General features: G+C 66.2%; 50 protein-coding genes (2 of these 50 only partly in view). 34 read left to right on the top strand and 16 right to left on the bottom strand.

The window, feature by feature from the left end; all coding sequences use genetic code 11:
* The 11 genes from ACXAGF_RS16705 to ACXAGF_RS16655 form a co-directional block, all read left to right on the top strand.
* On the top strand, positions 1-194 hold the 3' end of the coding sequence (locus tag ACXAGF_RS16705) for a sugar transferase (protein WP_475019330.1). 403 nt of this gene lie to the left of the window's left edge; the window shows 194 of its 597 coding nt (coding positions 404-597); its start codon lies beyond the left edge, outside the window; the stop codon is at positions 192-194.
* 62 nt (positions 195-256) lie between these two features.
* Positions 257-1,294, top strand: coding sequence for a UDP-glucuronic acid decarboxylase family protein (locus ACXAGF_RS16700; RefSeq protein ID WP_475018501.1), 1,038 nt, complete (start codon positions 257-259; stop codon positions 1,292-1,294).
* A 100-nt stretch (positions 1,295-1,394) separates the two neighbouring features.
* Positions 1,395-2,660: a lipopolysaccharide biosynthesis protein gene (locus ACXAGF_RS16695; protein ID WP_475018500.1), complete on the top strand. Its 1,266-nt coding sequence runs from the start codon at positions 1,395-1,397 to the stop codon at positions 2,658-2,660.
* Positions 2,657-4,009 carry an O-antigen ligase family protein gene (locus ACXAGF_RS16690; RefSeq protein WP_475018499.1) on the top strand — a complete coding sequence of 451 codons (1,353 nt, stop codon included), beginning with the start codon at positions 2,657-2,659 and terminating at the stop codon, positions 4,007-4,009. The genes ACXAGF_RS16695 and ACXAGF_RS16690 overlap by 4 nt, the downstream gene beginning before the upstream one ends.
* Positions 3,997-4,962, top strand: a complete 966-nt coding sequence (locus ACXAGF_RS16685) for a glycosyltransferase family 2 protein (protein ID WP_475018498.1) — start codon at positions 3,997-3,999, stop codon at positions 4,960-4,962. Before ACXAGF_RS16690 ends, ACXAGF_RS16685 begins: the two co-directional genes overlap by 13 nt.
* Complete coding sequence (locus tag ACXAGF_RS16680; RefSeq protein ID WP_475018497.1) at positions 4,947-6,074, top strand: glycosyltransferase family 4 protein; 1,128 nt, start codon at positions 4,947-4,949, stop codon at positions 6,072-6,074. Before ACXAGF_RS16685 ends, ACXAGF_RS16680 begins: the two co-directional genes overlap by 16 nt.
* On the top strand, positions 6,071-6,820 hold the full coding sequence (locus tag ACXAGF_RS16675; protein ID WP_475018496.1) for a hypothetical protein: 750 nt from the start codon (positions 6,071-6,073) through the stop codon (positions 6,818-6,820). Before ACXAGF_RS16680 ends, ACXAGF_RS16675 begins: the two co-directional genes overlap by 4 nt.
* Positions 6,817-8,253 carry an O-antigen ligase family protein gene (locus ACXAGF_RS16670; protein ID WP_475018495.1) on the top strand — a complete coding sequence of 479 codons (1,437 nt, stop codon included), beginning with the start codon at positions 6,817-6,819 and terminating at the stop codon, positions 8,251-8,253. The genes ACXAGF_RS16675 and ACXAGF_RS16670 overlap by 4 nt, the downstream gene beginning before the upstream one ends.
* Positions 8,250-9,116 (top strand): metallophosphoesterase family protein, encoded by an 867-nt coding sequence (locus ACXAGF_RS16665; protein WP_475018494.1) that lies wholly within the window; start codon positions 8,250-8,252, stop codon positions 9,114-9,116. Before ACXAGF_RS16670 ends, ACXAGF_RS16665 begins: the two co-directional genes overlap by 4 nt.
* Before the next feature lie 77 nt (positions 9,117-9,193).
* A complete protein-coding gene (locus ACXAGF_RS16660; RefSeq protein ID WP_475018493.1) occupies positions 9,194-11,398 on the top strand; it encodes a GumC family protein in 2,205 nt (734 codons plus the stop codon).
* A gap of 387 nt (positions 11,399-11,785) precedes the next feature.
* Positions 11,786-13,156 (top strand): adenylate/guanylate cyclase domain-containing protein, encoded by a 1,371-nt coding sequence (locus ACXAGF_RS16655; RefSeq protein WP_475018492.1) that lies wholly within the window; start codon positions 11,786-11,788, stop codon positions 13,154-13,156.
* A 146-nt stretch (positions 13,157-13,302) separates the two neighbouring features.
* Here the strand turns inward: ACXAGF_RS16655 and ACXAGF_RS16650 are convergent, their stop codons facing one another.
* Positions 13,303-14,157, bottom strand: a complete 855-nt coding sequence (locus ACXAGF_RS16650) for a LysR family transcriptional regulator (protein ID WP_475018491.1) — start codon at positions 14,155-14,157, stop codon at positions 13,303-13,305.
* Positions 14,158-14,293: 136 nt separating this feature from the next.
* Here ACXAGF_RS16650 and ACXAGF_RS16645 point away from each other — a divergent pair, with 136 nt between their 5' ends.
* The 3 genes from ACXAGF_RS16645 to ACXAGF_RS16635 all read left to right on the top strand — a co-directional run bounded on the left by ACXAGF_RS16645 (position 14,294) and on the right by ACXAGF_RS16635 (position 16,554).
* Positions 14,294-15,049, top strand: coding sequence for a class II aldolase and adducin N-terminal domain-containing protein (locus ACXAGF_RS16645; protein WP_475018490.1), 756 nt, complete (start codon positions 14,294-14,296; stop codon positions 15,047-15,049).
* A 3-nt stretch (positions 15,050-15,052) separates the two neighbouring features.
* Entirely contained in the window at positions 15,053-16,081 is a 1,029-nt protein-coding gene (locus ACXAGF_RS16640; protein WP_475018489.1) for a fatty acid desaturase, read from the top strand.
* 161 nt (positions 16,082-16,242) lie between these two features.
* On the top strand, positions 16,243-16,554 hold the full coding sequence (locus tag ACXAGF_RS16635) for a non-heme iron oxygenase ferredoxin subunit (RefSeq protein WP_475018488.1): 312 nt from the start codon (positions 16,243-16,245) through the stop codon (positions 16,552-16,554).
* A gap of 68 nt (positions 16,555-16,622) precedes the next feature.
* On the opposite strand, the gene ACXAGF_RS16630 is transcribed toward ACXAGF_RS16635, so the two are convergent.
* Positions 16,623-17,663, bottom strand: a complete 1,041-nt coding sequence (locus tag ACXAGF_RS16630) for a LacI family DNA-binding transcriptional regulator (protein ID WP_475018487.1) — start codon at positions 17,661-17,663, stop codon at positions 16,623-16,625.
* Positions 17,664-17,773: 110 nt separating this feature from the next.
* Here ACXAGF_RS16630 and iolE point away from each other — a divergent pair, with 110 nt between their 5' ends.
* From iolE to ACXAGF_RS16595, 7 genes are all read left to right on the top strand, one after another.
* Positions 17,774-18,700, top strand: a complete 927-nt coding sequence (gene iolE, locus ACXAGF_RS16625; protein ID WP_475018486.1) for a myo-inosose-2 dehydratase — start codon at positions 17,774-17,776, stop codon at positions 18,698-18,700.
* 4 nt (positions 18,701-18,704) lie between these two features.
* On the top strand, positions 18,705-19,883 hold the full coding sequence (locus ACXAGF_RS16620; RefSeq protein WP_475018485.1) for a Gfo/Idh/MocA family protein: 1,179 nt from the start codon (positions 18,705-18,707) through the stop codon (positions 19,881-19,883).
* A complete protein-coding gene (gene iolG, locus ACXAGF_RS16615; RefSeq protein ID WP_475018484.1) occupies positions 19,880-20,893 on the top strand; it encodes an inositol 2-dehydrogenase in 1,014 nt (337 codons plus the stop codon). The genes ACXAGF_RS16620 and iolG overlap by 4 nt, the downstream gene beginning before the upstream one ends.
* A gap of 1 nt (position 20,894) precedes the next feature.
* Positions 20,895-21,689, top strand: a complete 795-nt coding sequence (locus tag ACXAGF_RS16610) for an SDR family oxidoreductase (protein ID WP_475018483.1) — start codon at positions 20,895-20,897, stop codon at positions 21,687-21,689.
* 53 nt (positions 21,690-21,742) lie between these two features.
* Complete coding sequence (locus ACXAGF_RS16605; RefSeq protein WP_475018482.1) at positions 21,743-22,654, top strand: substrate-binding domain-containing protein; 912 nt, start codon at positions 21,743-21,745, stop codon at positions 22,652-22,654.
* Between the two features lie 79 nt (positions 22,655-22,733).
* Positions 22,734-23,867 (top strand): ABC transporter permease, encoded by a 1,134-nt coding sequence (locus ACXAGF_RS16600; protein ID WP_475018481.1) that lies wholly within the window; start codon positions 22,734-22,736, stop codon positions 23,865-23,867.
* 2 nt (positions 23,868-23,869) lie between these two features.
* Positions 23,870-24,652 carry an ATP-binding cassette domain-containing protein gene (locus tag ACXAGF_RS16595; protein ID WP_475018480.1) on the top strand — a complete coding sequence of 261 codons (783 nt, stop codon included), beginning with the start codon at positions 23,870-23,872 and terminating at the stop codon, positions 24,650-24,652.
* A gap of 30 nt (positions 24,653-24,682) precedes the next feature.
* On the opposite strand, the gene ACXAGF_RS16590 is transcribed toward ACXAGF_RS16595, so the two are convergent.
* From ACXAGF_RS16590 to iolD, 4 genes are read right to left on the bottom strand one after another with little or no spacing between them, the layout of a single operon-like run.
* Positions 24,683-25,519 (bottom strand): class II fructose-bisphosphate aldolase, encoded by an 837-nt coding sequence (locus ACXAGF_RS16590; protein ID WP_475018479.1) that lies wholly within the window; start codon positions 25,517-25,519, stop codon positions 24,683-24,685.
* Positions 25,516-26,358 (bottom strand): 5-deoxy-glucuronate isomerase, encoded by an 843-nt coding sequence (locus ACXAGF_RS16585; RefSeq protein WP_475018478.1) that lies wholly within the window; start codon positions 26,356-26,358, stop codon positions 25,516-25,518. The genes ACXAGF_RS16590 and ACXAGF_RS16585 overlap by 4 nt, the downstream gene beginning before the upstream one ends.
* Positions 26,359-26,374: 16 nt before the next feature.
* Positions 26,375-27,373: a PfkB family carbohydrate kinase gene (locus ACXAGF_RS16580; RefSeq protein WP_475018477.1), complete on the bottom strand. Its 999-nt coding sequence runs from the start codon at positions 27,371-27,373 to the stop codon at positions 26,375-26,377.
* On the bottom strand, positions 27,373-29,244 hold the full coding sequence (gene iolD / locus ACXAGF_RS16575) for a 3D-(3,5/4)-trihydroxycyclohexane-1,2-dione acylhydrolase (decyclizing) (protein ID WP_475018476.1): 1,872 nt from the start codon (positions 29,242-29,244) through the stop codon (positions 27,373-27,375). The genes ACXAGF_RS16580 and iolD overlap by 1 nt, the downstream gene beginning before the upstream one ends.
* 128 nt (positions 29,245-29,372) lie before the next feature.
* Between iolD and ACXAGF_RS16570 the strand changes: the two genes are divergently transcribed.
* The 3 genes from ACXAGF_RS16570 to ACXAGF_RS16560 are packed head-to-tail and all read left to right on the top strand — an operon-like array spanning position 29,373 to position 32,543.
* Positions 29,373-30,488 (top strand): Gfo/Idh/MocA family protein, encoded by a 1,116-nt coding sequence (locus ACXAGF_RS16570; RefSeq protein WP_475018475.1) that lies wholly within the window; start codon positions 29,373-29,375, stop codon positions 30,486-30,488.
* Positions 30,489-30,504: 16 nt separating this feature from the next.
* Positions 30,505-31,398, top strand: coding sequence for a TIM barrel protein (locus tag ACXAGF_RS16565; protein ID WP_475018474.1), 894 nt, complete (start codon positions 30,505-30,507; stop codon positions 31,396-31,398).
* Between the two features lie 11 nt (positions 31,399-31,409).
* The gene (locus ACXAGF_RS16560) at positions 31,410-32,543 is read left to right on the top strand and encodes a Gfo/Idh/MocA family protein (protein WP_475018473.1); all 1,134 of its coding nucleotides are present in this window, start codon (positions 31,410-31,412) and stop codon (positions 32,541-32,543) included.
* Between the two features lie 7 nt (positions 32,544-32,550).
* Here the strand turns inward: ACXAGF_RS16560 and ACXAGF_RS16555 are convergent, their stop codons facing one another.
* The gene (locus tag ACXAGF_RS16555) at positions 32,551-33,546 is read right to left on the bottom strand and encodes a LacI family DNA-binding transcriptional regulator (RefSeq protein ID WP_475019329.1); all 996 of its coding nucleotides are present in this window, start codon (positions 33,544-33,546) and stop codon (positions 32,551-32,553) included.
* Between the two features lie 185 nt (positions 33,547-33,731).
* On the opposite strand from ACXAGF_RS16555, the gene ACXAGF_RS16550 reads away from it, so the two are divergent.
* The 3 genes from ACXAGF_RS16550 to ACXAGF_RS16540 all read left to right on the top strand — a co-directional run bounded on the left by ACXAGF_RS16550 (position 33,732) and on the right by ACXAGF_RS16540 (position 36,713).
* The gene (locus tag ACXAGF_RS16550) at positions 33,732-34,682 is read left to right on the top strand and encodes a sugar ABC transporter substrate-binding protein (protein WP_475018472.1); all 951 of its coding nucleotides are present in this window, start codon (positions 33,732-33,734) and stop codon (positions 34,680-34,682) included.
* Positions 34,683-34,809: 127 nt separating this feature from the next.
* A complete protein-coding gene (locus ACXAGF_RS16545; protein ID WP_475018471.1) occupies positions 34,810-35,934 on the top strand; it encodes an ABC transporter permease in 1,125 nt (374 codons plus the stop codon).
* Positions 35,934-36,713: an ATP-binding cassette domain-containing protein gene (locus ACXAGF_RS16540; protein ID WP_475018470.1), complete on the top strand. Its 780-nt coding sequence runs from the start codon at positions 35,934-35,936 to the stop codon at positions 36,711-36,713. Before ACXAGF_RS16545 ends, ACXAGF_RS16540 begins: the two co-directional genes overlap by 1 nt.
* Before the next feature lie 195 nt (positions 36,714-36,908).
* Here ACXAGF_RS16540 and ACXAGF_RS16535 read toward each other — a convergent pair whose 3' ends face one another.
* Positions 36,909-38,297, bottom strand: a complete 1,389-nt coding sequence (locus ACXAGF_RS16535) for an alpha/beta hydrolase (RefSeq protein WP_475018469.1) — start codon at positions 38,295-38,297, stop codon at positions 36,909-36,911.
* 433 nt (positions 38,298-38,730) lie between these two features.
* Here ACXAGF_RS16535 and ACXAGF_RS16530 point away from each other — a divergent pair, with 433 nt between their 5' ends.
* From ACXAGF_RS16530 to ACXAGF_RS16510, 5 genes are all read left to right on the top strand, one after another.
* The gene (locus ACXAGF_RS16530; RefSeq protein ID WP_475018468.1) at positions 38,731-39,735 is read left to right on the top strand and encodes a TRAP transporter substrate-binding protein; all 1,005 of its coding nucleotides are present in this window, start codon (positions 38,731-38,733) and stop codon (positions 39,733-39,735) included.
* 58 nt (positions 39,736-39,793) lie between these two features.
* Entirely contained in the window at positions 39,794-40,321 is a 528-nt protein-coding gene (locus tag ACXAGF_RS16525) for a TRAP transporter small permease (protein ID WP_475018467.1), read from the top strand.
* 1 nt (position 40,322) lies between these two features.
* Positions 40,323-41,603, top strand: a complete 1,281-nt coding sequence (locus ACXAGF_RS16520) for a TRAP transporter large permease (RefSeq protein ID WP_475018466.1) — start codon at positions 40,323-40,325, stop codon at positions 41,601-41,603.
* 103 nt (positions 41,604-41,706) lie between these two features.
* Positions 41,707-42,423: a ribonuclease activity regulator RraA gene (locus ACXAGF_RS16515; protein ID WP_475018465.1), complete on the top strand. Its 717-nt coding sequence runs from the start codon at positions 41,707-41,709 to the stop codon at positions 42,421-42,423.
* Entirely contained in the window at positions 42,399-43,148 is a 750-nt protein-coding gene (locus ACXAGF_RS16510; RefSeq protein WP_475018464.1) for a FadR/GntR family transcriptional regulator, read from the top strand. The genes ACXAGF_RS16515 and ACXAGF_RS16510 overlap by 25 nt, the downstream gene beginning before the upstream one ends.
* 108 nt (positions 43,149-43,256) lie before the next feature.
* Here ACXAGF_RS16510 and ACXAGF_RS16505 read toward each other — a convergent pair whose 3' ends face one another.
* Positions 43,257-43,604: a cupin domain-containing protein gene (locus ACXAGF_RS16505; protein WP_475018463.1), complete on the bottom strand. Its 348-nt coding sequence runs from the start codon at positions 43,602-43,604 to the stop codon at positions 43,257-43,259.
* A 329-nt stretch (positions 43,605-43,933) separates the two neighbouring features.
* Between ACXAGF_RS16505 and ACXAGF_RS16500 the strand changes: the two genes are divergently transcribed.
* Positions 43,934-44,680, top strand: a complete 747-nt coding sequence (locus tag ACXAGF_RS16500) for an SDR family NAD(P)-dependent oxidoreductase (protein ID WP_475018462.1) — start codon at positions 43,934-43,936, stop codon at positions 44,678-44,680.
* A 236-nt stretch (positions 44,681-44,916) separates the two neighbouring features.
* On the opposite strand, the gene ACXAGF_RS16495 is transcribed toward ACXAGF_RS16500, so the two are convergent.
* From ACXAGF_RS16495 to ACXAGF_RS16470, 6 genes are all read right to left on the bottom strand, one after another.
* Positions 44,917-46,038 carry a hypothetical protein gene (locus ACXAGF_RS16495; protein ID WP_475018461.1) on the bottom strand — a complete coding sequence of 374 codons (1,122 nt, stop codon included), beginning with the start codon at positions 46,036-46,038 and terminating at the stop codon, positions 44,917-44,919.
* 27 nt (positions 46,039-46,065) lie between these two features.
* A complete protein-coding gene (gene aspT / locus ACXAGF_RS16490) occupies positions 46,066-47,757 on the bottom strand; it encodes an aspartate-alanine antiporter (RefSeq protein WP_475018460.1) in 1,692 nt (563 codons plus the stop codon).
* Between the two features lie 36 nt (positions 47,758-47,793).
* A complete protein-coding gene (gene aspT / locus ACXAGF_RS16485; RefSeq protein ID WP_475018459.1) occupies positions 47,794-49,485 on the bottom strand; it encodes an aspartate-alanine antiporter in 1,692 nt (563 codons plus the stop codon).
* A 66-nt stretch (positions 49,486-49,551) separates the two neighbouring features.
* On the bottom strand, positions 49,552-52,287 hold the full coding sequence (locus ACXAGF_RS16480) for a decarboxylase (RefSeq protein WP_475018458.1): 2,736 nt from the start codon (positions 52,285-52,287) through the stop codon (positions 49,552-49,554).
* A gap of 214 nt (positions 52,288-52,501) precedes the next feature.
* Positions 52,502-54,157: a bifunctional aspartate transaminase/aspartate 4-decarboxylase gene (locus ACXAGF_RS16475; RefSeq protein WP_475018457.1), complete on the bottom strand. Its 1,656-nt coding sequence runs from the start codon at positions 54,155-54,157 to the stop codon at positions 52,502-52,504.
* A 152-nt stretch (positions 54,158-54,309) separates the two neighbouring features.
* Positions 54,310-54,639, bottom strand: a complete 330-nt coding sequence (locus ACXAGF_RS16470; protein ID WP_475018456.1) for a hypothetical protein — start codon at positions 54,637-54,639, stop codon at positions 54,310-54,312.
* A gap of 86 nt (positions 54,640-54,725) precedes the next feature.
* Between ACXAGF_RS16470 and ACXAGF_RS16465 the strand changes: the two genes are divergently transcribed.
* The gene (locus ACXAGF_RS16465) at positions 54,726-56,510 is read left to right on the top strand and encodes a hypothetical protein (RefSeq protein ID WP_475019328.1); all 1,785 of its coding nucleotides are present in this window, start codon (positions 54,726-54,728) and stop codon (positions 56,508-56,510) included.
* 30 nt (positions 56,511-56,540) lie between these two features.
* Here the strand turns inward: ACXAGF_RS16465 and ACXAGF_RS16460 are convergent, their stop codons facing one another.
* Positions 56,541-57,230, bottom strand: the 3' portion of a protein-coding gene (locus tag ACXAGF_RS16460; protein ID WP_475018455.1) for a LysR family transcriptional regulator. Its footprint extends 195 nt past the window's final position; only the last 690 of its 885 coding nucleotides appear in the window; the start codon falls outside the window, past its right edge — the gene reads right to left on this strand; its stop codon occupies positions 56,541-56,543.

The raw sequence follows: 57,230 nt of genomic DNA, 5'->3' as shown, positions 1-57,230 counted from the left end.
ACCAGGTGCGCCCGGGGCTGACCGGCCTGGCCCAGGTCCATGGCTACCGGGGGCCGACGACCGATGCGCGGGCGGCGATCGCGCGGATCCAGTACGATCTCCAGTACATCGGCACGTTCACGGTCTGGCTCGACCTTAAGATCATGGCGCTCACCCTGGTTCGGGAGATCAGGTCAGGGGGGACTGGCTTCTAGCGACTTCGCGATCGCGCGGACTTCGAATTGCAGAGTATAGATTAGATGCAAAGGAACGCGTAATGAAGAAACGCATATTGGTGACAGGTGGCGCCGGCTTTGTGGGGTCACACCTTTGCCGAAAGTTGATAGCGCAGGGCCATTTCGTCTATTGCCTTGACAATCTTTATTCCGGGTTCCGGGACAATATTGCCAGCCTCGAGGAAACCGGCAGTTTTGCCTTCATGCTGCATGACGTGGCAACGCCGGTGCAGCTGGCCGTCGATGCGATCTACAACCTCGCCTGCCCGGCCTCGCCCGTGCACTATCAGTCGAACCCGATCTACACCACCCGGACGAGCGTCCTCGGGGCCATCAACGTGCTCGAACTGGCGGCCCGGCTGAACGTGCCGGTGCTGCAGGCGTCGACCTCGGAAGTCTACGGCGATCCCGAGCACCACCCGCAGCGCGAAAGCTACTGGGGCAACGTCAATCCGCTCGGCATCCGCTCCTGCTACGACGAGGGCAAGCGTTGCGCGGAAAGTCTCTTCTTCGACTACCACCGCCAGCATGGGGCGAAGATCAGGGTGGCGCGCATCTTCAATACCTACGGCCCGCGCATGCATCCGGACGACGGGCGTGTCGTTTCGAACTTTGTCGTGCAGGCACTCACCGGCCGCGACCTGACGATCTATGGTGACGGGACGCAGACCCGGTCCTTCTGCTACGTCGATGATCTCGTCGACGGCCTGGTGGCGTTGATGGAAGCCGACGGGGCTGCCGTCGGTCCGATCAACCTCGGCAACCCGACCGAGATGACGGTTGGCGAAATTGCCGAAACGATCCTGCAGCTAACGGGCTCCAGGTCGCGCATCGTTCGCGTCGCCCTGCCGGCCGACGATCCGAAGAAGCGGCGGCCGGACATCACGCTCGCCAAGGAGCGCCTGGGCTGGGCGCCGAAAGTGAACGTCATCGACGGTCTTCGAAGGACCATCCAGTATTTCCGCGGCGAACTGGAAACGCGGCCGAACCTGAACAGGGTGTCGATGCCGCCGACGCTGGTGCCGGGGCTTGCCGCCGCCGGGCAGGGATTGCCCCCTGCACTGACGGCCGCGGAATGAGCCTTGGGAGCGATGTGACAATCGGGAGGGCGCCGCCCCGGCTGGCTCGCAAGCCGGATGCAATAGCGGGGTGCCTTCCGAAGTGGCAGGAGTGGTGCTGGTGGCGATGATCCGCCTGAAAGCCGTGGTGAACGCTCGTCTGACCCACAGCCTCATGGATCAGGCCGTCGTCAGCCTGCTGAACTTTCTCACCGTCATGCTGATCGGGAGACTCTGCGGCCCCGGCGAACTCGGCATCTACGTGATTTGCTTCACCGCCATTCTCATGGCGAGCGCGACCTGCGAGGCGGTGGTGATCGCATCCTACATGGTGCGCGCGCGCCCTGCGGAGCAGGACCACTATCTCGGCCGCGCGGCCGCCCAGCAGATGATGCTGGGGGGGCTCTTTTCCATCGCGGCGATCGCGGCCGCCTTCGCTGTCAATGCCCTCGATCCGGCGCAGGGGTTCGCGGCACCGCTGCTGATGCTGGCGGTCGCGCTTCCGCCGGTCCTGTTGCGCGAGCTTGCCCGGCGCTATTCGATGGCGGAACTGAGAGCCCGCAATGCGCTGCTGATCGATGGCACCGCCGCGGGCTTGCAGCTTGCGGGGCTGCTCGGGCTGGCGGTGGCCGGGCTGCTGAGCGTTACAACGGCGTTGGCGGTGGTGGCGGCCGCCAATCTTCTCGCCATCCTGCCATGGTGGGTGGCGGAGCGGCCGCGCCTCGAATGGTCAACGGCGGCCCTCTCCGCCGACATCCGCCGCAACCTGCCCCTGAGCCTCGCCAATATGGGCGCGCTCCTGACCTTCCTTGTCCAGCTTTACGCGGTCGCCTGGGCGATGGCCCTCGTGGGCACGCAGGCGGCGGTCGGCATATTCGGCGCCTGCCACTCGCTGGTGATGATGACGAACCCGCTGACGCAGGGCATTGCCAACAACCTGATGCCGGCCAGCGCGCGGTCCTGGCAGGCGAGCGGCTTCGCCGGCATCCGGCCGCTGACCGAGCGCTATGCTCTGGCGCTGATCGCCGCCGTGACCGTCATCGGCGCCCCGCTCATCCTGTACGGCGACTTTTTCCTGACGCTGCTGTTCGGCCAGGCCTTCGCCGGCCACGGCAGTCTCGTCGCCATCCTGACCCTGGCCGCAATCGTGCGCTCCGGGGCCATGGCCGCCTATATCGGCCTCTGGTCGGCGGGGCGGTCGACGAGCAATGCCGGCGTCAACCTGGTCGGCCTGCTGATGCTGCTCGCCTCGTTCGCGATCCTGTATCCGGCCTGGGGCCTTGCCGGCGCCGGGCTCGCCGTGCTTTTGGCCGACCTCGTCGCCGCAGCGATCCGGCTGGGCACCTTCTACCGGCTCGCGGGCCCTCGGCTGGGGGAGGCGGCATGATGGCGACCGTGGCGATCAGTCCCCCGACGGCACCGCGCGCCCCGGGCCGAACCGTGGGCATCGGCCTGGGCCTCGTGGCAACCTGGGTCATCACCACCTTCGCGACGTTTCGCGTCCGCGACGTCAACGATCTCCTCGGCGGGGAGGCCGTCGACGGACAGGTCGCCTTCCAGGTGGCCTCGTGGGGCGTGCTCGGCCTGCTCGCCGCCGCCTTGATGCTGTCGGGGCGAACCGACTACGCGCTGCTGCGGCGCGGGCCTGTCGCCTGGTATCTCGGTTTTTCGCTGCTGGCGCTGCTCTCGTCGCTTTTTTCGGTCAGCCCGGCGTTCACTCTCTACTATGCATACCAGAACGTTGTCGTCGTGCTGCTGGTCTGCAGCATGGGGCGCCGGCTCGATGCCGTCTACGCGCTGATCGTCTACTATGTCGCCATCAACTGGGCGCTGCTGGTGCTGGGCGAGCTGGGCCTCACGCTTGGCTTCGACTGGATCACCACGGCCGAGACGAGCTACCTGCGCTACGGCGGTTCACCCGGCGAGATGTGGCGCTTCAGCACGGCCTTCGGACACCCGAGCCTGCTGTCGATCGTGGCTGCGATCGGCGCCGTCGGCATTGCCGCGGGCCGCGCGCCCCTGCGCTTTCGGCGACTGGTCGTCCTGGGCCTGGCGGTCACCGTGCTTCTGACCCTGAGCCGCACCGCCATCGCCGGCATGGCCGCCGGATTCGTCGTGGTCGCCTACCGCCGGCAGATGATCGGACTGGCGACGGCCGCGGTCCTGCTCGGCCTTGCCGTCGTCGCCTGCATGCCGGGGCTGGGCGACGACCTCACCGCGCTGCTCATGCGCGGCCAGTCGGGCGAGGAGTTCACCTCGCTCACCGGGCGATCGGAGATCTATTCCGTGGCCATGCAACGCGCCGGCGAATCCTGGCTTGGCGACGGCTTTCGCTCGCTTCGCGGCAGGCCGCTGCTGGGCGAGCAGTGGGGGCAAGGCGTGACCCACGCCCACAACCTCGTGCTTCAGGCCCAGATCGACCTCGGGTTCGCCGGGGCCCTCGCGGTCATGGCGACGGTCGGATCGCTGTGTGCCTATGCCCTGCGCCTGGCCTGGCCGCGCCGGGGCCAAGGCCGGATTGCCCGGCCGGACCACGAGACGCTGGCCATCCTGTTTCCGGTGCTGGCCTTCTGCACGCTCGACTCCGGCTTCGCCGTCAACGTCAATGTATTTGTCATCGTGTTCGTCATGGTCTGCGCGCGTGCGCGCAAGAAAATGCTGACGGCGCGCGCCGCCGGTCTCCGGCGTCCCCCCTCATTCGTATCGCCCAAGGAAATAACGAAATGGCTTCGCTGACCGTACTGATGCCGGCGCACAATGCGGGCGCCTTCCTCCAGGAGGCCGTCGCTTCGGTGCTGTCCCAGGACTTTCCTGACTTCACGCTGCTGCTGCTCGACGACGGCTCGACCGACGGAAGCGTTGCGCCGATCGCCCGGCTGTCCGATCCCAGGATCGTCATATCGCGCTCCGAAAAGAACGTCGGGCTCGGTGCCACGCTGACCCGCGGGCTCGATCTGTGCGACACGGAATTCTTCGTGCGCATGGATGCGGACGACCTGATACCGCCGTCGAAGTTCTCGAGACAGTTGCGGTTCCTGCGGGACCATCCCGCGGTCGGAATGGTCGGCACGCAGTTCCACTACTTCGGAACCGCCGGCTCCAGGGTCATGTCGCCGCGTCTGCCGCTCGGCCATGAGGAAATCGTCGCCGGCCTGCACCGCCAGGCGCTGACGCTTATCCACGGCAGCCTGATGGGCAGGACCGCTGTTCTGCGCACCGCGGGAGGGTACCGCGTCCGCGGCATGGGCGAGGACTGGGACATGTTCCTGCGCGTGGCGGAGATCAGCCAGCTCGCCAATCTCGCCGACGATCACTACGCGTGGCGGCTGCACCCGGGCAACACCCAACTGTCGCACCTGATGGAGCAGCAACTGGGAATCCAGTTCGCCTGCGACTGCGCGTCCAGGCGCGCGCGCGGCGCGCCGGAGCGCAGCTACGGCGACTTTCTGCAAGCCCAAGACCGTCAGCCGCTGCTGTATCGCCTGCGCAAGCGGATCGACCTGTTCGCGCTCGCCCAGTATCGCACGGCGCTGGCCGCCATCTCGTGCGGCAGTCCCCTCGCCGGAAACGCGCGACTGGCGCTCGCTGCGGCCTGCTCGCCGTTGCGCACGCTGGGGCGGTTGCAGCGGATGGCCACGGCGCGCCTTCAGTCCGGCCGAACGGAGAGCAAGCCATGCGCATCGCAATGATTGGCCTCCGGGGCGTTCCGGCCAAATACAGCGGCGTCGAGACGGCGGTCGAAGAGATCGGCGTGCGGCTGGTGGAAGAGGGCCACGACGTGTCCGTGTACTGCATGGCCGGCAGCGGTACGGGCGAGGCGGCCTGCTACCGCGGGATGCGCCGGATCTTTGTGCCGACCATCCGCTCGAAGAACCTGGAGATGATCGTCTACTCGGTCCTTGCCACGGTGCACGCGCTGTTCGGCCGGTACGACATCATCCATTTCCACGCGCTCGGCCCCTCGACGATGGCGTTCCTCTGCTGGCTCACCCGCCGGCCTGCGGTGGTGACTTGCCACGGGCTCGACTACAAGCGCGAGAAATGGGGACTGCTGGCACGGTCCTACCTGCGGCTCGGGGAGTTCGTCAGCGCCCGCTATGCCAGGGCGGTGATCGCCGTCTCGCGCTCCTTGCAGCGGCACTTCGCCGACAGCCATGGCCGAGAGGCGGTCTACATTCCGAACGGCTCCTTCGAGCAGCGGCCCGTCGAGCTGCAAGCCGGCGCCACACGCTTCCCGATCGCGCCCAAGGGCTACGTCGTCTTCGTCGGGCGCCTCGTCGAATGCAAGCGGGTCGACCATCTCATCCGCGCGTTCCGGCAATGCCGCAGCGATCTGAAGCTGGTCGTCGTCGGCGACGGGCCCCCGGACATCGTCGGGCGCCTGAAGGAACTGGCGGGCAACGACGGCCGGGTGATCTTCACCGGCGCGCTGCACGGCGAGGAACTTGCCGCCGTCTTTTCCAACGCCGCGCTGTTCGTGCTGCCGTCGGTGCTGGAAGGGCTGCCCCTGTCGCTGATCGAAGCCCTCGCCTACGATCTGCCCGTCGTCGTCAGCGACATTGCGGAGAACCTGGAGGTGGTGGCCGACGGCGATCGCTACCGGGCGACCGTGGTGGCGCGCGACGACGTCGAGAGCCTCGATCTCGGGCTGCGATCGGCAATCGAAAAGCTGGGGAATGCGCGCTCGACCGGAAACGCGGAGTTCATCCGGGCCAAGTACAACTGGAACCAGATCGCCACAGCGACCCTGGAGACCTATGGGCAGGCGCTGGCGGGCTGCGGACGAAAGGTGACCGCATGACAGAGCGATCCGGCACCCAAGCAAGCCCTTCCGGGCAAGCCGCTCCCGGCCCAGGCCGACCGGGCTCCGGGCAGCGCGCGGTCCGCTTTGCGGCGATCCTGCTGCTGGTGCTCTTTACGGGGCTGTCTGCCTATGTGGCCTGGCGCGAGGCGGAGGTCTTCCTCACAAGCTCGCGCGACCCTGCCCGGAGCATTCCCGCCCTGCTGGACGGATCCACGGTGCCGGGCTTTTCCACCTATTCGAGCAACCTTGTGCTCGACGACTGCCTGCACAGCATGAGCTCGGTCTACGGGCGCGTGCTGCCGGCCGGAAAGCGGCAGGCGCTGCTTGCGCGCTGCGACGAACTGGCGATGGGCCTGGCCGCCGCCGCGCCAAGCTATGCCTACGCCTGGTTCGTTGCAGCCTATGCTGCAAGCGAAACGGGGCAGGTCGAGGCGTTCAACACGCGCTTTCGCCTGTCGCAGGCGACCAGTCCGAACGAGTTCTGGCTCAGCCTGCAACGGCTCCATCTGGCCGCGCGGCTGGGCGCGGACCTTGATGCAGGATCGGTCGCCGCCTACCGCCGCGACATCCATGTCGGTCTGCTGACCGATCGCGCCGTGCAGGCGCTCGTTTTGGCCATGGGGACGAATCCCGCCCTGAAGCAGGATGTTCTCAAGGTGGCTGCGGGCCTTCCGGAGAACATGCAGTGGCGTCTGACCGAGACGATGGAACGGCAGGGAACGACCGGGGGGGCGGCTCCATGACCTACGGTTCGATGTATCCCGGCCGGTCCCATGTCGGCAGCGAGGAGCTCGCGCCTTCGCGCCGTGGGGCAAATTCCAGGCGGAACGATCGCCTGGCCGTGCTGCTTCTGGCGGTGGTGGCGCTTGCGCCCGTGCCCTTCGCCAGCAACCGCCCCTTCCTCTGGGCCGCCTGGGCCTGCGTCATCGGCCTTGCCTGCCTGCTCTATCTCGCTGCGCTGTCAGCGGCCGGTCGCCGTCTGTCGGTGCCGCTGGCAGCGTTGCGGATACCAATCGCGCTGTGGGCGGTTTTCTGCCTGTTCGCGTTCTGGCAGGCGCTGCCTGCGCATCCGGTCTGGCCGGGGTTCGCGTTCCCATCGGCTGCCGGCGAATTGTACCAGAGCACCCACGCCAGCCTGGCGCCCGGCGCGACGTTGTTGGCGGCGATACGATCCGTGAGCTACGGGCTCTTCTTCTTTCTCGTCGTCCAGGTCTCGACGAACGAGCGGCGGAGAGCCTTCCTGCTGGGCGCGAGCCTTCTTGTCGCGGCCGGCCATGCGGCCTATGCCTTGCTGGCGCTCTTCCAGTTCGGAGACACGATCCTGTTCCTGCCGAAATGGGGCTACCCGGGATCGGCCACGGGTACCTTCGTCAACCGCAATTCCTTCGCCACCTTCCTGGCCTTCGGGGCGGTGGTGGCGGCGTCGCTTGTGTTCGCCCCGCCGCGAACGGCCGGCGCCGGTCGCCCCGCTCCGGAGACGTCGTTCGCCCGGGTTCTCGCCCTTGTCGTGTTGCTTCTGCTCGCGGCCACCCTCGTCGCCACGCAGTCCCGCATGGGGGTGCTGGCAGCCGTCTGCGGGCTGGTCGTGACGGCCGCCATCGCCGCGCGCGGCAGGCTCGGCGCGACCTCGAGAGGCGGCGCGCTGCTCGTGGCGGCGGCCGTGACCGCGATCGGCGTCCTGTATGGCGACGATCTGATCGCCCGGTTCGGCTCCCTGCGGGAAGCGGCCGAAGGCCGAAGCGCGCTCTACCAGCAGACCTTGGCGATGATCGAGGCGCGTCCTCTGCTCGGCTACGGCGGCGACAGCTTCGAGCTGGCCTACCCGCTGTTCCATCAGCCGCCGGTCCCGACGGATCTGCTGTGGGACAAGGCGCACTCAACCTACCTCGCTCTCTGGGCCGAGTACGGGATCGTCGCGGGGAGCCTGCCGATCCTGGCGCTGTGCGTCGTTGCGGGTTCCATCTGTCGCGCCGCGTGGCGGTCGGGAGGGTCCGTGGCAACCGCCATGGTCGCCGCCATCGGCGTCGTCGTCGTGGCGGCCGTCCATTCCACCGTCGATTTCAGCCTGGAGATCCAGGCTAACGCGTTTTTCTTCCTGCTCTTGCTGGGGATCGGCTACGGTGCCGCGCAGGGCCGTTCCGCCAAGGCGCGCGCCGGGAAAGGGCAGGAGGCATGACCGGGCTCGGCTCCGCCAGAGCAGGTTCGCCGGCGCTGTCGGCAAAGAGCAGGTTTCTGCGATGGCTCGGGCCGCTTCGCCGTGTGCTGGCGCCGGGCGCGCACGCAGAGGGCGCGCGGCGTCCACGGATCACGTTTGCCGACTGGCCCGGCACCATCTACGCGGTCGGCGACGTGCATGGGTCGCTGGGGCTGCTGAAGGCGATGGACGAGCTCATCCTCGCGGACTGCGAACGGACGCCCGGACGCAAGCTGGTGGTGATGCTCGGCGACTATGTCGACCGAGGCCCCAACTCCGCCCAGGTTCTGGACCGGCTGCTGGCGCCGATGCCCGGAGGGCTCGAGCGGATCTGCCTCGCCGGCAACCACGAGCAAGCCATGCTTGCCTTTCTGGCCGATCCGGCGGCCGGCCAGCATTGGCTCGACTGGGGCGGGAAAAGCACGCTGGCCTCCTACGGGATCGATCTCGACGACGTTCTTGCGGCCTCGCGCCGGCCGGGCGACCTGCGCAAGGCGCTGTCCGCCCATATTCCCGATGAGCACATCGCGTTCCTGCAACGGCTGCCGGTCATGGTTCATGTCCCTGGGGTCGTCCTCGTGCACGCAGGACTGCGCGAAGGGGTGCCGCTGGACCGCCAGGTCGATGACGATCTCCTGTGGCTGAAGGACGGGGGCGACTACCGGCGCAAGGGCGACGATCCGCTGCTGGTACACGGCCACACGCCGGCTTTGGAGCCGCTGATCTCCAGCGACCGCATCTGCATTGACACGCAAGGCTTTGCGTCCGGCGAACTGACGGCGCTTCGGCTCGATAGCAGCGACAGCTTCGAAGTCTTGTCGTGCCGAAGCGCTGCACGGCCGTGAGCACATCCTTAATCAGTGAGCCGCTATGTTCCCAAGATGCTTGATCGCCACCACCCCAATAGCCGATGGTAAGCGCCATGCTCGTCTTTGATGCGAACTCCCGCCGCCGCCTGCATGGCGCACATGACCCGGTTCACGAGTTCACGGACGGTACCGAACCCCCTTTCGACATCGCGCGGTTGCTCGGGCCGATCCGCCGGCGCCTGCGGCTGATCGCCTCGACGATCGCGATCGTCCTCATCCTGACGGCGCTGGCCTTGCTGGCCATCACCCCGCGCTATTCGGCCTCCGCCCTCATCCAGATCGATCCCGGCTCCAAGAACCTGCTCGACCCCAATGCAAGCCAGATCGGCTCCAGCGCCGACAATGCCCGGGTCGAAAGCGAAGTGGGCATCCTTCGCTCGCAGGCCATCCTGCTGGCGGTCATAAGGCAGAACCAGCTGGACTCGGACGCCGAATTCGCGCGAGAGGGGCTGGTCGGCTGGTTCCTGACGACGTTGCGCCTGCGCGCGCCACGGGCCCTGAGCAGCCAGGAACTGACGCAACTGACGCTCGAGCGCTTCGGCAAGCAGGTTGCCATCAGTCGCGTCGGCTCGACATACCTGATTTCCGTTACAGTCCAGTCGCGCGACCCCGCCAAGGCGGCGCGCCTCGCCAACTCGATCGCCGACACCTACATCCGCGCCCAGGTCGACGCCAAGATCGGCGCCACGCTGGCGGCGCGCGAGGTTCTCGGCAAGCGCATCGAGCAGGCAAGCGACTCCATCAAGACCTCGGAGGCCGAGTTCGAGACGTTCATCGCCACCAATCTCGACAGGATCGCGCAGCAGGACGGCTCGGCCGATCTGATCGAGCTGCGCGAGCGGCTCGCTGCCGCCCGCCAGTCGCACGAGAACGATCTCCTGGCCGTTCGCGGCCTGGAAAGCAGCGTGCAGGGCGGTGACTGGAGCGCGGTTGCGGAGGCACTGCAGTCCGAAGTGATCCGGCAACTCGGTGCGGAGCGCGCCCGGGTCAACGCCGAGATCGAGGCTGCCGCGGCCGGCGCAGCCACGGCCGGCCTGCGGGCGGAGCTGGCAAGGATCGATTCCGAACTGACGGCGCAGGCAACCGCCGGCACCGCCGCCCTGAGGCAGAGGCTCGGCCGGTCGGAGACGGACATTGCCGGCTTGCGCCGCAGCGTCCGGGAGGCGGTTCTCCAGAAGAACCTGCCGTCTGATGTCCTGACCCAGCTCTACCAGCTCCAGAAGGACGCCGAGATCGCCCGCTCGCAATACCAGACGCTGTTGTCGCGACTGCGGGAGATGGAGACGCAGAGCGATCTCCAGATCGCCGACGGACGCGTCGTCTCCCAGGCGCTGCCGCCGATGCGCGCCTCCTTTCCCAATGTTCTGCTGGTGCTGACGCTTGCGACGGCCGGCAGCATCGCGCTCGGCGTTTCGCTCGCCTACGTCTACGAGAACTACATTGGCGGTTTCCTGACGGAAGAACAGGTGGCCTCGGTTCTGGGGATCCCGCGCGTGTTCCCGGTGCCGCTGCAGTCAAGGCCGGGGCGGGAGGGCCATCAGTCCTCCATCGCCGACATCGTCGTCGATGCGCCGACATCGCGCTATTCGGAAGCGATACGGCGAATCTGGGTCGCGATCGAACAGGCACGCGCAAGAAAGAAGGCACCGGATCCGGCCGCGGGGCGCGCCGGGCTCGTCGTGATGGTCACGTCCGCCTCGCCCGCCGAAGGAAAGACGACGCTGGCCACGGCGCTGGCCCGCAGCTTTACCCAGGAAGGCCGCCGCACGTTGCTGGTGGACTGCGACCTGCGCAAGCCGTCGGTGCACAGGCAGACGCACGTCGACGTCGCCGTCGGCTTGCAGGACCTGCTGGCCATGCCGTCGCAGAGCAAGATCTCCGACAACATCATCCTGCGCGACACCAAGACCGACCTCAGGATCATCGGTGGGCGGCGGAACGGCGAAAGAATGCCGAACACCCTGATCGCGGGCGCCGAATTCAAGCGGGTGATCGACCTGGCGGTGAAGAGCTACGACATCGTCATCCTGGACTCACCGCCGATCGAGCCGATTGTCGACGGTCTCTACATCGCACAGTACGCCGATGTGCTCGTGTTTTCCGTCGTCTGGGCACGCACGGGGCAACGCGAGGCGGTCGCGGCGCTGGAAGCGATCGCCGCCGCGCGCGACAGGCCTCTCGATGTCATGTGCGTCCTGAACAAGCGCCAGGGCGGCCATTTCAACGCGGCTGGCTACGAAGGCTATTACGAGGGCTAGGCGCCGCGCCGCCCATTGCCGCTCTCCGCGGCCACCCGGCGCCCGGAACGGGATCAACAACAGCACGCCGCCCGGCGGTCTCCCGGCCGCCGCGGGTCAGCCACTCACCACCAGCTCGAGCACGAGCGGGCTCACGGCGTTGTGAAGTCTGCGGCGACGAAGGGAGGTAACACAAGCCCCGCCGGCATCGAAGGACGAAGAGCAAGCGCCATCGATGCCGTAAGGGAGAGTTCACGTGTGCAACGTCCATCAACCACTCGCTGCCGTGGGGCGGGACCCATGCCGCATCCGCACCGGCGCGGCCCGTAGGACGCCCGCTGTGTCACGGGGAGCCCGGGCGCGCCGGACGATCCGTGCAAAGTTCCCCGCCTGCGGCCATCGCGCGGCATGAGCACCGCGTCCTATTTCCAAAGGCAAGCTGCGCGCCCCGGCCGCTGGCTCGGCCGCTTCCAGCCCGGACGCGGCGAGAACCTGTCGCCGGGGCTGGCCCGGAAGATTCGCGAGCATGGCTGGTCGAGCGAGATCCTCATGCGGATCGTGCAGCTTGGGATCCTTGCGGCGTTCGGCGCGCTGTATGCATTTTCGCCAAAGACCAGCGCGGCGACGAACTCCCTCGTACCCGTCGCGTTGACCGTCTATTTCGCTCTCTCCGTCGTCGGGCTTGTATGGTCCGTGCGGCGGAGAATTCCGGACTGGGCAGCCTATATGTCGATCGTGTTCGACATCGGCCTGCTGATGGTGCTGATCTGGAGCTTCCATCAGCAGTACGGGCAACCGGCATCGTTCTACCTGAAGTCGCCGACCTTTCTCTATGTCTTCATCTTCATCGCGTTGCGCGCCTTGCGGTTCGAGCCGAAGTTCGTCATCGCGGCCGGCCTGCTGACGGTGGCGGCCTGGGCCTCGATGGTCGTCTATGTCGTCGTCTCCGATCCCGGCGGGACCGCCATTACCCGCGACTATGTCGCCTACCTGACGAGCAATGCGCTGCTGGTTGGCGCCGAAGTCGACAAGCTCATCACGGTCGGGGTGGTGACCGGCATTCTCTACCTCGTGCTCCGCCGCGCGCGGGCGCTGCTGTTCGAGGCGGTCAGCCAGCAGAGCGCGGCCGCGAATCTGTCGCGGTTCTTCGACGAGGCCATTGCAAGCCGCATCCGGGGCGCGGACGATCTGCTGTCGCAGGGCACGCGCCGGCAGGCGGCCGTGCTGCTTGTCGATCTGCGCGATTTTACCAAGCTCGCCGCCCGGATCGACCCGACGGAGGTCATCCAGATCCTCGCCGCCTACCAGCGCCGTGTGGTACCGCTGATCCGCCAGCACGGCGGCATCATCGACAAGTTCATGGGCGATGGCATCCTGGCGACGTTCGGCGCCATCGAGGGCCGGGAGGCCTACGCGGCCGATGCCCTGCGGGCCATCGATGCCATCGTCGCAGACGCCGCCCTGTGGCCGCAGAGTTCGGATCGCCTCAGCCGCCTGCCGCCCCGCTCGGTCGGCATGGCCGTTGCGGCTGGTCCCATCGTCTCCGGTGTCGTCGGCGCCAACGACCGCCTGGAATTCACGGCGATCGGCGCCCCGGTCAACCTTGCCGCGAAACTTGAGGACCTGAACAAGCCGCTGGCGACCCAGGCGCTGGTGGCGGCCGACGCCTACGCCCTCGCCCTGGAGCAGGGCTATCGGCCGGGACAGCCGGCCACTCTCTTGCGGCTGGAGCAGGATGCCGCGCCGGGGCTCCACGAGCTCGCGGTTCTTCACCCCTAGCTTGCCGGAAGGTCCTTCCCAGTCCCTCCAGCCGGCAGCGAGCGAACGCTCGTGCCTGTCGGTCGGCCGATTCCGATCCAATCCGCGTTTCGGAATCCCGGCCACACCCGGGTCGGGTCGAGGGCGGCGTCGATCGAGCTACCGCATCACGCCGCCAGGTCCTGCTCCTCGCGGAGCCAGTCGAGGAAGGCCCGGGAGGCGGGGGTGGTCGCATGGGGCGCCGGCGGCAGCAGGAAATACCCCTCGATCATCGGCGCCGAATGAGCGAAGGGTCGAACCAGCCGCCCGCGCTCCAGCAGATCGGAGACCAGCGTGTCGTGGGCCATGGCGAGCCCGGCGCCGTTCAGCGCTGCGGTAATGGCGATGACGAAGGTCGACGCGAGGTTGACCTCGCCCTCGCGGGCAAAGGGGATGTCTTGCGTCTTGAACCATCGGCCCCAGGTGCCGGTCATGCCGGCGCAATTCAGCAACGTGGCGCGCCCGAGATCGACACGGCCCGACTGGTAGTCCGGCGCGCAGACCGGGAAGAATTGGTCCCGGCTGATGCGTTCGGCCGCGTCCGACATGTCCTCGGGCCTGCCGAACCGGATTTCCATGGCCGCATGCGAGGCGTGCCGTTCGGGGTCCCAGATGGGCGTGACGATGTTCAGCACCAGCCACGGGTGCCGCGCATAGAGCCGGCGCAGCCTCGGCGCGAGCCAGAACACCGAATAGGCCAGGTTGCACTGCAACACCATGTTGCGGCCCCGATCGCCGCCGGTGAAGGCCTGGGTGCCGCTCGCAATCAGGTCGAAGGCCGCGGCGATGGTCGGCAGGTAGTTCGCCCCGGCCTCGGTCAGTTCCAGCGCGCGCGTCTTGCGGATGAACAGTTCGCGGCCAAGCAAGGCCTCGAGGCTGCGCACGTGCTGGCTCACGGCGGACTGGGTGAGGTTGAGCTCCGCCGCGGCGCGGGTGAAGGACAGATGCCGTGCGGTCGCCTCAAAGGCGCGCAACCACGTCAAGGGTGGGAGGTTCGAGGCCGGCACGGTAATCCAGAACGATGGCATTAATTTTATTAATGCCATGTGCGAATATTCATCGTTTGTCAATGGCCGGTCCGCCGTCCGATGCTCGCGTATCGGTGCGAGGAGAGAACACATGCTGCAAACCGTCGAAACGTCGAACATGACCCACTGGGACGAGCGCGTGGACCTGGCGGCGGCCTTCCGCTGGACCGCGCGGCTGAACATGCACGAGGGCGTCGCCAACCATTTCAGCCTCTCGGTCAACAAGGCCGGCACGCAGTTCCTGATGAATCCCAACCAGCGGCACTTCAGCCGGATCCGGGCCTCCGACCTGCTGCTGCTCGATGCGAACGATCCGCAGACCATGGACCGCCCCGACGCGCCGGACATGACCGCCTGGGGCCTGCACGGCTCGGTTCACCGGCTTTGCCCGCATGCCCGCTGCGTGATGCATGTCCATTCGATACACGCGACGGTCCTGGCCAGCCTTGCCGACAGCACGCTGCCGCCGATCGATCAGAACACCGCCATGTTCTACGGCCGTTACGTGATCGACGAGGAGTTCGGCGGCCTCGCGCTTGAAAGCGAGGGTATGCGCTGCGCGCGGATGCTGAGCGATCCGAAGATCAAGGTCATGATCATGGGCAATCACGGGGTGCTCGTGATCGGCGCGGATGTCGCCGACACGTTCAACCGGCTCTACTACTTCGAGCGCGCGGCGGAGACCTACATTCGTGCTTTGCAGACCGGCCGGCCGCTCCGGGTCCTCAGCGATGACATCGCCGAGGCAACCGCCCAGGCGATCGAGGACTATCCCGGGCAGTCGGAACGGCATCTGGCCGAGCTGAAGGCAATCCTCGATACCGAAGACCCGACCTATGCGAGCTGAACCATGGCCGACTACATCGCAACGAATGCTGCCTCCTCCGGGGTGCGCCTCGACAGGAAGACGCTCAAGGCCATCGCCGCCCGCACCGACCGGCCCGGGCTGACCTATCTCGCGCAATGGGTCGCGGCGCTCGGCGCGACGAGCGGGCTGATCTGGCTCACTCTTGGCACGCCGTGGGTCTGGCCGGCGATGCTGCTGCACGGGATCTTCCTGACCGTGCCGGCCTACGCGTTCAGCCACGAAACCGCGCACGGAACGGCCTTCCGCACGCGCTGGCTGAACGAAGCGGTGCTGTGGGTGACGTCGCTCATCTACATGGAGGAGCCGCTGCATCGCCGCTATACCCACACCAACCATCACACCTTCACGTGGCATGTCGACAAAGACAGCCAGATGCCCTTCGACACGCCGTTGGGCTTCCGCGGATGGCTGGGTGAGATCACCGGGTTCAGCCTGCTCCGGTTTCACCTGCAGATGTTCCTGCACCTGGCGGCAAGGCGCTACACCGACATCATGCGCAAGGTGGCCCCGGAGAGCGAGTTCGGGAAGATGACCGGCAATGCCCGGATCATGCTGGCAATCTACGCGGCGCTCGTTGTCGCACCGCTGCTGGGCGTCTGGTGGCCGGTCTGGTTCGTCATTGTCCCGCGCGTGCTCGGGGCGCCGGTGATGCTGCTGTTCACGCTGACCCAGCATGTCGAGCTGCAGGAGAACTCCCCCTCGATCCTCGACAGCACGCGGTCGTTCCGCACCTCCCGGCTCGGCCGCTTCCTCTACATGAACATGAACCATCACGTCGAGCACCACCTCTACCCGCAGGTTCCCTTCCATGCCTTGCCGCAACTGGCTTCGGCGGTGAAGGACCAGGTGCCGGAGCCCGATCCGGGCTTCTTCCGCACCAACTGGGAGGTGCTGTCCGTGGTCGTGCGGCGGTCGATGGGCCTGCCCACCAAGGCGGCCAGCATCCGCCAGGCGCCGCACATGATCACATCGGGCGGACCGGTGGACAAGGTCGCGCAGCGGACCATGTGAGCCGAAGCCCGGTTGGCCGCGTGCCGTGCCGCGTTCGCACGGAAGTGTCCTCGAAAACGATCGCGAACCGAACAAAGCGTTCTTCGCCGGGCCGATGGCCAGCGCTGCACGCCTGCCCGGCAATTGCCAGGCCCATACCGACCAAACCAAAGGGAGCAACAATGAGCGAATGGATCGACGCCTGCGCCACCGACGACATCGATGAACAAGACCTGATGACATGGGAGCACAACGGGCACGTCTATGCGATCTACAACACCAGCAAGGGGTTCTTCGCCACCGACGGCATCTGCACCCATGAAGAGCAGCGCCTCGAGGACGGCCTGGTCGTGGGTTGCGTGATCGAGTGCCCGCTCCACGGCGGCCGGTTCGACGTCTGCACCGGAAGGGCGCTCTCCGCGCCGGTCTATGTCGACCTCAAGACCTACCCGGTCAGGGTCGAAAACGGCCGGATCCTGCTGCGGACGGCCTGAACGGTGGCCCCGGCCCGGGATATCGGGCCGTGACCCGCGATCGCGGCAACGGCGTTCACCGGGCGATGCTAGTGGCCCGGCTCGCCCAGAGGCGGGCAGTTCTCGCGGATGTAGATGTTGAACGGCGTGTATTGTCCGGGCCGGACCTCGGTCTCGTTCCGGTTGAAGTGCCGGCCGATGACTTCCAGGGCCCGCTGCACCTCGAGGCGGGGGTTCTGGTCGATCACGGCGTCGAGGATGCCTTCGCGGAGCATCGCCCGGCGCTCCGGCGTCAGTTCGTGGGTGATGAGAACGATCCGGTGTGACAGGCCGACGGCACGGACGACATCGGCGATGGCCGTGTTTCCGGCCGAGACGTTGTAGATTCCCCTGATCCGCGGATTGTGGCGCAACGCGTCCAGCACGAGCTGGCCCGCCCGCTGCCGGTCCTCCCCGCTTTCGAGCGAAGCGGTGATGGTGCAGGCGGGAAAGTGCTCCCGCAGGACGGAGCGAAAGCCCATCTCCCGCTCCTCGTGGCCGATGAAGCGGTGCAGGCCAAGGACGACCAGGATTTCGCCGCCGTCCGGCCCGACGAAACGCCCCATCAGCTCTCCGGCCGCGCGTCCGGCCTGGCGGTTGTCCGGGCCGACATAGGCGATGCGGCCGCAGCGCGGCAGATCGGTGACGAGGGTGACGATCGGAAGGCGCGCCGAAATGAGCGCGAGCGCGTCGGACAGTTGCGGATCGTCCGGCAGGATCACCACCAGAGCGTCGTAGCTGTCCGAAACCTCGCCGATCTTGCGCCGCATCGCGGCACTGTCGGTGACGTCGACATAGTGGACAAAGCAATTGATCTTCATGTCGGCGGTGCCGGCCGCCGGCTGCATGAATGCGTCGCGCAGGCCGCGATAGAACGGGTTCTGCGGGGACTGCATCATGACCGCCACGCGCAGCACCTTGAGATAGTTGCGGAACAGCACCCGGTCGAGATTGAGCCGGCTCGCCCATTCGAGGACCCGGGCCTCCTTCTCGGGCGAGACACCGCCCCTGCGGTTGAGAACCCGGTCGACCGTGCTGAGGCTGACCCCGGCCGCCTGCGAGATCCTGATGAGAGTGGTGCGCTTGCTCATGCCATGAGCTTTGATGGTATCCCTTCAAAATGCAAGTCGAGCGAAGGAATGGCATCAGATAGAGTCCGGATCACGATGTGCGGCTGCACAACGCCGTGGGAGGAGACAACATGAGCATTGACCGTCAGGACCGGCGGCCCGCCATCCGCCTGGGCGTCAGCCCGCTTTCCTGGGTGAACGAGGTTCTGGAGGAGTTCGGCCGCGAGACGACGGCCGAGACCTGCCTCGCCGAGGCGGCGGCCGCCGGCTATGCCGGCGTCGAACTCAGCCGGATCTTTCCGAAGGAGGCAGGTCAGCTGACGACCCTGCTTGCCCGCCACGGCCTGCAACTGGTGTCCGGCTGGCACAGCGGCTTCCTGGCCGACCGGGAGGTGGAGGCCGAGCTCGAGGCGGTTCGGGACCATGCCGGCCTGCTCATGGCCTGCGGCACCGGCGTCATGGTCTATGGCGAGTGCGGCTGCATGGCCGCAGACCCGCTCGACGTGCCGATGTCGCGGCGGCGGCGGCTGGAGCGGGCCGCGGTCGCGGGCTACGGCGACCGGCTGACCCGCTTTGCCGACGCGCTCATGGACCGGTATGGCCTGGCGCTGTCCTACCACCATCACCTGATGATGGTGGCCGAAACGCTCGAGGAGACGGAGGCGGTGATGGCCGCGACCGGGCCGTCGGTCGGGCTCCTGCTCGATACCGGCCATGCGGCCGCGGCGGGCTTCGACTATGCCCGGCTGATCGCGCGCCTCGGCCATCGCATCAACCACATTCACCTGAAGGACGTGCGCCGCGAAGCGCTGGCCGAGGTCCGCTCCGGCGATCTCAGCTTCAACGACGCCGTCCGCGCCGGCATGTTCACCGTCCCCGGCGACGGCATGGTCGACTTCGGCCCGCTCGCCGGCTTCCTGGCGGAGGGGCGCTATTCCGGGTGGCTGGTGGTCGAGGCCGAACAGGACCCGGAGAAGGCCCCGCCGGCCGAGACGGTGGCGCGCGCCCACCGCTTCGTATCCGAGGCTATCCTGAAACCCGCGCTTGCAGGAGCATGACCCGATGCCACGAACGACCCTCAACATCGGCCTGATCGGATCTGGCTTCATGGGACAGGCCCACGCCGACGCCTTCCGGCGCGCCGCCTTGCTCTACCGCAACCTTCCGGCCGTGCCGGTGCTACATACCCTCGCCGATGCGACGCAGGAACTGGCCGAGGCCGCCGCCGCGCGCTTCGGCTTTGCCCGGGCGACGGGCGACTGGCGGACGATGATCGCCGATCCGGAAATCGACGTGATCGACATCACCACGCCCAACGCCATGCATGTCGAGATGGCGATGGCGGCCATAGACGCGGGCAAGCACGTCTACTGCGAAAAGCCGCTGACGGTGAGGCTGGACGACGCCAAGGCGCTGGCCGAGGCGGCGAAGAAGCGCGGCGTCAAGACGATGGTCGCCTTCAACAACGTCAAGACGCCCGCCGCGCTGCTGGCCCGGCAACTGATCAGCCGCGGCGACATCGGCACGCCGACCCGGTTCCGCGGCTGGTTCGACCAGGGCTTCTTCAACGATCCCGACATGCCGTGGAGCTGGCGCTGTTCGCGTCGCGAGGCGGGCTCGGGCTCGCTTGGCGATCTCGGCTCGCACGTCGTCAGCGTGGCGCAGTTCTTGATGGGCGGGGTCGAAAGCGTCGCCGGGCAGGAACAGACCTTCTTCCGCGATCGCCCCGCGCCCGGCCGCGGCTCCGGCTACGGCGCCAGCGCCGATGCGAGCGGGCAGCGGCTGGCGGTGGAGAACGAGGACCAGTTCCAGGCGCTGGTGCGGTTCGCGAACGGCGCGGGCGGCACGATCGAATCCTCGCGCATAGCCGCCGGCAAGGTCTTCGGCATCTATTGGGAGGTCTCCGGCACCGAGGGCACCATCGTCATGGACGGTGAGCGCTTCAACGAACTGAAGATCGCCCGCTATGGCGACCCGAAGGCCGACCGCGGCTTCAAGACGCTGCTGGCCGGCTCGCAGGTGGAGCAGTTCAACGGCTTCTTCGGCTTCGACTTCGCCGGCGGCGGGCTTGGCTACTTCGACGTCAAGGTGATCGAGGTGCACGACCTGATCCAGGGCATCGCCGGCCCCGGCGGCTGTTTCCCGGACTTCCAGTTCGGTTTCGAAAACCAACAGATCATCGCGGCGATGGAGCGTTCGGCCGCGGAGGATCGCCGCATCAGCATCGGAGAAGCCGCATGACCGGGATCGCCATCATGGGGGCAGGGCGCATGGCCAGGGTCCACGCCGCCTCGATCCTCGCCGCCGACGCCCATGTCGCCACCATCTATGACCCGGTCGAAGAGGCCGCAACGGCGCTCGCCGCCACGACCGGCGCGCGTGCCGCGCCGACCGCGGCCGACGCCATGGCGGACCCCGCGGTCGACGCGATCATGATCGCCACCTCGTCCGACACCCATGTCGACCTGCTCTACGAGGCGGTAAGGACCGGCAAGCCGGTGCTGTGCGAGAAGCCGCTCGCCTCCAGCTATGCGGCCAGCCGCGAATTCATCGCGACGGTGGGCGAGGCGGCGGCGCGCAAGGTGTTTCTCGGCTTCAACCGTCGCTTCGACCGTGGGCATGCGTCGGTGCGCGAGGGGGTCCACGCCGGGCAGATCGGCCGGCTGGAGCAACTGACGATCACCAGCCGCGATCCCTTCCCGCCGCCGCTCGACTATGTGCCGCGCTCGGGCGGCCTGTTCCGCGACATGATGATCCACGACTTCGACATGGCGCGCGCCATCGTTGGTAAGCCGATGCTATCGGTCACCGCGCACGGCTCGTCGATCGTCGACCCCGAGATCGGCAGGCTGGGCGACGTCGACACGGCCGCAGTCACGATGCTGGCCGAGGACGGCACGATCGTGACGATCCTGAACTCGCGCCGCTGCGCCTTCGGCTTCGACCAGCGCATCGAGGCCTTCGGCGCCGAAGGCATGCTGGTGTCCGACAACCCGCGCCAATCGGGCTATACCGCCTACACCAAAGAGGGGCCCGGCACGCCCGCTCCGATCCTCGGGTTCTTCCTTGAACGTTACGGCCCTTCCTATACTATTGAAATCCGGCTGTTTCTTGAGTGCGCGCGGGAGGGGCGCGACATGCCGGTCAATGCCATTGACGGGCTGATGGCCGCCTACCTGGCCGAGGCCGCCACCGCTTCGCAGAAGCAGGGCAGGACCGTGCATCTGACCGGCCTCGATCAGGAGTTTTGAGATGAGCGATCTCAATACCCGACACAAGGACACCGCCGCCATCATCACCGGCGGCGCGCAGGGGGTGGGGCTGGCCATCGCCAAGCGACTGGCGGCCGAGGGTTGCCGCCGGCTGATGCTGGCCGGGCGCGACGCCGACAAGGGCGAGAAGGCCGTTTCCGAGCTGGCCGCGTTCGGCGTCGACGCAGCCTTCACCGCCATCGATCTGCAGGACGTCCGGGCCTGCCTCGCGCTGATCGAGGCCGCGGTGGCCCGCTTCGGCGCGGTGACCGCGCTGGTGAACGCCGCGGCGCTCGGCGCGCGCGGCACCCTGACCGATACCTCGGCGGAACTCTGGGACCAGATGTTCAACACCAACGCCCGCGCGCCGTTCTTCTTGATGCAGGGCTTCGTCAGACACCGGCAGGCGCAGGGCGGCGGCGGTTCGATCGTCAACATCCTGTCGCAGTGTGCTCATTGCGGCCAGTCCTATCTCGCCCCGTACTCGGCCTCCAAGGGGGCCCTTGCCACGCTGACCAAGAACGTGGCGAACGCCTACCGCTTCGATCGGATCCGCTGCAACGCGATCCTGCCCGGCTGGATGGACACGCCCGGGGAGGACGTCACCCAGCGCCGCTATCATGGCGCGAGCGATGGCTGGCTGGAACGGGCGGAGGCCGCCCAGCCGATGGGGCAGCTCTGCAAGCCGCACCAGCTGGCGGGACTGGCAAGCTACCTGCTGAGCGAGGATGCCGGCGTGATGACCGGCGCGCTCATCGACTACGACCAGAATATTCCGGGCTCCTATCCAGAATAGGCGTCCGGGATTAGCCGCTCTTCGGAGCAACTCAACCAAGGGGGAGGAGACCCATGAGGAAACTGTTAGCCACGACGGCAGCGTTGCTGATGCTGAGCAGCGCGGCCTATGCCGAACGCTATGTCATGATCACCCATACCCAGGGCACCGATCCGTTCTGGCCGGTCGTCGAGAAGGGCGGAAAGGACGCCGCCGCCGCCGTCGGGGCCGAGTTCGAGTACAATTTCGCGCCCTCCGGCGACATGGCGGACATGGCCAAGCTGATCGAGTCGGCGACCGCCACCCAGCCCGACGGCATCATCGTGTCGCTGCCCGACGCCGATGCGCTCGGCGGCGCGATCAAGGCCGCCGCCGACAGCGGCGTGCCCGTGATCACGATCAACTCCGGCCTCGAGCATTCCAAGGCGGTCGGCGCGCTGATGCATGTCGGGCAACCGGAATCGCTTGCCGGCGAGGCTGCCGGCGAACGGGCGAAGGCCGAGGGCGCGGGCAAGGCACTCTGCCTCAACCAGGAGGCCTTCAACACCGCGCTGGTGGCGCGTTGCGAGGGCTATTTCAAGGCCGTGGGACAGGAACTCAACATGATCGACGTCTCCAACGACGTCGCCCAGATCAAGACCCGCACGGCCGCGGCGCTGCAGTCGGATCAGGAAATCAACGCGCTGCTCGCCGTTGGACCGCATGTCTGCGAGGCGGCGGCCGAGGCGGTCGCTGAAGTCGGGGCGAAGATCCACCTGTCCTGCTTCGACATGACGCCGGGCGTGATCAACCTGATCAAGGAGGGCAAGGTCGCCTACACCATCGACCAGCAGCAATACCTGCAGGGCTACATGCCGGTAGTCGTGCTGCACCTCTACAACGCCCATGCCGGCATGCTGCCGGGCGCCAGCATCCCGTCCGGGCCCGGCTTCGTGGACGCCTCGAACGCGGCCGCGGTCGAGTCCCAGGCCGGCGTGAACCGCTAACGCGGTCACCCACCGTAGCACCAAGCACACGGGACAGGCCCCTGCCGGCCTGTCCCGCCTGAAGCGGAAGGGAGGCACCATGGCTCAGGCATCGACAACAACGACCGGTCGCACCGAGGCGGATCGGCTGAGAAAGGGAGGACGCCTTTCCGCGCTCAAGCGGCGCCCGGAAGTCGGTGTCTTCCTCGTCATGGTCGCCGTGGTTCTGGCGATCGGCATCGCCAGCAACGGCACCGCCTTCAACCCGCTGGGGCTGAAGAACAACCTCTCCATCATCGCCCAGTTCGGCATCATCGCGACCGGGGCGTGCCTGCTGATGATCGCCGGCGAGTTCGACCTGTCGATCGGCTCGATGATCGGCTTTGCCGGCATGTCGATGGCGATGATGCTGAAATGGGGACTGCCCTTCGGCCTTGGTCCGGCGACCCCGGTTTCGGCCTTCTTCATCACGCTCGCCATGACGCTGGCCCTCGGCTGGCTGATCGGCACCATCGTGGTGCGCTCCAAGCTCTCGAGCTTCATCGTCACGCTCGCCTTCCTGTTCTTCCTGCGCGGCGTGACGGAGGTAAGCTTCCGCGTCATCAACCAGTCGACGCAGATTTCCGGGCTGCCCGATTTCAAGCAGGACAGCTGGTTTGCCGCCATGTTCGGCGGCGAGAGCTTCGGCTGGCTCTATGACCTCTGGTATTCGCTCGGCGGCAACATCAACCGCGCCGGGTCGCAATGGGTAACGGGCATGGATGCGCGCGTCGTCTGGTGGATCGCCGTCGCCGCCGTCGCCTACCTCGTTCTCTCGCGTACCCAGGTCGGCAACTGGATCTTCGCCACCGGCGACAACCGCGAGAGTGCCCGCGCCAACGGCGTTCCGGTCGACAAGGTGCGCACCTCGCTGTTCATGGTCACGGCCTTCTGCGCCACGATCTTCGCCGCCTGCCAGGTGTTCGACACCAACACCGCCGACGCCGCCAAGGGCAACCTCAAGGAACTCGAGGCCATCGCCATCGCCGTCGTCGGCGGAACATTGATGACCGGGGGGTTCGGTTCGGTGATCGGGGTGGTCTTCGGCGCCATCACCTTCGGCCTTGTCGCCAACGCCGTGTTCTTCATCCCGGCGATCGACGGCAGCTACTACCGCGTCTTCGTCGGCGTCGTGCTGCTGACCGCGGTGTTCCTGAACGAAAGCGTGCGCAAGCGCATCACGGGAGGACTCTGACCATGGCTGAACCGCTGATCCGCACCCAGGGCCTCGTCAAGCGTTTCGGTCCCTTCATCGCGCTGAACGGGATCGACCTCGAGATCTACAAGGGCGAGATCCACGCGCTGCTCGGCGACAACGGCGCCGGCAAATCGACCCTGATCAAGATCCTGTCGGGTGTGTACCAGCCGACGGACGGGCAGATCTTCGTCGAAGGCCGGCCGACCGTGTTCCGATCGCCGCGCGACGCCAGCAACGCGGGAATCGGCACGGTCTACCAGGACCTGGCCGTGAACCCGCTGATGAGCGTCACGCGCAACTTCTTCATGGGGCGGGAACTCTATTCCGGCCCGAAGCCGTTCGGCCTGCTGCGCATGGAGGAGATGGATCGCATCACCCATGACGAGATGATCAAGATCGGCATCGACATCTCCGATCCGCAACAGGCCGTCGGCACGATGTCGGGCGGCCAGCGCCAGACCCTGGCGATCGCCCGGGCGATCTACTTCGGGGCGAAGGTGCTGATCCTCGACGAGCCGACCTCGGCGCTCGGCCAGAAGCAGCAGATGGAGGTGCTGAAGACGATGATGCGGGTGCGCGCACGCGGCGACATCGCGGTGATCTTCATCACCCACAACGAGGTGCACGCCAAGCTGGTGGCGGACCGCTTCACCTTCATGGCCCTCGGCGAGGTGATCGGCAAGGGCACAAGAGACGAACTGGCCGGCGAGGACATCCGCCACCTGATGGCGGGCGGGGTGGAGATCCAGGATCTGGAAAAGGAGCTCGCGGCCATCCAGTAGGGTGCGCGGCCGCCAGCCGGCGCGGTGACGCTACGGCTGCGGCCTGGAGACGTTGCGGATGACTTCGCGGGCGGCCGCCAGCAGCGGGTCGTGGACCGGCGCCAACAGGGCGATGCGGTCGAACGTGTCCGGCTGCGCCGCCAGCGAACCGCGCAGGGCCGCCCCGAACGCCTTGCGCAGTTCGGTGCCGATGTTGAACTTGCAGATCGGTGTCCTCGCGGCGAGGCGGGCGCGTTGGCCGACGGGGACGCCGGAGCCGCCGTGAATGACGAGCGGAACGCGGGTGAGGGCGGTGATGGCGGCAACGCGCTCCTCGTCGAGGCCGCTGCCGGCCTCGGTCTGCAGATGGACGTTGCCGACCGAAATCGCCATGGCGTCGACGCCGGTCTCGCGCGCGAAGATCTCGGCCTCGGCCGGGTCGGTGCCGTCGGATCCGGCGCCGCCGGCATAGCCGACAAAGCCGATCTCGCCTTCGCAGGACACCCCGGCGGCATGGGCGATGGCGGCGATGGCGCGAGTCTCGGAAATATTGTCCTCCAGCGGCAGCTTCGAGCCGTCGAACATCACCGAGGTGAAGCCGCAGCCGATCGCCTGCTCGCATTCCGCGCGCGTGTAGCCGTGATCGAGATGCAGCACGACGGGGACGCGCACGCTTTCGGCGAGCCAGCGCATCATCGCCCCCAGCACCGGTAGCGGTGTATGGGCCCGGCATCCGGGTCCTGCCTGCAGGATCACGGGACAGTCTTCCGCCTCGGCCGCCTGAGCGTAGGCGCGCATGTCCTCCCAGCCGAGGCAGACCAGTCCGGCGACGGCATAGCCGCCTCGCAAGGCGGGCTGGAGGACCTCGGCCAGCGTGGCGACCGTCATTTGAACCTCGCCACCATGTCCATGATGCCGGGAATCGTCTTCAGCTGACCGGCATGGGTGGGCTGGAAATACTGCTTCAGGCTGCGCTGGCTGAGACCGCCAAGGATGGTGAAGTAGTACATCTCGTAGCCCGGCAGCACGCAGCACGGGTGGTAACCCTTGTCGAGCACGATCGTCGAGCCGTCGACGACGTGGTAGGCGTCGCCCGGCTCGTTGTCGACGCGCTGCAGCATCTGCAGGCCGGATCCATGGTTGGGCCTGAACCGGAAATTGTAGGTCTCGTCGTGCCGGGTCTCCTCCGGCAGCCGGTCGGTATCGTGCTTGTGGCTCGGAAAGCCCGACCAGCCGCCGGTGCCGACCGTGTAGAGCTCGCTGACCAGCAAGCGACCGACCCGGTCGTGGTAGGCGCTGCCAAGAACGTGCTTGATCTTGCGGTGGGTCTTGGTCTCGTCCGAGCCGTACTGGACCACGTCGAGATCCCGGGCGCGCACGGCGAAGGGCCTGAGCGTCTCGCCGAATTTCGCGCCCGCCACGAAGACCTCCGCCGTGTCGCTCCGGCAGGTGATGCGGGCGGCGACATTGGTCGGGACATAGACGCCTTCCGGCTCGCCATCCCAGACGTCGACGACACGGTTGCCGATGTCGGCGAACGTCTCGCCGGCGCATTCCACCGTCACCGTGCCGGTGGCGGGAACGACGCAGGTCTCGTAGCCGGCGAGCCGATAGTCGAACGTCTCGCCACGCCCGAGCTTGACGATGTTGAAGTAGTTCAGCGGAACCAGCGGATGGTCCACGCCGACGATCGGCTCGTTGCGATTGTCATGGGGCGGAATGTGCATGAAGGGGCTCTCCGTTTCAGTCGACCAGTTCAGGACCGGGATGCGAGGCAAGGAATGCGTCGAGTTCCAGGCGGGTCGGCATGGCCGGCGCACAGCCGGGCCTCGAGACGACGATCGACGCGCAGGCCGATCCGCGAAGCACCGCTTCCGTCAGCTCGCGGCCGTCCGCAAGGTTCGACAGCAGGCCGGCCATGAAGCTGTCCCCGGCGCCGGTCGGCTTGAGCGCCTGGACCCTGTAGATCCCGGTCCGCGTCTCGGTCCGGCCGACCAGGGTGATCGCCCCGCGATGGCCCATCTTGTAGACCACCATGGCGGCACTCGTGCGCGCCAGGCCGCGCGCCATGTCCAGGCCGCGGTCGATGCCGCCGGCCATGAAGCCGAACTCCTCCTCGTTGCCGACGATGACGTCGGCAAGCGCGCCCGCTTTCGACAGGACCGAACTTGCGACCTCCGGCGAGGGCCAGGAGTAGGGCCGGTAGTCGACATCGAAGATCACAGGCATGCCGGCGGCCCTTGCCCGCTCGAACACGCGGAAGGCCGCGCTCCGCGACGGCTCGGCGGCAAACACCGTGCCCGCCGCGATCACCGCGCCGTAGGGCGTGAGGTCAAGCCCATCCACATCGGCGACATCCATCTCGAAATCGGCGGCGCCGTTGCGGTAGATGACGCTCTGGTGTCCCTCCAGCCGCGATTCGTAGATGGCGAAGGAATTGCGGTGCTCGGAGGCACCGGCGCCGGAGACCGGGTGGACGTGATCGGTACGGACGCCGTATCGCCGCAGTCTGGCGACGCAATAGCGGCCGACGGCATCGTCGGAAACGCGCGTGGCGAGCGCGGCCGCTCCGCCCAGCTTGACGAGCCCCACGGCGATGTTGGCGGCCGAGCCGCCGATGTCGACGCGCAGCAATTCAGCGTCCTCGATGGCCGTGCCGGGCGGGTCCGGGAAGGTATCCATTCCCACGCGGCCGACGACGAGAAAGCTGTTGCGCACGATGCCGGACAACGCCCGGTCCATCATACGCCCTTCCTCTGGCGATGGCGGCTGGCTTCGACCTTCCTGTGGGCGTCGAGAACGCGCTCGCTCCCAGAGACCTGCGGCGTACCGACCTCCCACCAGGTATGCCCCTCCTGCGTCCAGCCCTCGTAGGGGTCGACCTTCATCACAATGACGCTGGTGCGGCTGCTGGCCTTGGCCGCCCTGAAGGCGGTGCCCAGTTCCTCCGGGCTGGACACGGTGACGGCCTCGGCGCCCATGGCGGCGGCATGGGCCTCGAAGTCCACCGCGAACGGAGCGGGGATGGTCGGGCAATCGGCGATCAGGTTGTTGAAGCTTTCACCCCCCATGTTGTTCTGCAGCTTGTTGATGACGGCGTAGCCGCCGTTGTCCAGCACCAGGATGATCAGCTTCTTGCCGGTCAGAGCCGCGGAGTAGATGTCGGAATTCATCAGCAGGTAGGAGCCGTCGCCGACAAAGACGATCGTGTCCCGGTCCGGTTCGCGTTCCGACTGGGCGATGCGCGCGCCCCAGCCCCCGGCAATCTCGTAGCCCATGCACGAGAAGCCGAACTCGACGTCCACCGTTCCGACCTCCAGCGTGCGCCAGTTGGCCGTCAGTTCCGCGGGCAGTCCGCCGGCGGCGGCGACGACGCGGTCGCGCCTGTCGCACAGCGCATTCACGACGCCGATCGCCTGCGCATAGGAATTGGGCCGGTTGCCGGGCGCCACGTTCGTCGCGACATACGCGTTCCAGGCCCTGCGCTCGCCGGCGGCGGCCTCGACCCAGGCGCCGGGCGCCCGATAGGCGCCGAGCGCCTCGCCAAGCGCGAGCAGGCCGAGCTTCGCGTCGCCGACGACCGGCAGCGACAAATGCTTCATCGCGTCGTGACGGGCGGCGTTGAGGCCGATGATGCGGGCGTCCTGGGCAAAGGCGGTCCAGGAACCGGTGGTGAAGTCCTGCATGCGGGTGCCGACAGCCAGAATGACGTCGGCCATCTCGGCAATCGCGTTGGCGCTGCTCGAGCCGGTGACGCCGAGCGGGCCGATGTTCAGGGCATGGTCGTTGACGAGATTCGCTCGTCCGGCAATGGTCTCGACGACGGGGATGCTGTGGCGTTCGACGAAGGCGGTGAGCTCGGCCACGGCCTGCGAGTACTGCACGCCGCCGCCGGCGATGATCATCGGCCGCCGTGCCGTCTTCAGCAACGCGGCGGCGTCCGCGATCTCGGCGACGTCCGGGGCCTGGCGGCGAATCCGGTGGATGTGCCTGTCGAACAGCGAGACCGGGTAGTCGTAGGCCCAGCCCTGGACATCCTGCGGAAGCCCGATGAACGCCGGCCCGCAGTCGGCCGGATCGAGCATGGTGGCGATTGCCGCCGGCAGCGCCTGGATGATCTGCGCGGGGTGGGTGATCCGGTCCCAGTAGCGCGTGACGGACCTGAACGCATCGTTGACGCCGAGCGTCGGGTTGTTGAAGTGTTCGAGCTGCTGCAGGACCGGGTCCGGCAGCCGGGTGACGAAGCTGTCGCCGCACAGCATCAGCATCGGCAGCCGGTTGGCATGCGCCAGCGCGGCGGCCGTCAGGAGATTGGCGGTGCCGGGCCCGGCCGAGGCGGTGCAGAACATGAAGCGCTGGCGCAGGTGGTACTTGGCATAGGCGGCGGCGGCAAAGCCCATGCTCTGCTCGTTCTGGCCGCGATAGAGCGGCAACTCGTCGCGAACGGCATAGAGGGCTTCGCCGAGGCACGGCACGTTGCCGTGGCCGAAGATGCCGAATCCGCCGCCGCACAGCCGCGTTTCCCGGCCGTCGATCACGACGTACTGGTTCGCCAGGAAGCGTACGATCGCCTGCGCGGTCGTCAGGCGCACGGTTTCTACCGACTTGGTCATGTCTCTCCCCCGACCGGCTATCGATTTTTTGGCCAGCCGATGCATTTAGGCCGTTGATTAAAGCTTGAACCCACGTTACCAATTTTGCAACCGCTTGCAAAAATTTTTTTGGCGGATGGGAGGAGAGCATGACCGAGATCGGAATCGGCATCGTCGGCGGCGGCTACATGGGCAAGGCGCACGCGGTCGCCTATGCGGCCGTGGGCGCCGTGTTCGACACCGCGCTGCGGCCGCGCCTGGAGATGGTCGCAGCCTCGAGCCGCGACACGGCGGAGCGCTATCGGGCCGCCTACGGCTTTTCGCGCGCGGCCGCAAGCTGGCAGGACCTCGTCGATGACCCGAACGTCCGGGCCGTCGTCATCGCGGCGCCGCAGATCCAGCATCGCGCGATCGCCGAGGCGGCCTTCGCGCGCGGCAAGCCGGTGTTCTGTGAAAAGCCGCTGGGCGCGTCGCTCGCCGACAGCCGGGCGATGGTCGATGCGGCGGAAAGGGCGGGTGTCGTCAACCTGGTCGGCTTCAACTACATCCGCACGCCGGCGACGCAATATGCAAGGCAGCTGATCGAAGGGGGGGCGATCGGCCGGGTGACCTGGTTCCGGGGCGAGCACACCGAGGACTTCCTGGCCGATCCGCTGGCACCGGCCACCTGGCGGACCGAGGGCATGGCTAATGGCACGATGGGCGACCTCGCCCCGCACATGATCAATTGTGCGCTGACCCTGCTCGGGCCGATCGCGTCGCTCAACGCCGAGATCGAGACCGTTCACCGGCAGCGCCCGTCGCCGGAGGGCATGCGCGCCGTCAGCAACGACGACCAGGCGCATCTCATGTGCCGCTTCGAGAGCGGCGTGATGGGTCACCTGTTCTTCAGCCGCGTGGCGACGGGGCGGAAGATGGGGTACGCCTACGAGGTGCACGGCACCAAGGGCGCGATCCGCTTCGACCAGGAGGATCAGAACGCGCTCTGGCTCTATCTCGCCGAAGGACCGGCCGGGCAGCGCGGGTTCCGCAAGATCCTGACGGGTCCCGAGCATCCCGACTACCGGCCGTTCTGCCAGGGGCCGGGCCACGGCACCGGCTACCAGGACCAGATCATCATCGAGGCCCGCGACTTCCTTGAGGCCATCGCCACGGGACGGTCGGCCTGGCCCACCTTCAAGGACGGCATGATCGTCAACCAGATCGTTGCCGCCGCCCTGCACTCCGCCGCCGAGAAGCGGTGGGTTGCCATCTCATCGATCTAGAAAAGGAAATTGTCCGATGACGATCCGTATCGGAAATGCCCCGTGCTCGTGGGGCGTCGAGTTTGCCAGCGACCCGCGCAACCCCGGCTGGCGGACGGTGCTGAAGGAATGCGCGCAGGCCGGCTACAAGGGCATCGAACTGGGGCCGGTCGGCTTCATGCCGGAAGACCCGGCGGTGCTGGCCGAGGCCCTTGCCGAGCACGATCTCGAGCTCATCGGCGGCGTCGTGTTCCGGCCGTTTCATGATCCGGCCCAGTGGGACGACGTGCTTGACGCGTCCGTGCGCACCTGCAAGGCGCTGGTCGCGCACGGCGCCCGGCACCTGGTGCTGATCGACAGCATCTCGCCGCGGCGCGCGCCCACGGCCGGGCGTGCCGGCGAGGCCGAACAGATGGCGGCGGAGGAGTGGCGGGGCTTCCGCGACCGCATCGCCCACGTCGCGCGGCTGGGGACGGAGGAGTTCGGCCTGACGGTCGGCATCCACGCCCATGCCGCGGGCTTCATCGACTTCGAGCCGGAACTGGAACGGCTGCTCGGGGAGGTCGATCCGTCCGTGCTGAAGATCTGCTTCGACACCGGCCATCACACCTATGCCGGATTCGATCCCGTGGCGTTCATGAAGCGCCATGTCGAGCGCATTTCCTACATGCATTTCAAGGATATCGACCCTGCCGTCCGCGCCGATGTCGTGGCCAAGCGCACCGGCTTCTACGACGCCTGCGGCCAGGGGATCTTCTGCAACCTCGGCAAGGGCAGCGTCGACTTTCCGGCCGTGCGCGACATCCTGCTCGATCATGGTTTCGAAGGCTGGTGCACGGTCGAGCAGGACTGCGATCCGACGCTCGGGGTCAAGCCGATGGACGATGCAATTGCCAACCGCGAATATCTCGAAGCGATCGGGTTCAAGTGAGGAGCGCTGACATGAAGAAGCTGAAATGGGGCATGATCGGTGGCGGGGAGGGCAGCCAGATCGGCCCGGCTCACCGGCTCGGCGCCCAGGCCGACGGCCTGTTCGCCCTGACCGCGGCGGCGCTGGACGTCAATCCGGAGAAGGGACGCGAATATGCCCGGCGCCTGGGCTGCGCCGCCGACCGGGCCTATGGCGACTGGACGGAAATGCTGGCCGGCGAGCGCGGCCGCGACGACCGCGTCGATCTCGTCACGGTCGCCACCCCGAACTCCACCCATTTCGAGATCACCAAGGCCTTTCTCGAGGCCGGGTTCAATGTCCTGTGCGAAAAGCCGATGACGATGACCGTCGAGGAAGGCGAGGAGATCGTGCGCGTGGCGCGGGCGAGCGGCCGGATCTGCGCCGTCAACTACTGCTACAGCGCCTATCCGATGGTGCGCGAGATGCGGCACATGGTGGCGAGCGGCCAGATCGGCAAGGTGCGGCTGGTCGTCGCCAATTTCAGCCATGGCCACCACGGCAATGCGGCCGACGCCGACAATCCGCGCGTGCGCTGGCGCTACGACCCGGCGATGGCGGGCATATCCGGCCAGTTCGCCGACTGCGGCATCCACGCCCTGCACATGGCATCGTTCGTCACCGGCGACGAGGTGCGCTCGCTGTCGGCGGACTTTGCCTCCACCATCGACAGCCGTACGCTGGAAGACGATGCAATGGTGAACTTCCGCATGGAGGGCGGCACCGTCGGGCGGCTGTGGACGTCGTCGGTCGCCATCGGCCGTCAGCACGGCTTCGACATCCAGGTGTTCGGCGAGACCGGCGGCATGCGCTGGGCGTCGGAGCAGCCCAACCAGGTGTTCTACACTCCGGTCGGCGGCCGGACGCAGATCATGGAGAAGGGCGAGTCAGGCTTGTCGGACGAGGCGGCCCGCCTCAGCCGGGTCGCGATCGCCCATCCGGAGGGCTTCCCGCTGGCCGTCGCCAACATTTACGTCGATCTGGCGGCCGCCATTGCCGGGGAAAGCCGCGCGGCGCTGCCGAGCGCCGCAGACGGGCTGCGCTCGATGGCGGCCGTCCACGCCGCGGTGGATTCGGCCGGGCGCGGCGGCGCCTGGGTCGATGCGCGGCCGGCGATGTTTCGCTGAGGATCCGCTAAGGCAGGGGGCGCAAGGTCTTGCGCTCCACCAGCCGGCACGGGAAAATGCGGGCCTCGGGGTGGCGCTCGGGGTCCTCGATCAGTGATACCACCAGTTCGATCGACGACTGGATGATCTCCCTCACCGGCAGATGGATCGTCGTCAGAGCGATGTTTTCCCAGCCGGCAATCTGCATGTTGTTGAGCCCGATGATTCCGACGTCGCCGGGAATGGCAAGGCCGCCGTCCTTCAGCGCGCTCATCACGCCGATCGACAGCACGTCGTCGCCGCAGAAATAGGCCTCGGCCAGATCCCCCGCCGCCATCAGGCGCTTCATTTCCGCCCGCCCGGCTTCGAACGAGTAAGCGCTTGCAAAGGATTCGGTGTAGCGCATGGCGGGCTCGGCGCGGATCGCCTCGTGGAACCCCGCGCGCCGATCGATCGTCGATGTCGCCTGCTCCGGCCCGCCGAGAAACGCCACCCGCCTGTAGCCGCGCCGGATCAGGGTGTCCGCCGCGATGCGGCCGCCGGTGACGTTGTCGATCCCGACCACATTGACGTTGGGGGACGACGACCAGCGGCCGAAGGAATGAACCACAGGAATGCCGGCGTCCTTGAACGCCTCGGCAAACTGCGGGGGCAGGGTGGACGAGGCCACGATCACGCCGTCGACCGAGTACTGCCGCAGCATCCGCAGCGAGTGCGCCGGGTCGATCTCGTCCGAAAGGTTGACCAGCAGCGGCCGAAGTCCGCGGTCCTGCAGGAGCCGGGTGAACAGGTCGAAGACCTGCAGGAAGATCGGATTGTGGAAGTTGTTGGAGACGAGGCCGATCAGCTTGGTGCGGCCGGTGCTCAGGGCCGAGGCCAGGGCGCTCGGCGTGTAGCCCAGTTCGCGCGCCGCCTTCTCGACCTTGTGGCGGGTCTTCTGCGAGACCGAGGCGCCCTCTGTGAAGGTGCGCGATACCGCCGAGGGCGATACGCCGGCGCGGGCAGCCACATCGTTCAAGGTCACCGGCAAGGCATTGTCTCCATCCCAGTCGATCGCTTCGGGTCGCCTCCGGTCTGTATCATAGCCGCCGGTGCAATACAATTTTTGCAAGCGGTTGCAAAAAGCGGGAAGATGTGGTTCCTTCATGCGGCGGGACGGTCAAGGGGTTGGATTGCCGCCCGCAAGGATTTTGACCCGGGAGGAACACCATGAAATCTGCGATGAAGACACTTCTGGCGACGGCGGCTGTCGCCCTGGCCCCGCTGACGGCCGTCTCGACGGCCCACGCCGAGGGCGAAACCTATGTGCTGGTCAGCCACGCGCCGGACAGCGATACCTGGTGGAATACCATCAAGAACGGCATTGCGCTGGCCGGCAAGCAGGTCGGGGCGAGCGTGGAATACCGCAATCCGCCGACCGGCGACATTGCGGACATGGCCCGCATCATCGAGCAGGCCGCCGCCTCGGCGCCGGACGGCATCATCACCACGCTCGCCGACTTCGATGTGCTCAAGGGGCCGATCAAGGCCGCCGTCGACCAGGGCATCGACGTCGTCATCATGAACACCGGGACCCCGGACCAGGCGCGCGAGGTGGGCGCGCTGATGTATGTAGGCCAGCCGGAATACGATGCCGGCGTCGCCGCCGGCAAGCGCGCGAAGGGCGAGGGCGTGACGAAGTTCCTCTGCGTCAACCACGCCATCCAGCAGCCGACCGTCGGCGAGCGCTGCCGCGGCTACGCCGACGGCCTCGGCATCGATCTCGGCGATGCGATGATGGATTCCGGCACCGACCCGGCGGAAATCAAGAACAAGGTGCTTGCCTACCTTGCCGCCAATCCGGACGTGAACGGGATCCTGACGCTCGGGCCGGTCTCCGCCGATCCGACCGTCGCGGCGCTGAAGGAAAATGGGATGGCCGGCGCCATCCACTTCGGCACCTTCGACCTCGGCGAGGAAATCGTCAAGGCGATCAAGGACGGCACCATCAACTGGGGCATCGACCAGCAGCCGTTCCTGCAGGCCTACATGCCCGTCGTCATCCTCGCCAACTGGGACCGCTACGGCGTGCTGCCGGGCAACAACATCAACTCCGGCCCGGGCTTCGTCACCAAGGACGGCCTTGCCAAGGTCGAGGAGTTCGCCGGCGAGTATCGCTGATCCCGACAGTATCAGGATCGGTCTGACGCGTGCACACGCCTCGGGCGTGTGCACCGCCTTGGCCGCGGCTTGCCTTTGCGGGGCGCGGCCACTTCCATCAATCGACGAGTGAAACTGGGGACAGGCCATGTCTGACGCCACACAAGGCGAAGCCGTCATCGACGAGCGCATCAAGGAAATGTCGGCGCTTCGCCGCTGGCTGATCCGGCCGGAACTGGGCGGGATCTGCGGCACCATCATCGTCTTTGCCTTCTTTGCCGTCTTTGCCGCCGGCAGCGGGATGTTCGCGAGCCAGGGCATCCTCAACTGGGGACTGGTGTCGGCCCAGTTCATGATCATCGCGGTTGGCGCCTGCCTTCTCATGATCGCCGGCGAGTTCGACCTGTCGGTCGGTTCCATGATCGGCTTCGCCGGCATGATGATCGCGATCTTCGGCGTGGTGCTGGCCTGGCCGATGTGGATCGCCATCATCGCCACCTTTGCCATCTGCGCGGTCATCGGCGCGGCCAATGGCTACATCGTCATCCGCACGGGACTGCCGAGCTTCATCGTCACGCTCGCCTCGCTCTTCGTGTTGCGCGGGTTCACCATCTACCTGCCGCAAACGATCGAGCGCAAGACCATCATCGGCGGCATTCGCGATGCCGCCGAAGGCGACTGGCTCGCGCCGGTCTTCGGCAGCAAGATCGGTGCGCCGCTGTTCCAGTGGCTGGGCGATGCCGGCATCATCACCGTCTTCGATCGCGGCGCCAATGCGGGCAAGCCCGTGGTCGACGGCATCCCGATGCTCGTCGTCTGGGCCGTCGCGATCATCGCCTTCGGCCATGTCCTGCTGACCCGGACCCGGTTCGGCAACTGGATCTTTGCCGCGGGCGGCGACGCCGAGGCGGCCCGCAATTCCGGCGTCCCGGTGGGCCGGGTGAAGGTCCTGATGTTCATGTTCACGGCCTTCTGCGCGACCGTGTTCGCCACCTGCCAGGTGATGGAATTCGGATCGGCCGGCGCGGACCGCGGCCTGCTGAAGGAATTCGAGGCGATCATCGCCGTCGTCATCGGCGGGGCGTTGCTGACCGGCGGCTACGGATCGGTGATCGGCGCGGCACTCGGGGCGCTGATCTTCGGCGTCGTGCAGCAAGGCCTGTTCTTTGCCGGGGTGGAAAGCTCGCTGTTCCGCGTGTTCCTCGGGATCATCCTGCTCATGGCCGTGATCCTGAACACCTACATCCGCCGCATCATCACGGGAGAACGCTGATGTCCGATCCCATCATCCGGATGACCAACATCGAAAAGCACTTCGGTTCGGTCATCGCGCTGGCCGGCGTGACGGTAGAGGTCTATCCCGGCGAATGCCACTGCCTGCTCGGCGACAACGGGGCCGGCAAGTCCACCTTCATCAAGACGATGTCCGGCGTTCACAGGCCGACCAGCGGCGAGATCTTCTTCGAAGGCAAGCCGCTGCAGTTCGACGATCCGCGCGACGCCATCGCCGCCGGCATCGCAACGGTGCACCAGCACCTGGCGATGATCCCGCTGATGTCGGTGGCACGCAACTTCTTCATGGGCAACGAACCGATCAAGAGGGTGCTCGGCCTTCCGTTCTTCGACCGTGCCTATGCCGACCGCGTGACCATGGAGGAAATGCGCAAGATGGGTATCAACCTGCGCGGCCCGGACCAGGCGGTCGGCACGCTGTCCGGCGGCGAGCGCCAGACCGTGGCCATCGCCAGGGCGGTGCATTTCGGCGCCAAGGTGCTGATCCTGGACGAGCCGACGTCGGCGCTCGGCGTGCGCCAGACCGCCAATGTTCTCGCCACCATCGAAAGGGTTCGCCGGCAGGGGATCGGCGTGGTGTTCATCACCCACAATGTGCGTCACGCGCTGGCCGTCGGCGATCGCTTCACGGTTCTCAACCGCGGCCGTACGCTCGGGACGGCGCTAAGGGGCGAAATCTCCTCCGAGGAGCTCCAGGACCTGATGGCCGGCGGTCAGGAACTGGCAACGCTCGAGAGCTCGCTCGACGGGACGGTTTGAGCGAACCGACTTGCGATGGTCCCTGCCGGCGCCAACGATGCCGTGCGCAGGATCCATCCGCCCGGGTATGATCGCTTCGGCTTGCCGCCGGCAACGGCGCGGCCCGCAGCGGCTGAGGTCCCGGAGAGCCGCCGGCAGAACGACAGTTGGCGCGATGCCGGCCTCCGACCGGACCCCCCGGGCGCCCAGGCGGCCTCACCGCCCTGACGGCGGGGTGGCGGCGTGCGCCCTCAACCAGTCGCTGACCGCTGCGGCCAGGCCATCGTGATAGGGCCCCGCCGCGGAGGCGTGTTTCCGTTCAAAGCTCTCCGCCTGGCTTTCGGCCCGTGTCATGAAATGGTCAAGGTCGGCGATCTCCACATAAGTCGCCGCCCCGGGCCGCACGGCATTGACCCCGTCGGCGATCTCCCTGTGTTCCTCGGCGCTCGTCAGGTAGTCGGAGGCTCCATACAGCAGCAGGACATCCGTCGTCGCAAGGCCGGCCCAAAGCTCCGGCAGGTCGACCGCGGCGATCTGCTGCAGATAGGCGTCGGAGGTCGGTATCTCCATCTCGGCCTCGCAGTGCGGCCGCTCCGCCAGAATGTCCCTGCGTGGCTGCCTCTCGATCAGCAGCCGGTGCATGCACCACTGCTTGAGCTGCATCTGGCGGCCGATCGAGCGCGGCGCCACGCCGGCCAGCTTCAGCTGCCGACGGCGGTTGACCAGTTCGTATTCGAACCAGGTGGTGCCGACCGTCGCCATCGCCACGATGCCGCGCACGGGTGCTTGCGCGGCCACCATCGGCCCGACGATGCCGCCAATGCTGTGACCAAGGATGAACACCCGGTCCGGGTCGACATAGGCCGCGCGCTTCAGCGCCTCAAGGCCGGCCCGGTACCCGGCAACTTCCGCCTCGAGGTCGACCACGGCGCAGGCCGGACCCTCGCTGTCGCCCATGCCGCTCTTTTCGACCCGCATCGTGACGAAGCCGTCGCGCGTCAGCGCGGACAGAAGCTGCCGATAGACCTCCGTCTCGTCAAGCGGCGACTCCATGCTGTAGCAGCCGATTCCGCCGACGAACAGAACGGCGGGATGGCGCCCCGGACCCTTCGGCCTGGTGACGATCGTCCGCCGCCTGTGGCCGTCGGCGACGACGGTCGCGTAGGCGGTGTCAAAGTCGCCGGCCGCTTCCAGCGGCAGGCCCACCAGCGGGATCGCCTTGTCCAGCTTCGAGCCGCCGCGCAGGATATGCAGCTGGACAGTGTCTCCGGCGCGCCTTCTCTTCACCCCGGCGACGATATCCGCCGGGCTGGAGACGCCCTTGCCGTCAACCGCGACGATCAGGTCGCCGGGCCGCAGGTCCGCCAGGGCCGCGCTCGAGCCTTCGATGACCTGCTCGATCTGCACCCGAGCGTCGCGGTCGTCGATGGACTGCATCGCGATGCCGAGAAACGGGCGGCGGGGCAGATCGATCGGCTCGGCGGTGGTTTCGCTCGGCAGCCAGGCGAGCAGCACCAGAGCGGCCATTGCCGGACCGGCAATGGCGGAAGACAGGGCAGTCCTGAACCTCGAGGCGAGGGTCGAAGCTCCTTTGGTACCGGTCACGTGCGGCTCCATAGTTGCGGTTGAACCGTTCCGCACTGCGCTCAAGGCGTGCAGATACGGGGTGAACCGTTATTCCTGTTTATGCACGATAGTCAACGTTTTTCCGCATCTATTCCTGTTCATGCCTGCGTCCTCGGCGCAGGGGCTGGCCTTGGCGTGGGCCACGCGCGCTCTGCTGCAAGCTGCGCATCAGGGTCGTTCTGCACTTGCGGCGCCTGACACCGTTCACGACTTCGCCGGCCATAGGTTGTTAAGATTGATGCGGAATTTCTGTCGCCTTCGACGTCGGGCACGCCAAAAGCGGCGCAAAAATAGAGCGAGTCGGCCGACGAACTGATGATCGAAGTTGTAATTATTTGTAAAAATTTGCTTGCGAAGCGCCGATGGCTGTGCCATCCCTTCTGCCGGGATGTGATCATAACGGGAGGAACAGATGATCAGAGCCATTGCAGGCAAGGCAGGAAAGCTGGTTTCGGGGGCGGCGTTGGCGACGGCGCTGCTGATGGCGTCGACCAGTCTGGCGACCGCGGAGAACTGGCGCGGCTGGAACATCCACGTGGCCGACTACCCGGTGTCGCACGCCATGGACTACTTCATGGCGACGGTGAGCGAGCGGACCGAGGGACGCATCACCGGCAAGGTGTTCCATTCCGGCGTCCTCGGCGACCAGCCCGACGCCATCGAGCAGACCCGGCTCGGCGTGATCGACTTCGGCGTCTTCAGCCTCGGGCCGATGGGCCAGGTGGTCCCGGAGACCAATGTCGTCTCGCTGCCCTTCATCTTCAAGGGCATCGACCAGATGCACAGGCTGATGGACGGCGAGGCCGGCGCGGCGATCGCGGCCGGGCTGGAGGCCAAGGGCATCGTCGCGCTCGGCTTTTATGACGCCGGCGCGCGGTCCTTCTACAATTCCAAGCGCCCGATCAACGCGCCGACCGACGTCGCCGGCATGAAGGTCCGGGTGATGAACAACGACCTCTTCGTCGGCATGATCGAGGCGATGGACGGCAACGCCACGCCGATGGCCTTCGGCGAGGTCTACCAGTCGCTCAAGACCGGCGTTGTCGACGGCGCCGAAAACAACCCGCCGTCCTACGAATCGACCAATCACTACGAGGTCGCCAAGTACTACTCCCTTTCCGAGCACCTCATCATTCCGGAATGCCTGTGCATGTCAAAGAAGAGCTGGGATGCGCTTTCGCCCGAGGACCAGGCGGTGGTGCGCGAGGTGGCGAAGGAAAGCACGGCGATGCAGCGAGCGCAGTGGGCCGAGCGCGAAAAGGCGAGCATGGAAAAGGTCGAGGCGAACGGCACGGTCGTCAACACGGTCGCGGACAAGGCTGCGTTCCAGGCGGCCATGGCCGGGGTCTACGACAAGTTCCTGGTCGACAACCCCCAGCTTACGGATCTGGTCAGCCTGATCCGCAACGCCGAGTAGGCACTGGCCCGGGGCGCGGCCGCTGCGCGCGCCCCTTCCCAACTGCGGAACGGAACCCATGAACAGATTGAACCTCGCCCGAGAACTGCTCGAGGCGGTTGCCGCGCGCCTGTCGCAACTTTGTCTGGCGGCTGCATCGGTGGCGCTTGTCGTCCTCGTTGCGTCCTTCGGCTGGCTTGTCTTCGGCCGCTATGTCATGAACAGCACGCCGACCTGGGTCGAGCAACTGGCGCTGCTGCTGATCTGCTGCATCACGTTTCTTGGCGCGGCCGTCGGCGTGCACGAGGACACGCATCTCGGCGTGACGCTGTTTCGCGATGCCCTGCCCGACGGGCTGAACGCGGCGGTGCGTCTGCTGGGAGACCTCGCGCTGATGATCTTCGGCGTGCTGATGCTGATGAGCAGCGTCGAGTTGGTCCAGTTCGGCTGGCCGACGCGCCTGCCGATGCTGAACCTGCCGGAAGGCGTGCGCAGCCTGCCGGCGGCAATCTGCGGCGGTCTGGTCGCGCTGTTCTGTGCCGTCCGCATCCTTGCGGCCATCACCGCGATGCTCGCACGGCGGCACATGCCGGCACTGGAGCGCTGACATGGGCCTTGCGATTCTGTTGGGCACCTTCGGTGCCGCCGTCGCCTTCGGCATGCCGGTCGCCTTCGCCATGGGCATTGCCGCGATCGTCACCTTCGCCTTCGAGGGAATGCCGCTGCTGATGACCTTCCAGCGGGCGGTGGCCGGCGTTTCGTCGTTCTCGCTGCTGGCAATCCCGTTCTTCATCTTCGCCGGCGAACTGATGATGCATGGCGGCATCGCCCATCGGCTGGTGCGGTTCGCCGCGACCCTGGTCGGCCATGTGCGCGGCGGGCTCGCCACGGTCAACATCTTCTCGAGCATGCTCTTCGGCGGCATCTCCGGTTCGGCCATCGCCGACATTTCGGCGCTGGGGTCGATCCTCATCCCGGTGATGAAGGAGAAGGGCTACAAGCCGGATTATGCGGTCAATGTCACGGTCACCTCGTCGATCGCCGGCATCGTCATTCCGCCCAGCCACAACATGATCATCTTCACGGTGGCGGCCGGCGGCGGCATCTCGGTATCCAAGCTGTTCATCGCCGGCATCATTCCGGGCATCCTGATGTGCGTCTGCCTCGCGATCGCCGCCTATATTTTGGCGGTGCGCCATCGCTATCCGGCCGAGGCCTTCCCCGGCTGGGGCGAGACGGCGCGGGCGGCCGTGCAGGCGCTGCCGGGGTTGTTCACGGCGGTGATCATCGTCGGCGGCGTGCTGTCCGGCATCTTCACGGTGACCGAGAGCGGCGCGTTCGGGGCGATCTACGCGCTGGCACTGACCGCGCTCGTTTACCGGTCGCTGTCCTTCAAGGCGTTCCTGGTTTGCGTCACCTCCTCGATCCGGACAACCGCCATGGTGATGATCCTGATCGCCTTTGCCGGATCCTTCGCCTGGCTGCTGGCGCTCTACGAGGTGCCGACCGTGCTGAGCGCCGCGCTGCTGTCGCTGTCCGACAACCCGGTCGTCATCCTGCTGATGATCAACGTCATCCTGCTTCTGCTCGGCATGATCATGGACATGGCGGCGCTGATCCTGATCTGCACGCCGATCTTCCTGCCGATCGCGCAGGGGCTAGGCATGGATCCGATCCAGTTCGGCATCATGCTGCTCGTCAATCTGGGGCTTGGCCTCTGCACGCCGCCGGTCGGCACGTGCCTGTTCGTCGGCTGTGCCGTCGGGCGGGTGAAGATCGAGACCGCGCTGAAGACAATCTGGCCGTTCTATCTGGCGCTGCTGGCGGCGCTGCTGCTGGTCACCTATGTGCCGGGGATCTCCCTCTGGCTGCCGGGCGTGCTCGGCTAGGTGCGGCGGGCCGGGCCCGAGCGCACCGGCCTGCCGGCTGCACAACAATGCAATCGGAACAGCCTTGCCGAAACGGAAGGCTGGCAGACAATGGGAACCTACGATGGAAAAGCTTGATGCCGGTACGCACGCGAAACTCATGGCGGTCAGCACCGCGACGCTGACGACGGCGATGTTCAAGAAGGGCATGCGCAACATCTTCATTCAGGGCCTGCAGCGACTGCGGCCGGGCAAGAACATGGTCGGTGTCGCCTATACGCTGCGCTACATCCCGGCACGCGAGGACCTCGACGTGATCGAATCCTTCGCCGACCAGAACAACGCCCAGCGCAAGGGCGTGGAGGAGTGCCCCGAAGGCGCTGTCTTCGTCATCGATTCGCGGGGCGATGCGACGGCCGCTTCGGCCGGCTGCATCCTGGCGGCGCGGCTGCAGAGCCGCGGATGCGCCGGCATCGTGACGGATGGCGGCTTCCGCGACAGCCCGGAGATCGCCCAGTTGGCGATGCCGGCCTACCACGTCCGGCCCAGCGCGCCGACCAACCTGACCAAGCACCACGCCGTCGCGATCAACGATCCGATCGCCTGCGGCGGCGTGTCGATCTTTCCCGGCGACGTCATTGTCGGCGACAACGAGGGCGTCGTCTGTATTCCCCGCCACCTCGCCGACGCCGTCGCCGACGAGGCGGTCGAGATGACAATTTTCGAAGATTTCGTTATGGATATGGTGAGAAGGGGTGCGTCGACCTTTGGGCTCTACCCGCCGACGGACCCGTCAACCGAAGGGAAATACCGCCAATGGAGGCAAATGAACGGACGCTAGTTGCCGCAGGGCAACCGAGCGCCGGGCTGTCCCAGAAGGAGGCCAGCGACAGGACCCTGTCCGACACGGTCTACGAACAGGTGCTGGCGCGGATCGCACGCGGCGAATTCCCCGTCGGCGGAAAGCTGCCGACCGAGCACGAGCTGAGCCACGGCCTCGGCGTGTCGCGGCCCGTGCTGCGGCAGGCGCTGAAGCAGTTGCGCTCCGATGGCGTCATCGTCTCGAAGCAGGGCTCGGGGTCCTACGTGCAAAGGCAACCGGACCAGGCAGTCCTCAGCTTCGCGCCGGTCGGTTCGATCGCCGATATCCAGCGCACCTTCGAGTTCCGCATGGCGATCGAGGGCGAGGCGGCGTTCCTGGCCGCCGAACGCCGCTCGGCCGAGCAGCTGGCGCGCCTGCGCACCTCGCTCGACGAACTGGATCGCTGCGTGCGGGAGGGAGAGCTGGGGGTCGAGGCCGACGAGGACTTCCATGCGATCATCTGCGCCGCCTCCGACAACCACTATTTCGTGTCGGTGCGCAATTCGATGCATGCCAACATCATGACCGGCCTCAATCTGACCCGTAACCTGTCGCTGACCAAGTCTGCGGCACGCCTGCGCCTGGTGCAGGCGGAGCACGAGGCGATTTTCGAGGCGATCGAAAAGCGCGACGGCGAGGCCGCACGGCGAGCCATGCGCAGCCACATCGACAATGCCCGCAAGCGCGTGTTCATCGGCAGCTAGCCCGCCGCGCTCGCTCCAACGCCCGGCGAGGATGCGGTGCGTTCGGCATCCTTCCCCGCCGCGCTCCCTCTGCCCGGCGCCGACCGTCCGGCCCGCGCCGCGCGGGCGCTAGGCCCGGTCGAGCCCATGGGCCTTAACGAAGTCGTCACGGCAGGGGGTGAAGGCGTCGAGCAGGACGCCTTCCTCGAGGCAGAGGCACGAGTGGACGGCGTTGGAAGGGATCAGCATGGCGTCGCCGGGACCGAGATCGGCGGTTACCCCGTCCACGGTGAAGCGGAACAATCCGGACTGAACATAGGTCGTCTGCACATGGGGATGGCTGTGCGCCAGCCCTTCGCCGCCGCGCTCGAAGCGGAACGCCACCATCATCAGACTGTTGCCGTGGCACAGGATACGGCGACGCGCGCCTGGTCCTGACGCCATCCAGGCCGATTCCGTATCCGAGTTCACGATCATGGAGTTCTCCCAGTGGCGATGCGATATATGTAAAAATTTGTATCAGTTGTGCGCGCTGGCTGTCAATCCAAGGCGCGGCAGGCGCGACGTGCTCTGTGCTGTTCGGCCAAAGGTGCGCCGAAATACGTGGATTAGGGGAGCGGTCGCAATCCGCTATTGGCTTGTACGAATGCGGATAATTTGTAAAAAGTTGCATTGTCTGATGAAGAATCCTGGGCTAGAAGCGAACGGGCCGGGACGGAGTTGCGGCCTCCGCCAAGGCGGGAAACTGGCGGACCGGTGCGAACCGGGCGGGCCGGGCAGAGGATCTAACCGAAGGGAGCGAGGCAGTGAGACTGAAGGGCAAGACGGCAATTGTGACGGGGGGTGGCCGCGATATCGGACGGGCCTGTGTGATGCGCCTGGCGCAAGAGGGCGCCAATGTCGCGATCAACTACCACAGCAGTGCGGACGGCGCGGAGAGCGCGGTGCGCGAAATCGCCGGTGCCGGCGGCCGCGCCTTTGCGATGCAGGGTGACATGACCCGGAATGCGGATGTCGCCGCGCTTGTGGCGCGCACCGTCGAAGAGTTCGGCGCGGTTCATGTGCTGATGCCGGTGACCGGCGGCATACTGGCGCGCAGGACGCTGGCCGAGATGACGGTGGACCATTGGCAGGCGGTCATGGACATCAACGTCACCACGGCGGTTCGGCTGGTGCTGGCGGCACTGCCGCACATGCGCGAGGGCGGCGCCATCGTCACCATGGCCTCGCAGGCGGGGCGCGACGGCGGCGGTCCGGGCGCGATCGCCTATGGCGCGGCCAAGGGCGCGATCATGACGATGACGCGCGGCATGGCGAAAGAACTGGGGCCGAACATCCGCGTCAACGCGCTCTGCCCGGGCATGATCGATACCGATTTCCACAACATCTTCACCAAGCCCGAGGTGCGCAAGCATGTGGCAAACGTCACGCCGCTGAAGCGCGAAGGGCTGTCGGAGGACGTGGCCAATCTTGCGGTCTATCTTGCCTCGGACGAGGCTGCCTTCATCACCGGCGCTTGCGTCGACATCAACGGCGGCATGTTGTTCTCCTGACCGGGGTCGGGCGCGGCGGATCTCGCCCGCCCGCCAGCGGCGCTGCCGTGCAAGAGCCATGGTGGAGGGCGCCGGTGTCGAGCGCTCGAGGATCGGTCCGGCGCGGCAGTCCTCGCTGCGCCTTTCCGGCCCCCGGACCGCCGGCGACGGTCCGCCGCTCGTGCGCTCGGCCCCGCCATCGATGCGGCAAGCGCACGCCGATCTCACCCCGCCCGGTCACAAGATGGCCGGGCGCCTCAGAACTTGAAGGTGAACCCGCCGAAAACCGCCTGGCCGGTCTCGTAGGAGGCGCTTGTGTCGTCGTAGTGATAGTTGCGCCAGAGCATCCACAGTTGCAGGTTCTGCGCCTCCAGGCTCTGCACCACGGCAAGGCCGACGGAGTAGTTGTCGGACCCCTCGGCGGCAATGTCGGTGCCCCTGTAGTAGTCGATCGAGAACGCGGTGGGCCCGACCTCGAAGAAGCCGGCCTGGTAGCCCGCCTTCACATAGCCGTAGCGGCCACTGCCCTCGTCACCTTCGCCGCCCGCGGCCACCGTCAGGCTGATTCCGCTCGGCTTGTGCAGGCCCGACAGGGAGCCGGACAAAATGTTCGTGTCGCTGCCCTCGTTGCGCGCCAGGGCCACGGTGCCGCCGATGTCGAAATCGCCGTACTCATGGTCATAGACCGCGGCGATGTCGTAGAGGGGCGTGTACAGTTCGGACAGCATGTCTTCGCCGTAGGAGACCCGTACGCCAAGGCCCTGATACGTGGGGGTGTCGTAGCGGGCGCGAACCTTGCGGCCCAGGCCGTCGAAGTTGGAGAACGCGGAGCCGACGGTAACGCCCGACAGTCCGGCGTCGGAAAAGCGGAAATACTCCCCGCCGGCGGTGTCGGAGATGCTCGAATAGGCAATGACCGCCGTGCCGGACTTGTCGACTTCGGCGCTGCCGTCGGACGCCATGCTGCCCTGGCCGAGCCAGAATTTCCCGTAGGCGTCGTTCTGAAAGGCGATCTCGGCCTTGCGGATGTTCGTCTTCGGAAAGTCCCAGTCGGGGCTGCTGTTGACCTGGCTCACCGTGTTGGACGCCAGCGGCTGGTACTCGGCCTCAAGGGTCGATTCGAACTTCCAGTCGGCAAAGTCCGAGAACAGTTGCAGGCGGGCTCTGGAGGAGGAGTTGTCGTTGTCGACGAAGTTGGTGTTGGTGCTGGCGCCGTCGTCATAACTGAGGACACCCATGTTGAGCTGCCCGGAGAAGCGGATCACCGTGCCGTCGGCGTATCGAACCTCGATCGGCTTCAGACCATCCGCCAATGCCATCCCCGCAGGGCCCACCGCCGCGGCAACCGCCAGGACCTGCAGCAGTCTTGTTCGCATCATGTATGTCACCAAGTTCCTCCCAACTTCCTAGACCGTGAGAACGATGACGGGCCCCAGCAGCGTCAGAATGACATTCGCAATGGCGTAGGGCACCGTATAGCCGAGCACCGGGGTCTCGTTTTCCGCCGCCTGCACCACCGCGTTCAGTCCCGCGGTACAGGTGAAGCACCCTGCCAGCGCCCCGCAAATGACCGCCGGGTTCAACTTCAGCACCAGCCGCGCATAGTAGAGCGACACAACCATGGGGATGAGCACCGCTGTGATGGAGAATATCGGCAGCAGAACGCCTTGCTCCTTCAGCAGCGCCCATGCCTGAGGGCCGGTTCCGAGCCCGACGCTGGCGATGAAGATGGCGAGGCCGAAGTCGCGAAGATGAAGGGCCGTTGCCGGCGGCAGACCACCGAACCAGGGATGCCGCGACCGAAGCCAGCCAAACAGCAGACCGGACAGCAGGCAGCCGCCACCGGTGTGAAGCGCAACCGGCACGCCGGCAATGCGGACCGTGATCATGCCGATCAGGATGCCGGCTATGATGCCCAGCCCGAGATAGACATAGTCGACGGCGATGCCCTGGTCGACCGGATAGCCGACCAGCGGCACGACACCCGCCAGGGCTTCCGGCGTGCCATAGAGACTGACCACGTCGCCGGCCTCGAGTTTCATCTTCGGGCGCGGCTTCAACGTCTGCCCGGCGCGGGAAATGCTTACGACATGGACGCCGCGCCGCGAGTCCGGGTCGATCTTCGAGCGCACCGCCATGATCGTCTCGCCGATGAAATCGCTGTTCGTCAGGACGACCGTCATCGTCTCGCCGACGATGTCGAGTCCGCGCGTGTCGGTCGTTTCGGTGCCGACGAAAGCGCCTGCCTCCAGCAGTCTGTCGAGCCGGCCGAGCAGCGCAATGCGGTCGCCCAGAGCAAGCTTCTGGCCCTTCGCCGCCTCCAGCTGACGACCGCGGCGGACGATCCGCTGCACGGTCACGAACCCGTCGAAGCGCTGCTCCAGGGCGGCAATATCGATATCGGTCGCCTCCGGCCGGGTGACGAGAAACGCCCGCGCGACAATCCCGCGAATCGCGGTTTCCTGGCCCGGGCCCAGTTCCTCGTCGCCGCCGCCGCCGAGCTCGGCGGCATGGCTTGCGGCTTCTGACTTCAGATTGATTCGCATCATGATCGGTGCGAACACGCTGACAAAGAAGACGACGAGGGTAAAGCCAAAAAAGTAGGTGATGGCGTAGGCCACGCCGATATTGGCCTGCATCGAGGCGACTTCGTCTGCCGGGAGGTGCAGGCTGGCAAGCGCCTCGTGCGCCGTTCCGACCGCCGCGGATTCGGTGATCGCGCCGGCAAGCAGGCCCGCGGCCGTGCCCTTGTCGAGCGCGAACAGCCGGGCGATGCCCCAGATGGTGGCAAAGATCAGGGCGCTTGAGAGCAGCGAGAGATGGACCAGATTGAGGGTTCCGCGTCCCAGGCTTGCTATGAAGCTCGGCCCGCTGACATAGCCCAACGAGTAGATGAACAGCGCGAACGCCATCGTCTTGATGTTGTCGTCCACCTCGACCCCCAGTTGCCCGACCAGAATGGCCGCGAACAGGGTCCCGGGGATGCCGCCGATCGCAATGCCGCCGACCTTGATGCGGCCGACGGCAAAGCCGATCGCGACGCACACAAAGAGTGCACTGATCGAAGAGGCGTCGAAGAGCGACTTGATCCATTCCATGGTGCTTCTCCGGCCTTGCCCGACCCGCGCCCGGCGTCACATGATCAGGAGGACGATCACCAGGCCCCACATCGTCAACAGGGTGTTGCTGACCGCGTAGGGCACGGTATAGCCGAGCATCGGAACATCGCTCTTTGCCACTTCCCCGACCATCGCAACCGAGGCGGTCGAGGTGCGCGCGCCGCCGCAGCAGCCGAGGTTGATGGCATCGTCGAACTTGAAGACGTACTTGCCGATCCACGGGGCCACGAGCATTGGCACGGATGTGGCGAAGAGGCCCCAGAAGAACAGCCCGAAGCCGGCTTCCTTCAGCCCCGAGATGAAGGTCGGGCCGGAACTGATGCCGACGATCGCGATGAACACGTTCAGGCCGACCGAGTTCATGAACCAAAGGGTCGGCGCCGGCACGTTGCCGATCTGCGGCTTGACCGTGCGCAACCAGCCCACGACGATGCCGGCGATCAGCGCGCCGCCCGACGTGCTGAGGGTAATGGGAACGCCGCCGATCGGCAGCACTGCGGCGCCGAAAAGACCGCCGATCAGAATGGCAAAGCCTACGAGCACCATGTTCGTGATCGTCTGTGGCCGGTCGGCAAATCCGAATTCCTTGACCCACCGGTCGACATTGGCCTTCGATCCGGATATCCGAACGATGTCACCGCGCTGCACCTGCGTCTTCGGCAGCACCGGAATGTTGACCGCCATGGAGCCTCGCCTGATCGAGCTGAGGTAGATGCCGCGGCTGCTCGGGTCCTTCGCAATCGATATCAGGTCGCGTCCGTCGATCGCCTTGGAGGTGATCAGCACGTCGACCGCCTCGACCGGAACGTCGAGCAGTTCCCGGTCCTCGACTTCCTCCCCCTGGCCGAGAATGTTGACCAGCACGTCCCGGCGGCCCGACACGGCAATCACGTCGCCGGCCTGGAGCACGGTATCGGGCGTGAACGCCATGATCTTTCCATCCCGGCGCAGGCGCTCGATGAAGATGCGCTCCCCCTCGGCCATCCCTTCCGCCGCCAGCACCGTCTTGCCGACGGCGACGCCGCTTTCCCGGATCCGGTAGGCGCGCAGCTCCCGCGTGCGCCAGGCGCTCATCATGCTGGTCTCGGTGGAGTTGCCGGCGAGAACCTCGCGCTCATAGCGCTTGCATTCCTCGGCAATGTCGACCCCCAGCAGCTTCGGCCCGAGAAAGGCGAGGATCCACCCGGTTCCGATCGTCCCGAACAGATAGGTGATGGCATAGGCAACGGGGATCAGGTCCGTCTGTGCCTTGGCGTCCTCCGGCGACAGGCCCGAATTGTTGATCGCGTCGGTGGCGAGCCCGATCGAGGCGGAGATCGTCTGCGCCCCGGCGAGCAGCCCGGCCGACAGGCCGGGGCCGTAGCCCGAAACGGTTGCGGCGATGTAGACCGCGATCAGGCACAGGGCGGAAATGACCACCGCAAACAGCGCCTGCGGCAGCCCATCTGTGGCGATGCCGCGGACGAATTGTGGGCCGACGCCGAAACCGACGGCAAACAGGAACATGATGAAGAAGATCGACTTCACCTGTCCGGATATGTCGATTCCGATCTGGCCGATCACCACGCCGGCGAGCAGTGTGCCGGTCACGGCACCGAGGCTGAAACTGCCAAACCGCTTCGCCCCCACCCAATAGCCGATCGCCAGCGTCACGAAGATCGCGAGCTGGGGATTGGCCTGCAGCGTTTCCACAATGTAGGTCCACATGTTTGCTACCCCGTGCCCTCTCTATGAAGCCCCTGGCGCAGGGGCGATTGAACCTGCCGCGGCCCCTTATTTCCCCTGGGACTTGCCGGCGTATTCGGGACGAACGAGCTTGAGGCCCCGGTCCCGCTCGTAACCATGGATTTCCTTGACATCGAGCTTGCGCATGAATTCGACGGTTTCCCGGGTAATCACCTGTCCGGGGACCATGATCGGAAAGCCCGGGGGGTAGGGGATGACGAAGTTTGCGGAGATCATCTCCGGTCCCTCCTTCAGCCTCCGGTCGCACTCGGGCCCGGTCAGGGCGACGTATTCGCATCCCTCGGGGTTGTAGGCACCGTAGAATGCGCTGCGCATGTCGCCTTCGGGCGTCTTCTTTCCGGCGTCCTTGCGATAGCCTTCATGGAAGTGGCTGAAGTTCGGCAGATCCGGCACGTCCTCCATCAGCGACCTGACGCGGGCCGCAAAGGCGGCCCGGCCCACCTCGCCGCCATGGGCAAGGCGGCTGTCGATCCGGTTGCAGATCTCGAGCAGAACATGGATGAGGTGGGCGATGTCGCTGCGGGTGTTGTTGATGTTGGATTGCAGCAGCACCGAGTTTCGCGATGTCTTGTTGAACTGAATGTCGTACTCGTCGGCCATCAGTTTCTTGAACTCGGTTCCATCATACCCGGCCGTTCCGCACACGAGCGTCATGCGGGTCGGATCCAGGCAGAACTCGTCCTCGTGCATGCTCGCGACCTGATCCTTCCAGGACATGCCCGGCACGAGGAAGTCGGCGAAGCCGCTTTGCCGGAACTCCTTCGGGATCATCTGATCTGCCCCGAGCACCTTGAAGTATTTCGATATGATCGGATGCGTGTTGACGCTGCTGCGGATGCTGAGCGCGATCTCGATCGCATTGGCGACCAGCCCGTAGCCCTCGAGCTCCATCTGCCGGCGGGCAATGTCCAGGCTGGCGATCAACTGCTGGTTCGGACTGGTCGAGGCATGGGTGAACACCGCCTCGCGGAACTGCGCCGCGACGGTCGGATAGTCGATGTCCTTGACGAGCAGCATCGAGCCCTGGCGCAGCGAGGACATCGACTTGTGCGTCGAGTTGGTCTGGTAGACCCTGATGCGCACCTTGCGGGGGTCCGGAACGAGACGGGTCTCGAGCAGCTTGTCGGCGGACGGGTTCTTGCCGAGACCCTTCTGCTGCTGTTCGAACTGCTCGATCGCAGCCGGGTCCTCCATCCAACTCTCGATGGCCGCGGCGGCGCCCATGGCGGTCCGGGGCCGCAGGAAGGGGGAGAAGCGGGCAAAGCCGAACCATGCCTCGTCCCAGAGGAAGATCAGGTCCGGCTTGATCGCGAGGCACTCCTCCATGACCCGGCGGGTGTTGTAGATGTGGCCGTCGAACGTGCAGTTGGTCAGGTCCACCATCTTGACCCGGTCGAGACGCCCTTCGACCTTCAGGTCGAGGAGAGCCTTCTTGATGCTCCTGAGCGGCACGGCGCCGTACATCGAATATTCCGTCATCGGGAACGCTTCGACATAGAGGGGCTGTCCGCCGGCCAGCACCAGCCCGTAGTGGTGCGACTTGTGGCAGTTGCGGTCCAGGATGACGATGTCGCCGGGCGCCACGAGCGCCTGGTGGACCATCTTGTTGGACGTGCTGGTGCCATTGGTGACGAAAAACACATGGTCGGCACCGAAGGCGCGCGCTGCCTTTGCCTGCGCATCCTTGATGTTGCCGGTCGGCTCCAGCAGGCTGTCGAGACCGCCGGTGGTGGCGCTGCTCTCGGCCAGGAAAATGTTGAGCCCGTAGAATTCGCCCATGTCCCGGATCCAGTCGGACTTGAACACCGACTTGCCGCGCGCGATCGGCAGGGCGTGGAACGTGCTGATCGGCCGCATCGCGTAGGCCTTGAGGTTGTCGAAGAACGGCGTGTGGAAGCGGTCGCTGATGCCTTCCATCACCGACAGATGCAATTCGAGCAGTTCCTCGACCGCATAGAGGATGCGCCTGATCGAGCGGGTCCGCCGCTCGCCGGACAGCCGCTCGACGGCCCTGTCCGACAGCAGGTAGATGTCGAGTTCGGGACGGATACGCTTCAGCGCATCGGCAAGCGCGAGCGACAGGTCGTCATCTTCGATGCTGCCGGCATCGAAGCCGGTCGACGCCAGGAAGCCGCGCAGGACCGGCGCGGCGTGCTTGGAGGCGTAGGTGAAGCCATCGAAGATCGTCACGGCCGCGATGGTCGGGTTGATCAGGACGGCGCAGATCGCATCCTCGAAGCTGGCGACGGGGACGCCCTCGTAGACGAACTGGTCCTCGGGGCGCCGCAGCTTGCGGATTTCCCTGATCTGTTGCTCGCCGTGGGCGGGGCCGCCCGGCGTTACCAGCAGCATCTCGAAATAGGGCTTGTGGCTTTCGGACATGCCGAATCCGGCCGAGGCGATCTCCGATGGAGCCTCGGCCAGGAGTTCGGCGCTTTCCCAGTCCGATGCGCTGTGCTTGTAGGAGCGGGTCAGGATGGCGTCGGAAAGGCGCCGGGCCAGGTTTGCCGTTCCAACCGCGTCGCCTTCCTCGATCCTCTCTTCGAGGTTCGCCAGCAGGCTCTTGCCCGGGAATGCGAAGAACTCTTCGTAAGCACCGAGTTCCGAAAAGGCCGCCTTGACAGCTTGCTGGTTGCCCCGGCCGCCGGACCAGACCCGGGCGGCGGCATTCAAGTCGCGCCATCGGTCGGCACGGCCGCCGGACAGGGAAAAGAAATGGTCGATCTCTTGCTGATCTGCCGCTGAGCCTGCCTTCTTACTCATTCCGCCACTCCCCTGTCGAAATTTTCACGTGCGCTGCGGGCAAAATGCTTCGGGAATATTGCGGTGGATCGCCCGATCCACATAGCGCAGGGATGTTAGTTACGGTTACAAACACCTGCCGATCAGTATGTCGCGTCGCCACGTTCGCGGCTGCGGTGGTCACGGTTTCGCGCGATCCAGCGGCCGGCGCCGAACGGGCGCCGGCCGCCTCGGTTCAGGCTGTGATCTGCTCGCCCTTGGAGGCCTGGTAGGCCTGGACGTAGCCGCGTGCGATCGAACGGACGGCGCGGCCGATCTGGGAATAGGCCTCGTCGTTCAAATTGGCGAAGGACACGCGCGCCGACCAGTTCGGGGCCGCGAAGCCCGAGCCGTTGAGCAGCACGATGCCGTGGTCCTCGGCCAGCCGGAAGGGGATGTCGAGCGGGTGGATGTTGCTCTTGACCCACTGGACCGCGTCGTCGCCCACGTATTTCCGCAGCCAGAACTCGAAGTCGATGATCCCGTAGTAGTGGTCGAAATATTTTCCCGGATTCGACTCGACCCCCATGCCCTCGACGAGGTTGAGGAAGCGCCTGGTGCAGATCGCGATGCAGGCCTGCTGATAGGCCTTTTCGGTGTCCATCATCTCGACAAGGCCGAACATCGTCATCATGACCTGCTGTGGCAGCGACAGGCCGGCGGTGTGATTGAGGGCGACGTCGCGGCTGTCGGCGACGATGCGATCGATGAACTTCAGCTCGCGCGGCTTGGGCGTCATCGGCTTGTAGCGCTTGTCGAGGAGCTTCTGGACGCTTTCCGGATGTGCCCTGATCTTCTCGTCGAAGATGTTGTCCTGGGCAACCGCGATCACGCCGAGGCGCCAGCCGGTGCAGCCAAAGTACTTGGAGTAGGAATAGACGCCGATGGTGTTACGCGGAAGGTGCCCGAGCACGGACTCGAAACCGGGCACGAAGGTGCCATAGACGTCGTCCGTCAGGATGATCAGATCCTGGCGCTTGGTGTTGACGAAATTGACGAGGCGCTGGATCGAATCGGGATCCATGGCCGCGGCGGAGGGATTGCCCGGATTGACCAGGAACAGGGCCTTCACCTTGGGGTCCTCGAGCACGGTCAAGTCGTCCTCGGTGAACTGGAACTTGTCCTCCTGCTCCGCATTGACCCTGACGATGTGAAGCCCGAAGTCTTCGAGCTCGGGCATTTCCAGATAGGGCGTGAAGATCGGGGTGCCGAGCGCGATCGTGTCGCCGGCATTGAGGATGCGCTGGTTCTTCAGCGCCTTGAATATGTAGCACATGGCCGCCGTGCCGCCTTCGACGGGATAGAGGTCGAACTTCACATTCGGCCTGTGGCCGGCGCACATCGACCACATGAGATATTCATGGGTGATGATCTCGTTGTGATGCAACGCTCGATCGGGAACCGGATAATTGTCGCCGATGATCGAATCGGTCAGCTCATGCATGAACGCGTCCGGGGCGAAGCCGAACTTCTCGATCGCGAATTGGACCGCGTTCGCCAGCGTCCGGGCCGGCGGAACGCCGTCCTCTTCGTCCGCCCCTTCCGCCTCCGCCTTCAACTGCCGCTTGATCCATTTCTGGAACCGAAGATGGGATCCGTCCCGCGCCGGCATTCCAGCGACGCCAGCGACCGGGTCATGGTAAGTCCGCTTCGATTCGGCCAGCGCGAACTGACCAAGAAGAAAGAAGGCCTCGCGTGCCTTGGTGGCGATCCAGTTCGGATTGCCGCGGCCGGCGTTGAGGAATGCCCGCGAGGATTTTTCCGACCCCGCCCGTGCGAGCTTGATCAGTTCGTCCTTGATCTCGAACGGGCTGAGGTCCGACAAGCTGTCGAAATAGTCTCGGGTCAACATCGCTATCTCTCCCTTTGAAAACTGACGAATTGCGGTGCTACCGCACCGTCCTGCCTGGTGATTTCGCCGGCCCCTCCGCGCAACCGCGTTTCCCCCGCCGGCTTCCAGGCGCTTTCGTGCGCGGCGACGATGAGTGGGTCATCCGCCTGTCGTCACATTGGCCGCGTCTTGCCGAGGGTCTCCTCGATTTCGGCTGCAAGCCCTTCGGCCATCGCCTCGAACTCCGCGCGCCGATCTTCCCGGACGGCAGGAGGAAACCCCTCGACGCGGCTCAGCGCGTGCTCCACGGCGTCCAGATCCTCGCACAGGCCGCGAAAGCTCTCGTCACGCAGGCACAACTCTTTGATCTGCAAGGAAAACAATGGGAATCGGCGTAATGCCGCCGAAAGACCATGTCCCTCATGAGTCCCCCAACTGCCACCCATCTGCTTGTTCCCGGCGGCTCCGATGCGCCACGACAACCATTGGTATGCGAGCTGCATCTCGCTTAATCTTTAGTGATTATATTGTCGGCGGCTGCGATCGTGACGTAAGATACTGGATAATACTCCGTGACGGGGCAATCTGGATGACGGATACAGGACAAACCTGCCGCGCGGGCCCAGTGTCGGATGCGCCTTCACCGCAGGAGATTTTGGCGGAAGTCGAGCGGATCTGCGCGAGCCCCGCGTTCGACGCCCCGGAACGTTCGCGGAAGTTCCTTACCTATATTGTCCAGGAATCGCTGGCAGGCAGGGCCGACCGGATCAAGGCCTATTCTATCGCAACGGAAGTGTTCGGGCGAGACTCGTCGTTCGATGCGCAGTCTGATCCGGTGGTGAGGATCGAGGCCGGCCGCATCCGGCGCTCCCTGGAGCGTTACTACCTGCTGGACGGGCAGGATGACGCTCTCGTCATCACCATTCCAAAGGGCGGCTATGTTCCCGTCTTTGAGCGCAAAGCACCTGGCATGGCGCCGCATGAGGCGCGGCATCCGGACAGCGTGCCTGCGGCGGGGGCAGGGTGGCGGATGCGCTCACTGGCCAAGCCGTTCAACCTTGCCGTGGCCGCCTTGTGCTCCCTTGGCGCCATCGCCGCGGTGATCTGGATCGTCGCCGGTCCGCTTCAGCCCAGCGGATCGCCAACCCTGCCCAAGCTGGTCATCATGCCGTTCGAAGATGCCAGCGACACGCCGTTTTCGCGGATCATCGCGCAGGGGATCGCCGACGAAATCGTCACGGGGATCGCCCGCTTCAGGGACATCACCGTTGTCGTCGACAAGTCGGCGCCGGGCGGCAAGCCCCCGCAGCAGGCCCATACCGGTCCAAACGTGTTCGAACTCGAGGGGCGCGTCAGGCTCGATGGCCAGCAACTGCGGTTCGGCGTGCGCGTCGTACGGCAATCGGATCGCGCCGTCGTCTGGGCGGCGAGCTACGACGAGCAGTTGCAGCCCGACAAGATTATTGACCTGCAGGAAAGGGCAGCAACGGCGGTCGCGACCGCCATCGGACAGCCCTTCGGCGTCGTGTTCCGGGCAAACGCCCCCCAGGTCTCGGCTGCCGTCCCGGACGAATGGGGTGCCTATGCGTGCAAGCTTGCTTACCATGGCTACCGCAGCAACCCCAGTCCGGACACCAACGGGATGGTCAGAAGCTGCCTCAGAAAGGCAACGCTGCGCTACCCCGGTGACAGCCTTGGCTGGGCGTTGCTGGCGCTTACCTATGTCGACGAGTTTCGCTATCGATACCGGCCGGAGAACGCGTCCGAGGATCCGATTTCGGTTGCGGGTACCATGGCGTCGCGTGCGCTGCAGCTGGATCCGCGCAACGTGCGGGCCATGCAGGCCCAGATGCTGATCCTGTTCTTTACCGGCAACATCGACGCCGCACTGGCGGTTGGCGCGCGCGGCTACGACATCAACCCCAATGACACCGAGCTTGTCGGCGAGTATGGCTTCCGCCTCGCCCTTTCCGGACAGTGGGACGCGGGCTGCCGGATGGTCTCCGATACGATTTCACGAAATCTCGGCCCGCAGGGGTATTTCGAGGCGGCGATGGCGGTCTGCGCCTTCATCGCGCATGACTATGCCGCAGCGGAGCGCTGGGCAAGGGTGTCGGATCTCGAGGCGAATCCCATCTATCATGTGATCTTGCTCGCAATCCTTGGCGAGCTCGGGAAGACGGACGAGATCGCAAAGGAAAGGCAGTGGCTGGCGCGGCATGCCCCGGCGATGCTGGACAATATCCGCGAGGAAGTGGCGTTGCGTTTCGGCAGGCCGGAGGATCAGCAGTGCTTCCTCGCCAGCCTGCGCAAGGCCGGCCTGTCGATTCCGGCCGAAGCCGAGCCGGGAGCCGACCACTCGCCTGCCTATTGAACCGTGCCAGGCCACCCGTCCGTGGCGTGCTCATTGCGTCTCGTCGACCAGGAAGTCGACAAAGGCACGCACCTTGGGCAGAACGTACTGCCGGGACGGATAAACGACATAGACCGCAGAATCGATCGGCTCCCAGTCATCGAGCGCCGTCACCAACCGGCCGTCGGCGATCTCCTTCTCCACATAGATGCGCGGAATGAGGCTCAGCCCGAAGCCGGCCAGCAAGGCGTCGCGCACCGCAAGGCTGGTGGTGACCTTGAAGCGGCCGCCGATCGCTACACGCCTGGTGTGGCCCGCGCGCGTGAACGTCCATTCCTGCGCATGGCCGGACAGCGTGAACTGGATGCAGTTGTGCGCGCGCAGCTCGTCCGGCGCGCCCGGCCGGCCGGCCCGGGCGAAGTAGCCGGGCGAAGCGCAGACCACGTGCGGCAGCGCCATCAGCTTGCGGGCGATCAGGCTGGTATCTTCCAGCCGGCCGCTACCGCGGATCGCCACGTCCACGCCTTCCTTGACGAGGTCGACGAGGCGGTCCTCAAGTCTCAGGTCCAGCGACAGGCCGGGATGGCGATCCAGGAAGCCGACAATCGCGTCGGACAGGCGCGTCAGCGTGAAGGCGAGCGGCGCGCTGACGCGCAGCAGGCCGCTCGGCATGCGTTGCATCGGGCCGAGCGAGGCGTCGGCCTCGGAAAGGTCGTCAAGAATGTGCGCGATCTGCTCAAA

Source organism: Mycoplana sp. ABR4_002, from assembly GCF_056159645.1.
This window is presented reverse-complemented; position numbering and strand designations above follow the sequence as displayed.

Coding starts and splice junctions, on each gene's coding strand:
- ACXAGF_RS16585 (WP_475018478.1), bottom strand. CDS start 26,358: ATGCACATTCCGCCCCATGACAATCGCAACGAGCCGATCGTCGGCGTG.
- ACXAGF_RS16590 (WP_475018479.1), bottom strand. CDS start 25,519: ATGACGGTCGCCACGCTGGCCGAGGTCCTCCAGCCCGCCTTGCGAGGC.
- ACXAGF_RS16510 (WP_475018464.1), top strand. CDS start 42,399: ATGGAGGCAAATGAACGGACGCTAGTTGCCGCAGGGCAACCGAGCGCC.
- ACXAGF_RS16515 (WP_475018465.1), top strand. CDS start 41,707: ATGGAAAAGCTTGATGCCGGTACGCACGCGAAACTCATGGCGGTCAGC.
- ACXAGF_RS16645 (WP_475018490.1), top strand. CDS start 14,294: ATGCTGCAAACCGTCGAAACGTCGAACATGACCCACTGGGACGAGCGC.
- ACXAGF_RS16620 (WP_475018485.1), top strand. CDS start 18,705: ATGCCACGAACGACCCTCAACATCGGCCTGATCGGATCTGGCTTCATG.
- ACXAGF_RS16560 (WP_475018473.1), top strand. CDS start 31,410: ATGAAGAAGCTGAAATGGGGCATGATCGGTGGCGGGGAGGGCAGCCAG.
- aspT (WP_475018460.1), bottom strand. CDS start 47,757: ATGGAATGGATCAAGTCGCTCTTCGACGCCTCTTCGATCAGTGCACTC.
- ACXAGF_RS16545 (WP_475018471.1), top strand. CDS start 34,810: ATGTCTGACGCCACACAAGGCGAAGCCGTCATCGACGAGCGCATCAAG.
- ACXAGF_RS16550 (WP_475018472.1), top strand. CDS start 33,732: ATGAAATCTGCGATGAAGACACTTCTGGCGACGGCGGCTGTCGCCCTG.
- ACXAGF_RS16465 (WP_475019328.1), top strand. CDS start 54,726: ATGACGGATACAGGACAAACCTGCCGCGCGGGCCCAGTGTCGGATGCG.
- ACXAGF_RS16600 (WP_475018481.1), top strand. CDS start 22,734: ATGGCTCAGGCATCGACAACAACGACCGGTCGCACCGAGGCGGATCGG.
- ACXAGF_RS16570 (WP_475018475.1), top strand. CDS start 29,373: ATGACCGAGATCGGAATCGGCATCGTCGGCGGCGGCTACATGGGCAAG.
- ACXAGF_RS16595 (WP_475018480.1), top strand. CDS start 23,870: ATGGCTGAACCGCTGATCCGCACCCAGGGCCTCGTCAAGCGTTTCGGT.
- ACXAGF_RS16675 (WP_475018496.1), top strand. CDS start 6,071: ATGACAGAGCGATCCGGCACCCAAGCAAGCCCTTCCGGGCAAGCCGCT.
- ACXAGF_RS16640 (WP_475018489.1), top strand. CDS start 15,053: ATGGCCGACTACATCGCAACGAATGCTGCCTCCTCCGGGGTGCGCCTC.
- ACXAGF_RS16520 (WP_475018466.1), top strand. CDS start 40,323: ATGGGCCTTGCGATTCTGTTGGGCACCTTCGGTGCCGCCGTCGCCTTC.
- iolE (WP_475018486.1), top strand. CDS start 17,774: ATGAGCATTGACCGTCAGGACCGGCGGCCCGCCATCCGCCTGGGCGTC.
- ACXAGF_RS16495 (WP_475018461.1), bottom strand. CDS start 46,038: ATGATGCGAACAAGACTGCTGCAGGTCCTGGCGGTTGCCGCGGCGGTG.
- ACXAGF_RS16605 (WP_475018482.1), top strand. CDS start 21,743: ATGAGGAAACTGTTAGCCACGACGGCAGCGTTGCTGATGCTGAGCAGC.
- ACXAGF_RS16670 (WP_475018495.1), top strand. CDS start 6,817: ATGACCTACGGTTCGATGTATCCCGGCCGGTCCCATGTCGGCAGCGAG.
- ACXAGF_RS16505 (WP_475018463.1), bottom strand. CDS start 43,604: ATGATCGTGAACTCGGATACGGAATCGGCCTGGATGGCGTCAGGACCA.
- iolD (WP_475018476.1), bottom strand. CDS start 29,244: ATGACCAAGTCGGTAGAAACCGTGCGCCTGACGACCGCGCAGGCGATC.
- aspT (WP_475018459.1), bottom strand. CDS start 49,485: ATGTGGACCTACATTGTGGAAACGCTGCAGGCCAATCCCCAGCTCGCG.
- ACXAGF_RS16635 (WP_475018488.1), top strand. CDS start 16,243: ATGAGCGAATGGATCGACGCCTGCGCCACCGACGACATCGATGAACAA.
- ACXAGF_RS16655 (WP_475018492.1), top strand. CDS start 11,786: ATGAGCACCGCGTCCTATTTCCAAAGGCAAGCTGCGCGCCCCGGCCGC.
- ACXAGF_RS16700 (WP_475018501.1), top strand. CDS start 257: ATGAAGAAACGCATATTGGTGACAGGTGGCGCCGGCTTTGTGGGGTCA.
- ACXAGF_RS16480 (WP_475018458.1), bottom strand. CDS start 52,287: ATGAGTAAGAAGGCAGGCTCAGCGGCAGATCAGCAAGAGATCGACCAT.
- ACXAGF_RS16660 (WP_475018493.1), top strand. CDS start 9,194: ATGCTCGTCTTTGATGCGAACTCCCGCCGCCGCCTGCATGGCGCACAT.
- ACXAGF_RS16540 (WP_475018470.1), top strand. CDS start 35,934: ATGTCCGATCCCATCATCCGGATGACCAACATCGAAAAGCACTTCGGT.
- iolG (WP_475018484.1), top strand. CDS start 19,880: ATGACCGGGATCGCCATCATGGGGGCAGGGCGCATGGCCAGGGTCCAC.
- ACXAGF_RS16610 (WP_475018483.1), top strand. CDS start 20,895: ATGAGCGATCTCAATACCCGACACAAGGACACCGCCGCCATCATCACC.
- ACXAGF_RS16665 (WP_475018494.1), top strand. CDS start 8,250: ATGACCGGGCTCGGCTCCGCCAGAGCAGGTTCGCCGGCGCTGTCGGCA.
- ACXAGF_RS16565 (WP_475018474.1), top strand. CDS start 30,505: ATGACGATCCGTATCGGAAATGCCCCGTGCTCGTGGGGCGTCGAGTTT.
- ACXAGF_RS16475 (WP_475018457.1), bottom strand. CDS start 54,157: ATGTTGACCCGAGACTATTTCGACAGCTTGTCGGACCTCAGCCCGTTC.
- ACXAGF_RS16630 (WP_475018487.1), bottom strand. CDS start 17,663: ATGAGCAAGCGCACCACTCTCATCAGGATCTCGCAGGCGGCCGGGGTC.
- ACXAGF_RS16680 (WP_475018497.1), top strand. CDS start 4,947: ATGCGCATCGCAATGATTGGCCTCCGGGGCGTTCCGGCCAAATACAGC.
- ACXAGF_RS16690 (WP_475018499.1), top strand. CDS start 2,657: ATGATGGCGACCGTGGCGATCAGTCCCCCGACGGCACCGCGCGCCCCG.
- ACXAGF_RS16530 (WP_475018468.1), top strand. CDS start 38,731: ATGATCAGAGCCATTGCAGGCAAGGCAGGAAAGCTGGTTTCGGGGGCG.
- ACXAGF_RS16580 (WP_475018477.1), bottom strand. CDS start 27,373: ATGGACCGGGCGTTGTCCGGCATCGTGCGCAACAGCTTTCTCGTCGTC.
- ACXAGF_RS16525 (WP_475018467.1), top strand. CDS start 39,794: ATGAACAGATTGAACCTCGCCCGAGAACTGCTCGAGGCGGTTGCCGCG.
- ACXAGF_RS16685 (WP_475018498.1), top strand. CDS start 3,997: ATGGCTTCGCTGACCGTACTGATGCCGGCGCACAATGCGGGCGCCTTC.
- ACXAGF_RS16470 (WP_475018456.1), bottom strand. CDS start 54,639: ATGCAGCTCGCATACCAATGGTTGTCGTGGCGCATCGGAGCCGCCGGG.